At 70.1% G+C, this 57286-nt stretch carries 53 protein-coding genes, 1 tRNA gene and 1 pseudogene (1 of these 55 cut by a window edge); 13 read left to right on the top strand and 42 right to left on the bottom strand.

Translation table 11 applies throughout. From position 1 onward, the window contains the following. The 3 genes from LWC33_RS23845 to LWC33_RS23835 form a co-directional block, all read right to left on the bottom strand. Positions 1-114 carry the start of a cytochrome P450 gene (locus LWC33_RS23845; protein WP_233306683.1) on the bottom strand. It extends 1218 nt beyond the left edge of the window, so only the first 114 of its 1332 coding nucleotides appear in the window; the start codon lies at positions 112-114; its stop codon lies off the left edge, out of view. A 173-nt stretch (positions 115-287) separates the two neighbouring features. Continuing rightward, positions 288-1121 carry an enoyl-CoA hydratase/isomerase family protein gene (locus tag LWC33_RS23840; RefSeq protein WP_233306682.1) on the bottom strand — a complete coding sequence of 278 codons (834 nt, stop codon included), beginning with the start codon at positions 1119-1121 and terminating at the stop codon, positions 288-290. A gap of 66 nt (positions 1122-1187) precedes the next feature. Next, the gene (locus LWC33_RS23835) at positions 1188-2174 is read right to left on the bottom strand and encodes a quinone oxidoreductase family protein (protein WP_233306681.1); all 987 of its coding nucleotides are present in this window, start codon (positions 2172-2174) and stop codon (positions 1188-1190) included. A 311-nt stretch (positions 2175-2485) separates the two neighbouring features. Here LWC33_RS23835 and LWC33_RS23830 point away from each other — a divergent pair, with 311 nt between their 5' ends. Further along, positions 2486-3667 (top strand): LuxR C-terminal-related transcriptional regulator, encoded by a 1182-nt coding sequence (locus LWC33_RS23830; RefSeq protein ID WP_233306680.1) that lies wholly within the window; start codon positions 2486-2488, stop codon positions 3665-3667. A gap of 101 nt (positions 3668-3768) precedes the next feature. Here LWC33_RS23830 and LWC33_RS23825 read toward each other — a convergent pair whose 3' ends face one another. The 14 genes from LWC33_RS23825 to LWC33_RS23760 all read right to left on the bottom strand — a co-directional run bounded on the left by LWC33_RS23825 (position 3769) and on the right by LWC33_RS23760 (position 19535). Further along, positions 3769-3978, bottom strand: a complete 210-nt coding sequence (locus LWC33_RS23825) for a hypothetical protein (RefSeq protein ID WP_233306679.1) — start codon at positions 3976-3978, stop codon at positions 3769-3771. A 7-nt stretch (positions 3979-3985) separates the two neighbouring features. After that, entirely contained in the window at positions 3986-5368 is a 1383-nt protein-coding gene (locus tag LWC33_RS23820; RefSeq protein WP_233306678.1) for a peptidyl-prolyl cis-trans isomerase, read from the bottom strand. Beyond that, positions 5368-7803 carry an RND transporter family protein gene (locus tag LWC33_RS23815; protein WP_233306677.1) on the bottom strand — a complete coding sequence of 812 codons (2436 nt, stop codon included), beginning with the start codon at positions 7801-7803 and terminating at the stop codon, positions 5368-5370. The genes LWC33_RS23820 and LWC33_RS23815 overlap by 1 nt, the downstream gene beginning before the upstream one ends. Beyond that, positions 7800-9122, bottom strand: coding sequence for an MlaD family protein (locus LWC33_RS23810; protein WP_233306676.1), 1323 nt, complete (start codon positions 9120-9122; stop codon positions 7800-7802). Before LWC33_RS23810 ends, LWC33_RS23815 begins: the two co-directional genes overlap by 4 nt. Before the next feature lie 9 nt (positions 9123-9131). Then, entirely contained in the window at positions 9132-10499 is a 1368-nt protein-coding gene (locus LWC33_RS23805; RefSeq protein ID WP_233306675.1) for an MlaD family protein, read from the bottom strand. A 2-nt stretch (positions 10500-10501) separates the two neighbouring features. Next, positions 10502-11902 (bottom strand): MlaD family protein, encoded by a 1401-nt coding sequence (locus LWC33_RS23800; protein WP_233306674.1) that lies wholly within the window; start codon positions 11900-11902, stop codon positions 10502-10504. Positions 11903-11913: 11 nt separating this feature from the next. Beyond that, complete coding sequence (locus LWC33_RS23795; RefSeq protein WP_233306673.1) at positions 11914-13203, bottom strand: MlaD family protein; 1290 nt, start codon at positions 13201-13203, stop codon at positions 11914-11916. Then, positions 13200-14597: an MlaD family protein gene (locus tag LWC33_RS23790; protein ID WP_233306672.1), complete on the bottom strand. Its 1398-nt coding sequence runs from the start codon at positions 14595-14597 to the stop codon at positions 13200-13202. The genes LWC33_RS23795 and LWC33_RS23790 overlap by 4 nt, the downstream gene beginning before the upstream one ends. Continuing rightward, positions 14594-15829 carry an MlaD family protein gene (locus LWC33_RS23785; protein WP_233306671.1) on the bottom strand — a complete coding sequence of 412 codons (1236 nt, stop codon included), beginning with the start codon at positions 15827-15829 and terminating at the stop codon, positions 14594-14596. Before LWC33_RS23785 ends, LWC33_RS23790 begins: the two co-directional genes overlap by 4 nt. A 161-nt stretch (positions 15830-15990) precedes the next feature. Next, entirely contained in the window at positions 15991-16839 is an 849-nt protein-coding gene (locus LWC33_RS23780; RefSeq protein ID WP_233306670.1) for an ABC transporter ATP-binding protein, read from the bottom strand. A 25-nt stretch (positions 16840-16864) separates the two neighbouring features. Beyond that, on the bottom strand, positions 16865-17725 hold the full coding sequence (locus tag LWC33_RS23775; protein ID WP_233306669.1) for an ABC transporter permease: 861 nt from the start codon (positions 17723-17725) through the stop codon (positions 16865-16867). Positions 17726-17738: 13 nt separating this feature from the next. Next, entirely contained in the window at positions 17739-18608 is an 870-nt protein-coding gene (locus LWC33_RS23770) for an MlaE family ABC transporter permease (protein WP_233306668.1), read from the bottom strand. Between the two features lie 7 nt (positions 18609-18615). Continuing rightward, positions 18616-19038, bottom strand: coding sequence for a hypothetical protein (locus LWC33_RS23765; protein ID WP_233306667.1), 423 nt, complete (start codon positions 19036-19038; stop codon positions 18616-18618). Continuing rightward, entirely contained in the window at positions 19035-19535 is a 501-nt protein-coding gene (locus LWC33_RS23760) for a hypothetical protein (protein WP_233306666.1), read from the bottom strand. The genes LWC33_RS23765 and LWC33_RS23760 overlap by 4 nt, the downstream gene beginning before the upstream one ends. Positions 19536-19779: 244 nt before the next feature. On the opposite strand from LWC33_RS23760, the gene LWC33_RS23755 reads away from it, so the two are divergent. From LWC33_RS23755 to LWC33_RS23745, 3 genes are all read left to right on the top strand, one after another. Then, positions 19780-20703, top strand: a complete 924-nt coding sequence (locus LWC33_RS23755; protein WP_233306665.1) for an ATP-binding cassette domain-containing protein — start codon at positions 19780-19782, stop codon at positions 20701-20703. Between the two features lie 363 nt (positions 20704-21066). Beyond that, positions 21067-21780, top strand: coding sequence for a FadR/GntR family transcriptional regulator (locus tag LWC33_RS23750; RefSeq protein ID WP_233306664.1), 714 nt, complete (start codon positions 21067-21069; stop codon positions 21778-21780). Between the two features lie 191 nt (positions 21781-21971). Beyond that, positions 21972-23621 (top strand): AMP-binding protein, encoded by a 1650-nt coding sequence (locus LWC33_RS23745; protein WP_233306663.1) that lies wholly within the window; start codon positions 21972-21974, stop codon positions 23619-23621. Between the two features lie 240 nt (positions 23622-23861). Here LWC33_RS23745 and LWC33_RS23740 read toward each other — a convergent pair whose 3' ends face one another. The 6 genes from LWC33_RS23740 to LWC33_RS23715 all read right to left on the bottom strand — a co-directional run bounded on the left by LWC33_RS23740 (position 23862) and on the right by LWC33_RS23715 (position 29399). Further along, positions 23862-24038, bottom strand: coding sequence for a hypothetical protein (locus LWC33_RS23740; RefSeq protein WP_233306662.1), 177 nt, complete (start codon positions 24036-24038; stop codon positions 23862-23864). Positions 24039-24125: 87 nt separating this feature from the next. Further along, positions 24126-25709 carry a fatty acyl-CoA synthetase gene (locus LWC33_RS23735; protein ID WP_233306661.1) on the bottom strand — a complete coding sequence of 528 codons (1584 nt, stop codon included), beginning with the start codon at positions 25707-25709 and terminating at the stop codon, positions 24126-24128. Positions 25710-25734: 25 nt separating this feature from the next. Continuing rightward, positions 25735-26118 (bottom strand): FmdB family zinc ribbon protein, encoded by a 384-nt coding sequence (locus tag LWC33_RS23730; RefSeq protein ID WP_233306660.1) that lies wholly within the window; start codon positions 26116-26118, stop codon positions 25735-25737. Continuing rightward, positions 26118-26894: an N-acyl homoserine lactonase family protein gene (locus tag LWC33_RS23725; protein ID WP_233306659.1), complete on the bottom strand. Its 777-nt coding sequence runs from the start codon at positions 26892-26894 to the stop codon at positions 26118-26120. Before LWC33_RS23725 ends, LWC33_RS23730 begins: the two co-directional genes overlap by 1 nt. Continuing rightward, positions 26891-28516 (bottom strand): flavin-containing monooxygenase, encoded by a 1626-nt coding sequence (locus tag LWC33_RS23720; RefSeq protein ID WP_233306658.1) that lies wholly within the window; start codon positions 28514-28516, stop codon positions 26891-26893. The genes LWC33_RS23725 and LWC33_RS23720 overlap by 4 nt, the downstream gene beginning before the upstream one ends. 52 nt (positions 28517-28568) lie before the next feature. Beyond that, positions 28569-29399, bottom strand: coding sequence for a mycofactocin-coupled SDR family oxidoreductase (locus tag LWC33_RS23715; protein WP_233306657.1), 831 nt, complete (start codon positions 29397-29399; stop codon positions 28569-28571). A gap of 201 nt (positions 29400-29600) precedes the next feature. On the opposite strand from LWC33_RS23715, the gene LWC33_RS23710 reads away from it, so the two are divergent. Then, entirely contained in the window at positions 29601-31364 is a 1764-nt protein-coding gene (locus tag LWC33_RS23710) for a sigma-54-dependent Fis family transcriptional regulator (protein WP_233306656.1), read from the top strand. A 106-nt stretch (positions 31365-31470) separates the two neighbouring features. Here the strand turns inward: LWC33_RS23710 and LWC33_RS23705 are convergent, their stop codons facing one another. From LWC33_RS23705 to LWC33_RS23690, 4 genes and pseudogenes are all read right to left on the bottom strand, one after another. Next, a complete protein-coding gene (locus LWC33_RS23705) occupies positions 31471-31623 on the bottom strand; it encodes a hypothetical protein (RefSeq protein ID WP_233306655.1) in 153 nt (50 codons plus the stop codon). A gap of 29 nt (positions 31624-31652) precedes the next feature. Continuing rightward, a complete protein-coding gene (locus LWC33_RS23700) occupies positions 31653-32612 on the bottom strand; it encodes a hypothetical protein (RefSeq protein ID WP_233306654.1) in 960 nt (319 codons plus the stop codon). A 198-nt stretch (positions 32613-32810) separates the two neighbouring features. Beyond that, positions 32811-34424: a YfjI family protein gene (locus tag LWC33_RS23695; RefSeq protein ID WP_233306653.1), complete on the bottom strand. Its 1614-nt coding sequence runs from the start codon at positions 34422-34424 to the stop codon at positions 32811-32813. Beyond that, positions 34421-35337, bottom strand: a pseudogene (locus LWC33_RS23690) (bifunctional DNA primase/polymerase). Before LWC33_RS23690 ends, LWC33_RS23695 begins: the two are co-directional and overlap by 4 nt. A 61-nt stretch (positions 35338-35398) precedes the next feature. Between LWC33_RS23690 and LWC33_RS23685 the strand changes: the two are divergent. Beyond that, positions 35399-35986, top strand: coding sequence for a hypothetical protein (locus LWC33_RS23685; RefSeq protein ID WP_233306651.1), 588 nt, complete (start codon positions 35399-35401; stop codon positions 35984-35986). On the opposite strand, the gene mobF is transcribed toward LWC33_RS23685, so the two are convergent. From mobF to LWC33_RS23650, 7 genes are all read right to left on the bottom strand, one after another. Further along, entirely contained in the window at positions 35983-40230 is a 4248-nt protein-coding gene (gene mobF / locus LWC33_RS23680) for a MobF family relaxase (RefSeq protein WP_233306650.1), read from the bottom strand. The two genes, LWC33_RS23685 and mobF, sit on opposite strands and share 4 nt — an antisense overlap. Before the next feature lie 85 nt (positions 40231-40315). Next, the gene (locus LWC33_RS23675; RefSeq protein ID WP_233306649.1) at positions 40316-40966 is read right to left on the bottom strand and encodes a hypothetical protein; all 651 of its coding nucleotides are present in this window, start codon (positions 40964-40966) and stop codon (positions 40316-40318) included. Further along, entirely contained in the window at positions 40963-42792 is a 1830-nt protein-coding gene (locus LWC33_RS23670; RefSeq protein WP_233306648.1) for a type IV secretory system conjugative DNA transfer family protein, read from the bottom strand. Before LWC33_RS23670 ends, LWC33_RS23675 begins: the two co-directional genes overlap by 4 nt. Further along, on the bottom strand, positions 42789-43430 hold the full coding sequence (locus tag LWC33_RS23665) for a DUF2637 domain-containing protein (RefSeq protein WP_233306647.1): 642 nt from the start codon (positions 43428-43430) through the stop codon (positions 42789-42791). Before LWC33_RS23665 ends, LWC33_RS23670 begins: the two co-directional genes overlap by 4 nt. 18 nt (positions 43431-43448) lie before the next feature. Continuing rightward, the gene (locus LWC33_RS23660; protein ID WP_233306646.1) at positions 43449-43676 is read right to left on the bottom strand and encodes a hypothetical protein; all 228 of its coding nucleotides are present in this window, start codon (positions 43674-43676) and stop codon (positions 43449-43451) included. Between the two features lie 30 nt (positions 43677-43706). Then, positions 43707-44018 carry a WhiB family transcriptional regulator gene (locus LWC33_RS23655; protein ID WP_233306645.1) on the bottom strand — a complete coding sequence of 104 codons (312 nt, stop codon included), beginning with the start codon at positions 44016-44018 and terminating at the stop codon, positions 43707-43709. Next, a complete protein-coding gene (locus LWC33_RS23650) occupies positions 44005-44274 on the bottom strand; it encodes a helix-turn-helix domain-containing protein (RefSeq protein ID WP_233306644.1) in 270 nt (89 codons plus the stop codon). The genes LWC33_RS23655 and LWC33_RS23650 overlap by 14 nt, the downstream gene beginning before the upstream one ends. Before the next feature lie 145 nt (positions 44275-44419). Between LWC33_RS23650 and LWC33_RS23645 the strand changes: the two genes are divergently transcribed. Further along, positions 44420-44770, top strand: a complete 351-nt coding sequence (locus tag LWC33_RS23645; protein WP_233306643.1) for a winged helix-turn-helix domain-containing protein — start codon at positions 44420-44422, stop codon at positions 44768-44770. Between the two features lie 236 nt (positions 44771-45006). Further along, the gene (locus tag LWC33_RS23640) at positions 45007-46389 is read left to right on the top strand and encodes an NsdA family TPR-like regulatory protein (protein WP_233306642.1); all 1383 of its coding nucleotides are present in this window, start codon (positions 45007-45009) and stop codon (positions 46387-46389) included. Here the strand turns inward: LWC33_RS23640 and LWC33_RS23635 are convergent. Next, positions 46383-47273, bottom strand: a complete 891-nt coding sequence (locus tag LWC33_RS23635; RefSeq protein ID WP_233306641.1) for a phosphotransferase family protein — start codon at positions 47271-47273, stop codon at positions 46383-46385. The genes LWC33_RS23640 and LWC33_RS23635 overlap by 7 nt on opposite strands. A gap of 91 nt (positions 47274-47364) precedes the next feature. Next, positions 47365-47613: a hypothetical protein gene (locus LWC33_RS23630; RefSeq protein WP_233306640.1), complete on the bottom strand. Its 249-nt coding sequence runs from the start codon at positions 47611-47613 to the stop codon at positions 47365-47367. 83 nt (positions 47614-47696) lie between these two features. Between LWC33_RS23630 and LWC33_RS23625 the strand changes: the two genes are divergently transcribed. The 3 genes from LWC33_RS23625 to LWC33_RS23615 all read left to right on the top strand — a co-directional run bounded on the left by LWC33_RS23625 (position 47697) and on the right by LWC33_RS23615 (position 51524). Next, entirely contained in the window at positions 47697-47882 is a 186-nt protein-coding gene (locus LWC33_RS23625) for a MerR family DNA-binding transcriptional regulator (protein WP_233306639.1), read from the top strand. A gap of 358 nt (positions 47883-48240) precedes the next feature. Further along, positions 48241-49866, top strand: coding sequence for an ATP-dependent nuclease (locus LWC33_RS23620; protein ID WP_255692619.1), 1626 nt, complete (start codon positions 48241-48243; stop codon positions 49864-49866). Beyond that, positions 49866-51524, top strand: coding sequence for a UvrD-helicase domain-containing protein (locus LWC33_RS23615; RefSeq protein WP_233306637.1), 1659 nt, complete (start codon positions 49866-49868; stop codon positions 51522-51524). The genes LWC33_RS23620 and LWC33_RS23615 overlap by 1 nt, the downstream gene beginning before the upstream one ends. A gap of 226 nt (positions 51525-51750) precedes the next feature. On the opposite strand, the gene LWC33_RS23610 is transcribed toward LWC33_RS23615, so the two are convergent. Further along, positions 51751-52263, bottom strand: a complete 513-nt coding sequence (locus LWC33_RS23610; protein WP_233306636.1) for an Rv3235 family protein — start codon at positions 52261-52263, stop codon at positions 51751-51753. Between the two features lie 710 nt (positions 52264-52973). On the opposite strand from LWC33_RS23610, the gene LWC33_RS23605 reads away from it, so the two are divergent. Further along, positions 52974-53495 carry a DUF4352 domain-containing protein gene (locus LWC33_RS23605; protein ID WP_233306635.1) on the top strand — a complete coding sequence of 174 codons (522 nt, stop codon included), beginning with the start codon at positions 52974-52976 and terminating at the stop codon, positions 53493-53495. 56 nt (positions 53496-53551) lie between these two features. Here LWC33_RS23605 and LWC33_RS23600 read toward each other — a convergent pair whose 3' ends face one another. The 5 genes from LWC33_RS23600 to LWC33_RS23585 all read right to left on the bottom strand — a co-directional run bounded on the left by LWC33_RS23600 (position 53552) and on the right by LWC33_RS23585 (position 56692). Further along, positions 53552-53734 (bottom strand): hypothetical protein, encoded by a 183-nt coding sequence (locus LWC33_RS23600; RefSeq protein ID WP_233306634.1) that lies wholly within the window; start codon positions 53732-53734, stop codon positions 53552-53554. Positions 53735-53958: 224 nt separating this feature from the next. After that, positions 53959-54093, bottom strand: coding sequence for a hypothetical protein (locus tag LWC33_RS35390; protein WP_255692618.1), 135 nt, complete (start codon positions 54091-54093; stop codon positions 53959-53961). 119 nt (positions 54094-54212) lie between these two features. Continuing rightward, positions 54213-56036: a tyrosine-type recombinase/integrase gene (locus LWC33_RS23595; RefSeq protein ID WP_233306633.1), complete on the bottom strand. Its 1824-nt coding sequence runs from the start codon at positions 56034-56036 to the stop codon at positions 54213-54215. Positions 56037-56128: 92 nt separating this feature from the next. Further along, positions 56129-56200 (bottom strand) — tRNA-Val (locus LWC33_RS23590). A gap of 33 nt (positions 56201-56233) precedes the next feature. After that, positions 56234-56692, bottom strand: a complete 459-nt coding sequence (locus LWC33_RS23585) for a peroxiredoxin (protein ID WP_233306632.1) — start codon at positions 56690-56692, stop codon at positions 56234-56236. Between the two features lie 133 nt (positions 56693-56825). On the opposite strand from LWC33_RS23585, the gene LWC33_RS23580 reads away from it, so the two are divergent. Then, a complete protein-coding gene (locus tag LWC33_RS23580; RefSeq protein WP_233306631.1) occupies positions 56826-57236 on the top strand; it encodes a VOC family protein in 411 nt (136 codons plus the stop codon). Positions 57237-57286 lie beyond the last annotated feature (50 nt).

Raw genomic sequence — 57286 nt, 5'->3', positions numbered from 1 at the left:
GTAGGCCGCGAACAGCGCGACCTCGTCGCGGTGGCCCTCCGGCAGGACGATCTGCCGGGCGATGCCGTCGGGCACCGGCTTCGTGGTGGCGGTGTCCGCCTCGGTGGTGGTCACGGGTCCTCCGGTGGTTCGCGGCGGCGTCGTCGGACGCCGCGTACCGGGCCTCACGGCCCGAGGTACGTCGGATCGAGTAGCGCCATCGTCCGACCGGAGGCATGTGTCGCACATCGCTCCTGGGGGGAAGACTCGTCATCCCGACGGCTACCCGTCCGCTGCTCCCGCAGCGCTCAACGCATGCGCCACACCGGATCGCGCTTCTCCCGGAATGCGGCGACCCCCTCCTTGATGTCCTCCGTGGTGAAGGCGAGCGCGAGTTGCGAGCGCAGTCCGTCGAGCGCCTCGCGAAGCGGAAGGTCGCGCGTGGCCGCGAGGGCGTCCTTGCCCATGCGCATCAGCAAGGGCGACTTCGCGGCGACGCGGTGCGCCCATCCGCGTACCGTCTCCGCGAACTCCTCGTCCGGTACCACGGCGTTGACGATGTTGAGTCGGTGCGCTTCCGTCGCCGAGATGGGATCGCCGAGCATCATCAGCTCGTTGGCCTTCATCCGGTCGACGTTGCGGTAGATGAGCGCCGAGATCATGAACGGGAACACTCCGACGTTGATCTCCGGACAACCGAAGCGGACGCCCTCGCGCGCGATCACCAGGTCGCAGGCGAGCGCCAGCCCGAAGGCCCCCGCCAGCACGTCGCCACCCGCCGCGCAGATCACCGGCTTGCCCAGCTCGGCGATTGCCAGGTAGAGCTGCGGGAAGCGCTCGAGGCCCGCGTACTTCTCGATCGTGGGCACGTCGCCGGCGAAGGCCTTCAGATCGCCTCCGGCGGAGAACACCCGCTCATGCGAGGAGCCGAGCACGACGACCCGGACGGCGTCGTCGGCCCGCGCGGCCGCGAAGCCCACGAGAAGCTCGTCGAGCATTGCGTCACCCAGGGCATTGCGGCTGTCCGGATGGTCCAGGGTGAGCCAGGCGACCCCTTGGTCGTCGATCTCGTACCGCACCCGGGACGTGGTGGCCGGCATCGTCGTGCGCGCGGCCGCAGGGCGGATCCCGTTCGTGGTCATGGCTGTCTCCGGTGGATCGGGGCCCGGCGCCGGTCGCCGGAGCCGGTCGAATGAGGCGTCGATGCGTCAGGTGCCGCGGATTCGCAGAACGACCTTCCCGAAGCCGCGTCCGGACTCCAGGTGGCGGTGCGCGTCGGCGGTGTCCGACAGAGGGAACTCACGGTCAACCGGCGGGGGGACGATGCCCCGCCGCTCCACGAGGTCGACGAGTCCGGCGAAGTCGGCCAGGCTACCCATCGTCGTGCCGAGCAGGTCGTACTGTCCGAAGTAGAAGCGCCGGACGTCGAGGTCCGCCCGCTCTGCGCGGGCCGAGCCGAGCACGACCACGCGCCCGCCCGGCCGGACGGCCTCGAGCGCCTGCGCCCACGTCCCCACCGGATCGAGCACGACATCGAAGCCGGCCTTGTCGGGCGAGAGCGCTCGTGCGGCCGTGGGCCAGCCGGGATCGCGGTAGCTCACGCCCCCCGTCGCGCCGAGCGCGACCGCAGCGTCGATCTTCTCCGTGGCCGAGGACGTGACGTGCACGGTGGCGCCGATGCCGGCGGCGAGACTGACGGCCATGGTGGCCACTCCACCCCCGGCCCCGAGGACGAGCAGCGACTCCCCGGCCCGCAGCCGTGCGCGGGTGAACAGGGCGCGGTACGTGGTCAGACCGACCAGCGGGAGAGCGGCGGCGTGGGACCATGACAGCCCCGCCGGCTTGCGTACGACGCATTCGCTCGGTACCCGGACGTACTCGGCGTAGGTACCCGGTCGGTGGTCGCCGAGGATCTCCCATCGCGGGCCCGGCGCTCGCTCGTCCGACCCCCACCACAGCGAGGGAAGGATCATGACCTCCGCGCCGTCGTCGACCCGTGTCCCGGCGCCGTCACTACCCGGCACATGCGGCAGGGGCGACCCGTACCTCCCCTGCCGGACGAGCACGTCGTGCCAGTTCAGGGCTGCGGCCTCCAACCGCACTACTGTCGATCCCGGCTCCGGCTCCGGGTCCGGGAAGTCCTCGTAGACCAGGTTGGACGCGTCACCGAACCCTTTGAGCACCGCTGCTCGCACTCGCTGTTTCCTCTCGTCGTCGAGGAGGGCGCCGCCCCGCTCCTACGCCGGAGCCGGCGTGGCCGAGTCACCGAAAGGGTGGAGCCTGGCCCTTCACCGAAGAGGCACGGTAGAATTGTTGGACCGAAAACTCAATCCAGGACCGGCCGGATCCGCCTGCTCGCGTCACCCGGCACTCGGAGGCGTGAGATCCACGTAACCCTCTCGAAGGACAGTCGTTAGCGAACTGTTGGACCATAAGTGCGCATCGGGGGTGCGGGCCCTCCGGACCACCGAGCGCGTACCGCCCCCGTGCTCAACGAGGAGACACGATGCCGTCGACCAGTCAGTCGGCCGTCTTCGACCGCACCACCACCACCCGGAGCCTCCGCCGCCCCCACGCGGTGGGCAGCGAGATCAGGCGAGCGCGCTCCGTCCTCGAACTCGTCGCCCGGCTCACCGGGTGGGACGGCGCTCCCGGCCCTGCCGTGAGCCTCGGCCCCCACGCCGCCGAGGTCGCGCTCGACGCCGCCCAGTCGACGGTCGTCGACGCTCTCGCCCGCGCCGAGCTCGAGCCCGCGGACCGGGCCCGGCTCTCCGCGGTCGTCCTGCAGGTCGCGCAGGCGCGTACCGCGATCAGGGAAGCCGGGCTCGCCCGGCGGACCGAGGCGCTGGCTTCGGTCCAGGGCGTGCTCGACCGGCTCCGCTCGGCCACCAGCGTCGGCACGCTCATCGATCGGGCGCCGCACGAGATCGGCAGGGTCGGGTACGACCGCTGCCTCGTCTCGAAGCTGCGCAACGGTCGTTGGATCGCCCGCTCGGCCTTCGTCAAGGGTGATCCCGGGATGGCCGAGGCGATGCGGGTCGCCGGGAGCGAGGCCCCGAGACAGGTCGATCAGCAACTGATCGAGTCCGAGCTGGTCCGCCGGCGCTCCCCGATCCTCGTCACAGACGCCCAGAGCAATCCCCGGGTCCATCGCGAGCTGCTCGACCTCACGCAGTCGCGTGCGTATGTAGCCGCGCCCTTCGTGGTCGGTCGGAGCGTGATCGGGTTCGTGCACGTCGACTCGGGTGAGGACGGCGTCGTCGACGAGTTCGACCGCGACGTCCTCGGGATGCTGGCCGAGTGCATGGGCCACGCGTTCGAGCGCGCCGTCCTGCACGAGCGCCTGCAGGCCATCCGCGCGCGCGTGGAGCAGTACAGCTCGTCGGTCCTGGACATGGTGGACGAGGCCGTCGAGGCCGATCTCGAGCCCGTCTCCCGCCCCGTCCCCGTGCCCGACCTCTCGGAGGCGGACGGGAACAGCCGCAGCGCCCGCGCCGCTGTGCTCCGCTCGTTGACCGCCCGGGAGCGGGAGGTGCTCGAGCTGATGGCGGCCGGCGACACCAACGCGCGGATCGCCTCGACCCTGTTCGTGACCGAGGCGACGGTGAAGGCACATGTGAAGCACATCCTGCGGAAGCTGTCCGCGGCGAACCGGGCCGAGGCCGTCTGCCGCTACTTGCGCGGCTGAACCTGCCCACCGCCTGAACGACGACCGGGGGCCTCCGGCAGCAGCACCGGAGGCCCCCTTCGTCGCGCGCGCCGATCGCCCCCACGTCGGCGCCGCGCCGGTCACAGGAGGGCCGTCACCGTGGTCACGGCGAACAGGGCCCCCAACAGAACGCACCCCGTGCCACCGCGGTGCAGGACGCGAGAGCGTCGCTCCCGCTCCTCCGGCGGGAGCGAACGGGCCGGAAGCGTCCCCGCCGCCGCCCTCCCCCACAGCCCGAGGGCCACGAGGGCGACGGCGAGGAGCGCCTGGGCGAGCACACCGAGCAGCACGGCGGACCTAACGCGGCGCGCCGGGGGTGATCCCGGTCGGGGTCGACGGGAGGGCCGCGGGATCGGCCGGCTGGTAGTCGTCGGCGTAGCGGACGTCCGCGGCAGCCAGCTCGCCCCCCAGGAAGTCGCGCCAACGCTGCCCCTGCCGCTCCAGCAGGAGCTGCTGCCTGAGCGGCTCGTGCAGACGCGCCGGATCGGCCGGCGTGGACGCCTGGATCGCGGTCACCACACCGACATTCCAGCCGGACTGTGTGCGAACCGGCCCGAAGACCGCACCCTGACCGGCTCCGAAGGCCGCGTCGGCATAGGGCTTCTCGAGCTGAGCCGCGGCGAGCGTGCCGATCGCACCCCCGGCGTCCCGGCTGGAGGCGTCGGCGCTGCGGGTACGGGCGACATCGGCGAACGGCCGGCCACCCTGGATCTCGGCCAGCACCTGCTGGGCGGTCGCCTCGTCGGCAACCACGATGTTGGCGAGAGTGCGCGTCTCGGGGGTCGCGAGGGCCTCCTTGCGCTCCGTGAACGCGGCGTCGACCTCCGCATCCGTCGCTGCAGGCACGTCCTTCGTCACCGCCTCGAACAGCCGCGAGGCGGCCATCTGCCGCCGGATCTCCGCGAGCACAGCGGGCTCGGAGGTACCCACGGTGCCGAGTGCCGTCACGAACCTCTGCCGAGCGCCGTCACCCGCGCCGAAGTACTGGTCGACGTACCGACCCAGGAAGTCCTGGGCGGCCTTGTCAGCGATCACGATCCCCTGGGCCGCCGCCGCCCGGTCGATGACGCCACCGACGGCCGACGCCTTGGCGAAGTCACGCCGGAAGGTGTCGAGGGCGGCCGGGTCCTCGGGCTTCTGCATCCCGTAGAGCGCGGTCAACGTGTCCATCTGGTGGTCGAGGTCCTCGACGGTGACGTCCTGCCCGGCTGCGCGGTACGCGACACCGTCGGGCAGTCGCCAGGTCAACCACCAGGTGAGGCTGCCACCGGTCAGGCCCAGCGCCAGGACGAGCGCGAGCGCCGCGACGATCTTGCCGCGCCGGGACGCCGGGAGCCGGACCGCGCGCAAGCCTGTCCTTGCCCGTCGGAGCAGGCCGCGCACCCGATCGGCCTTCCCGTCGCCCGTGCCGTCCCCGACGGCGTCGGCCTCGTCCGCGGCCCTCACGGCCCGCTCGGGCTCCCCGGCCTCGTCGGGCACCGCCTGCTGCGCGGCGTCCATGGCCGTCGCGGGCTCCTCGGACACCACGGTCTGTCCGTCGGCGTCGGCGGAGCCGGTCTCCTCGCCCGGGTCGTCCACGACACCGTCGAGGAGGTCCCGCGTGGGGCCGGTCGGCTCGTTCTCGTCGGTCGTCTCGCCGGTCACGTTCCGGATTCCGTTCTGGTACGTCGTCGACGCCATCAGCACACTCCTGCCACGGACGATCGTTCTCGGTCGGATCGCGGCGCCGTGGGGGCGGTCGCCGCGGAGGACATCTCGGGAGACATGGGGCGCGCCCCGGTCACCCGGAGCACGAGGTGCGAGCAGAGCAGGGACAGCACCACCGCGATGGCCAGCTGCGCCCCGAACTGCCGGACGACCTGCAGGTCCGCGGCCAGGAGGGCGGCGTAGCCCAGCACCGAGGCGGCCGTGACGAGCGGCACGGCCAGGCGCAACTCGCTCCGGCCACGGCGGCGCGCCTCGGCCAGCACCACTGCGAACTCGCAGCCCACGGCGGCCGTGAGGGAACCGAGCGACACGGTGAGCGGGGTGAGCTCCGTACCGGTGGCCCACACCAGGAAGAGGCCCGTTCCGGTGGCGAGCACCGCCGAGACGACGGCCACGAGGGCGTCGACGCGGCGCTTCAGCCCCACGGCCAGGACGAGCCCGGCAGCGACGATGCCGGCGACGTTGGCGACCAGCCGGTCCGCCGACACCAATTCGCTGCCGCGTAGCGCCACGACCGGCAGCCCGGTCACCTCCGTCTCGTAACCCGGCGGCGGCGGGGGCAACGCGGCGAGCAGATCGTCGCGGGCCACCGCGAGGCGGTCGAGGTCCTCGAGCCGCACGCCGAAACTCAGCACCGCGGTCGCCCGGTCCGCCGTGAGGACGGCCCCGGTCAGGTAGGGCGGCAGCAGCCGCAGCGCGGAGAGGATCTGTGCATCCGTTGCGTCGGCGCCGAGGAAGGGCAGCAGAGCCGGAGGCGACACGACGGGCCGCAGTGCGTCGCCCTGCCGTGTCACGGCCGTCTCCAGAGCCTGCCGCTGCCAGGTGAGGGCCTCGGGGGACATCGTGTCGGGCCCGCGGAGGACGACGTCGAGCTCGCCCGAGGAACCCACGACGTCCTCGACGTGCCGGGCCTCGTCGACGGCCGGCAGGCCCGCTGCGAACTGGTCGACGTCCGCGCGCAGTGGAATGGCCGGCAGTGCGGCCCAGCCCGTCCCGGCGGCGAGGATCAGCGCGGCGAGACCGCCCATCGCCCAGCGCGAGCGCGCCGGAGTCGTTGACATCGGAGCGCCGACTACGGATTCGGACGGCACGTCCGGCCGGCCGGTGAGGAACGGGGCCGCGAGCCCGACGAGCGCGGCCAGCAGCACGCCGGCCGACAGCGTGACCCCGAGGTCGCGGACCAGGGGCAGCGGGGACAGCAGCAGCGTCCCGAAGCTCGTCGCGGTTGCACAGGCGACCGTCAGCACGGTCCGTCGTGATGCCCCGAGCAGGACGTAGGTCGGGTAGTAGCAGCCGATGCCGAGCACGACCGAGAGGAAGGCGACCACGCCGAGCGACACCGGGCGGCCGATCCATCCGTAAACGGCCAGCGTCATCGCGATCGCCGCCACGGTGGTGGCGACCGGCACGAGGCGCTCCCGGCGACGCGTCCAGCGGACGAGCAGGAAACACGCGAGGACCGCGGCGATCGCAAGGCCGCCGAGTACCGGGGCGGATGCTGTCGTGCGGTCGGACAGCGCAGCGACGACCGCCGGTACACCGGAGACGGTTGCACGCGTACCCGGTCCCAGGTCGGCCGAGGCGAGCTCCGCCCGGACCCCGTCGACCAGGCCGGCGGCCGCGCTCGCGTCGAGTCCCTCCCGAGGCCGGACGAGCACGGCGATCGAGCGCTCGGACGGCACCACGAACCGCCATTGCGAGCGCGGCCCCCCGGACGCGCCGAACACCACGGTGTCGACGAACGAGGGGTTCTTCAGCGTCGGGAGTCCGGCAGGTAGGCCCTGGGCGAGCAAGGTCGCGTAGCGCCCGTCGAACGCGGCCGCGGCCCGGTCGGCCTCCGCGGTGGCGACCGCGGAGGACGCACCTGCGTCGCGGGCCTCCCGCTCGGCGCGGACACGCTCCGCGTCGCGTCGGCCGCTCAGTTCCGCCAGCAGATCCTGCGTCCGGCCCGCGATCTGGTTGAGCAGCGTCCCGGGCCCGTAGACGGTGGCCACATCGGGAAGCCGCGCGAAGGTGCCCTCGAGGCGGACCAGCGACTCGAGCCGATCCCCGCGAAGCAGGGCCCGCGGCTCGTCGGTCTCCACCAGCACGACGACGGGGTCGCCGCCGAAGTCCCGGGAGAGTTCCTCGAACTGGCGTGCCGCAGGGTCCCCCGAGGGCAGGAACGATCCCAGGCCCGTGTCGGTGCGCAGCCGGGCGAGTCCGCCGACGGTCACCACCAGCAGGGCGACGACCAGGACCACCGCCCCGGCCCGGCGGGGATTCCGTCGGGCCGAACGGAGGGCCGCCGCGGGTGCCCCGATCGCCCGGCGTGCGCCGCGCCGAGCTCCGCGGATCGCCGGGCCGAGCCGCCGGAGCGGCCCGGAGATCCGGGCCGCCCGGCGGGTCACCTTTGCGCCCGCCGTCATCGGGGCGGTTCGTCCCGCTCGACCCGCGGGTAGGGATCGGTGTTGATGGTCCCGGGGTCGAGCGCGGCGCCCGGCTTCGGGATCGGGTTCTGCCGCGCACGCAGCGGCAGGGTATTGGTGTTCACCGGAATCCCCTTGAAGGTCTGCTCGCTGAAGAGCGGCATGATCTTGTAGATGTGCCCGCGGGCGTCGCCGCCGGCCAGCGAGGCCATGAAGCCCTGGAAGATCGACACTACGTCCGGCGCGTAGGGCTGCAGGTAGGCCAGCGCAGGGTTCGCGTCGCGCAGCAGTTCCGAGGTCGGCGGGATCAGCCCGTCGACGTCGTCGGTCAGGGTCGGCACGCGATCGAGGGTCGCCGGGGCCCGGTCGAGGACCCCGTCGAGCGACGGGAGCGTGGCCCGCAGGTCTGCGCTGGTGCCGGGGAGTTCGACCAGGGCGGCGGACAGGTCAGGTGCCGCCGCCTGCAGGTTGCTGGCAACCGGCGCGAGCGATTCGGACAGGGTCCGCAGGTCACCGCTCGCGGTCCGGGCGCTCGCCAGCACGGGGGGCAGCGCGCGCATGACACCGCGGATGTCCTCCGCTCCGTCCGCGGTCGCCTGCGTGACCGTGTCAGCGTCCTGTACCAGCTGCGCGATCCTGCCCTGCTGGGTGTTGAGCGCGGCGAGGACCGCGGCCGTGGAGCCGGTGAGCTGCTTGAGGTCTTCCGACTGGGCGGCCAGCGCGTCGAGGGCGTCCTGACCGTTTCGGCCCAGCGCACCGAGCCCGACGACGGCGTCCGAGACGGCCTGCTTGCTGTCGGCCGTGCTCAGTCCGGCCGCTCGGACCGCGCTCCCCAGCGACTCACGGGTGGGCGCATCGAGCGTGGTCAGCACGTCGTTGACCTGTGTGGGCGGGCGGGCCGAGCCGGCCGGCAGCGTGCCGCCGGCCGGGACCTCCGGCCCGGTGCCGTCGGTGATCTCGAGGAACGTCTCCTCGATCAGGCTCTTGGCCCGGACCTGCACGACCGCGCCCTCGTGCAGCGGCGCGTTGTCCGGTTCGAGATCCATCGTCACGCGGGCGTGGTCGCCCTGGTCCTGGATGTCGGCGATCTTGCCGACCCGAACCCCGGCGATCATCACGTCACCGAAGTAGACAAGGTTGGCGACCCGCGGCACGTCGACCAGGACCCGATAGGCCGCCGGGCTGTAGCCCGGGAGCTTGCCGCCGGAGTTGACCCAGAGGAAGCCGAAGATGGCTGCGCACAGGGCGGTGAAGACCACGACGACCAGTAGCCTGACCGTCGTCGGCCGCAGGAGCCGGGAGGAGGACTGTCCGGACATGATGCTCACCTATCTCGAGCCGACGAGGGGGGACGGGACCTGGTCGAGCGCCTGACCGACCACCGGGGCAGGGACGGGCTCGTCCGAGGGACCGAGCGGTCCGGTGATCGGGCCGCCGGCGGTGCCCACGAGATTTGCGGGCGGAGGCAGCAGGGTCTCCGGGTTGAAGGTCAGGATGCCGCGGAGGATGCCGCCGTTGCCGTCGCGGAGGCTCACGATGTCGCGGGTGTTCACGAAGAACGCGCCCACGTCGGGCAGGTAGTCCAGCAGCGTACCGGTGAACGGTTCGAGCTGGCTGGTCGTGCGCTCGAGCGACGGCAGGGCACGGTTCAGGTCCGCGACATACGGCCGCAGGTCCCCGACCACGGGCGTGGCCTTCTGTACCACGGGCGCGGCCACGTCGATCGTGGCGTCGAGCTGGTGAACGGTGCCCTCGAGCCGGGACAGTGCCTCCGGCAGATCGTTCGACGCCGCCTGGACGTTCCGCAGGGTCGGGTCGAGCTGGTCGGCGAGCCCCTGTACCTCCGTGGTCGCGGCGCGCAACTGCGCCGTCAGGTCCGGCAGCTGGCCGAGCGCGGAGTCCAGCGGCTGGTCGTTCTCCGCCAGTGCGCTGAGCGTGGTCTGCAGCGAGCCGGCGAGGTCGGTGAGCCGGGAGTCGTTCGCGCCGACCGCCGTGGAAATCTGCCCCAGGGCGGTCACGAGCCTGCGCAGGGTCTCGCGTCGCTGGTCGAGCTGCGTGACGACCGGTTGGAGCTTCTCGGTCACTCCCGCCGTGGCATCCAGGCCACCGGGCAGCGCCTGCGGTGCGCTGGCCAACGCCACGTCGGACTCGGCCAGGAGCTGGGTGAGGCCGCGTCGGGCCTCGCCGTCGAGGTGGGCGAGCACCTCGTCGACCTGGACCGGTCGGTCGGTGTTCGTCACCGGGAGATCGCCGCCGGACGGCACGAGCCTGCCGGGCGGCCCGCCCGGGGCGATCTCGACGTACATCTCGTTCAACGGGCTCTTCGGCCTCAGCACCAGTCGGGCGTTGTCGTAGACCTGGGTGCCCGGCTCCATGTCGAGCTCGAGCCGCGCCTTGCCGTCCGGACCGATCTCGGCCTCGGCGATCTGTCCGACGATCACGCCGGCCACCCGGACCTCCTGTCCGTTGCCGGGCGAGATGCCGGGGGACGCCTCGAAGGCCGCGTGGACGACGTACCGGTCGGTCCAGGGCAGGGTGAACCGCTGGTTGCCGAGGATGATCCCGCCCGTCACGAGCGCCAGGGCCAACAGGACCAGGACGATCACGACGTTACGGCCGAGGCCGGGCTCGTTGCGGATGCGCTGCAGGCTGGTCCGGAGCTTGGACCGCCGGGGCGGTGTCGTGGTGGTGGTCATGCTCAGTTACCTCCCACCAGCCCGAGCGGGCCGGTCCCGGGCGGTTGCTCGGTGACGTCGTTGAACGGCGGCAGCGTCGTCACGGGCTCCTGGGAGTAGGTGCCGCCCGAGAGCCGCTTGACCATCTGGTCCGTGCTGATCGGCAGACCGCTCGTGGAGCCGGAGCCCAGTCCGGGCTGGAAGCCGATCGTGCCGCCGTTCTGGTCCTCGTAGCCGGCGGCCCGGCCGAGGTTGACGAAGGTGTAGACGACGTCCCAGTACAACGGGCGGTCGGACTGCGACGAGTCGTACGGACCGCTCCCCTGGTACGGGGTGTTCAGCCAGTCGGTGATCGGTCCGTCGAGGCGGTCGAGCACAGGGCCCCGCAGATCGTTCAACGCGTCCGTCGCGGTCGATGCGGCCGGCACGAGGTCCCCGACGAGCGGGCGGGCGTCGGTCAGCAGGGTTCGGGTGTCGTGCACGAAGGGAACTGCCTTCTGCAGCACGGGGTCCAGTGTGTCGAGGGTGCTGTCGAGCCGGGTCGCCACCGGGCGGATGTCGGAGGCGGTGTCCCGCAACGTGGTGAGCGTGCCGTCGAGCCGTTCGAGACCGGCGCGGGTGCTGGCCAGAGTGGCCGGCAGCGCCTCGACTGCGGCGCCGACATCCGCGCTGCGGTTGCCGAGCACCGTTCCGGTGGTCGACAGGTCGTCCACGATGGACTCGAGCCGCCCGTCGTTCTCGGTGAGCACGCGGGCGGTGTTCTCCAGCCCGTCGACGACGGCGGTGAGGTCGCCCGGGTGCGCGCCCTGCGCGGCGTCGAGCACACCGGCCGCGGGCCCGAGCGCCGCCGGCGCCGAGGCGGTCAGCCGGCGCAGCGCGGTGGACCCGCGCTCGCCGAGCGCTCCGTCGAGGTTGCCCACCGTACTGCGCAGCCCCTGCAGTGCGTCCGGCTGCAGAGCCTGGACGACCTGGTCGAGCTCCACCGGTCCCGCCGAGCGCTCCAGGGGGATCTCGTCGCCGGTGAAGCGGCCCGGGTCACCGCCGGGCTGCAGGTCGACGAAGTAGATCCCGCCGAGCAGCGTGGTCGCGCGGACCGTGGCTGTGGGCGCAGACCCCAGCGTGTCGACTGCTTCGTCGTCGACCCGCATGGTCACGACCGCGCTGCCGTCGTCGGCCCGCTCGACACCGCTGACCTTGCCCACCGGGACGTAGGCGACCTTCACCTCGCTGATGAACTCGCGGAGCTTGTAGTCCCCGGCGAAGTGCACGGTGATCGTTTCGCCGCCGCGCAGGTAGGTCCCGATGCGGTCCTTGTTGAACAGGCCGAGGAACAGGGCCAGGACGATGACCAGGAACAGGATCCCGAGGGTCACCGGGGAGAGGCCCTTGCCACGGCGGCCGCGCCGGCCGCTCGGCCTCAGCATGGCGGGGAGGCTCATCGCCGCTCTCCGATCGGGGAGTTCGCGTAGTGGTCGAAGGTGCCGCCCGGCGGCGGGTAGGCCTCGCGGTGAACGGTCGGGTCCTCGATCGGCACGTTGTTGAGCACGCTCTCCGGCTTGATGATCGGGTAGATCATCAGGCCGTGGCCGAGCGTGTCGCTGTACTTCAGCGCGTCGGCGAAGTAGGTGAAGAAGAGCGACAGGTCGTTCGAGTAGCGGCCGATGTACTGCGTGCTCGGAGCGGCCTGGTCCATGGTCGTGCCCAGCTGGCGGGCCAGGGGCTGCAGGTTCGCGGAGGTCGGTGTGAGGTCCTCCACCGCAGGCCCTGCCGACCCGGAGACACCGGGCACCTTGTCCAGGGGCCGGACCGCCTCGCGCAGCACGCCGCGGAGGTCAGGGGTGGCCTGGCCGAGCGCCTCCGCACCGGGGCGGACGACCGTGACCGCGTCGCGTGTGGAGGCCAGCGGCCCGTTGAGCGAGTCCAGGGCCGAGCGGGCCTCCCGCAACGTGTCGGGCGCCCACTTCAGCGTCTCCGCCGCGGGCCTGCCTTCGTCGGTGTTCACGGCGGCCAGCGTCGGGTCGAGCTGGCTGACCAGCGCGCCCAGACTCTGCTGCCGCTCGGCGAAGGAGCGGGAGAGCCGGTCGGCCGCGGTCAACAGGTCCGACAGACCCGCGCCGCTGTCGGCCGACAACGCATCGGAGACGGTGCCCAGGTCCGGCAGCACCGCTGGTAGGGCCTGGAGGCCGTCGGACAGGTCGGTGCCGCGTCCGGCGAGGCCGCCGCCGACGTTGCGGATGGTCGACGCCGCCGCGTCCCTCGTGGCCGGGTCGAGGGTGTCGAGCAGGGTGTCCAGCTCCTGGGAGGGCGTCGTGTCGGTGATGGTCGAATCGGCCGGGAGCCGGCCGGCGGCCTCGGTGCCCGGGGTCAGCGACAGGTACTTCTGTCCGAGGGCCGAGCGGGCGCCGATGGCCGCGGTCGCGTCGCGGTAGACGGGCCGGGCGTCCTCGAGCTGCATCGTGGCGACCGGGGTTCCGTCGACCAGGGCGATGTCGGAGACGTAGCCGACCCGCACGTCGGCGATGCGCACGTCGTCGCCGCGCCGCAATGCGCCGGCGTCGGAGAACGCCGCCTTCACCTCGGTGCGCTCGACTCCGGGGAGGTAGCTGGGGAGGCCGTTCTGCGCGGTGATGGCGAAGGCGACGATCGCCGCCAGGAAACCGACGACGCCCACCCCGACGAGCGTCGAGCGCCGCCGGCGCCAGGCCTGTTTGCGTGGTGCGCTCACGAGTCCCCTCCGATGAGGAAGCCGAGGGCGCCGCCCTCCTGGTCCTTGGTCAGCCCGGTCACTCCACCGTCTCCGCTCTGGGCCGGAGGCGTCAGCAGCCCGTCGGGGTTGCCGGTCTGCGGCGGCTCGACGGGCTCGCCGGCAGGGTCGGTCGTCAGCGGCGGCGGGGTACCGCCGACGCCGGCGTTGCCGCCCTCACCCGGCACGTTGCTGGTCACTGTCATCGGCGTGACGTCGGTGAACGCCCGGAAGTAGTGGGTGAGCCCGTCCTTCGCGTTGGTCGTGAGGGCCCAGCGCTTGAGGAACTCCATGACGTTGCCGCGGTTCGCGGTCAGGTCGCGGACGACCGGCTCCAAGCCCGTCACCGTGTCGACGGTGTCCGGGCCCTGCTCGCGCAGGCTCGTTGCGACCGGCCGGACCTCGTCCAGCAGTCCCTTCGCCTCGTCGAGCACGGGCTGGAGCGAGGCGAGAGCCGGGTCGGCGGACTCCGCGAAGGCGATGAGCTCGCGGCTCACCTGCTGGAGGTTGTCGGTGGTCGGCCGCAGGGCTGCAAGGGTCGGAGCGGCCTCGCGCGCGGTACCGGCCAGCTCGCCGAGCGTGGTCCGCGCGCTGCCGATCGTGCCGGGCAGTTCCTGCAGTGTCGCCCGCAGGTCCTGCTGGTTCGCGGCCGCGGTGCCGAGCAGCCCGTGCGCCGAGCCCACGAGTCGGTCGAGCGCCTTCCCGTCCTGTGTGGCGAGCGAGGAGGCCACCGGCTCGAGCGAGTCGACCAGGCTGTTCAGAGTGTCGTTCTGGTCGGCGAGGATTCCGGCCAGCTGGTCGGTCCGCGTCATCGCGGGCTCGAGCGCCTTGATCGCCTCGTCGACGTTGCGGCCGTTGCCGTCGAGACCGTCGCCGAGGACGCCGACGAGGGCGCCGAGCGCCTCGCCCGTCGGGTCGTCGACCACGTCGAGTACCTGGTCGAGGTCCGTCGCCTGACCGGTCCGGTCGACCGGGATCTCCTGGGCGGGGTCCATGACGGGCGCGGCGGCACTCCCCCGGTCCAGGTCCACGAAACGCTCGCCGAGCAGGGTGACGGGGCGGATCGTCGCGCGCGAGTCGATGTGCAGCGGCAGCACCGACCGGTCGAGGTCCATCACGACCTGGGCTGCGCCGTCCACCACACGCATGCCGGCGATCTCGCCGACCTTCACCCCGGCCAGACGCACATCGTTGCCTGCGAGCAGGGGGCTGGCGTCGGCGAAGCGGGCGAGGACGCGGACCTGGTCACCCTCCCCGCCGTCGGGGCTCGAGGCGCCGATGGTCGCGACCGCCACCACCGCCGCCGCGACGGCCGCGAGCCGGCTCGCACCGAGCCTGCGACTCCTGCGGGGGGAACGGGTCGTCGGCCCGCTCACCGGAGACCGTCCCCGAAGGCGTCGGTCCACTCCTGTCCGGCGATGGCGCCGGGGTTCGGGTAGGGGTCGTAGGTGATGCCGGGCGGGATGACACTGGGCATGTCGGTCACGCTCGTCGTCCCCTCCTGGAAGTAGATGCGGGCGTAGTTGCCGTTGCCGTCGTAGTTCGCCATCGCCGATCCCCAGTGCGACGCCCAGGCGATGACCTCGGGCATCATCGGCCGCAGGACGGCCAGCGGATCCTGCAGATCGCCGACGATCGAGGTCAGCGGGGGCAGGTCGGCGTGCGCGACGTCGAGCAGACCCGGCGTGCGGTCGAGGAGGTCCTGCGCCGCACCGAGCGTCGGGCGGAGATCGGCCGTGAGCGGCCGCAGGTCCTGGAGCAGCGGCCGGAGGCTGCGGGAGACCGGGCCGAGCTTCTCGGTGGCCGGCCGCAGGTCGTCGAGTAGCGGGGTCGCCTCGTCGACCACACTGGGCACCAGGTCCAGGGTGGTCTTGGCGCGGTCGAGGGTCGGCGGAAGCTGGGAGAGGGTGTCACGCAGCTGGTCCCGGCGACCCGCGGTCTCGGCAGAGAACCGTGCGACCTGTTCGATCACCGTGCGGACCTGCGCGTCGCGGTCCCGCAGCGTGCCCATCATGTCATTGAGCCGGACGACGAGGTTCCGGATCGCCGGCCCGTCGGTGCCGACGGCCTGCAGTACCCGGCCGAGCGCCGAGACCGCCGGTCCGGAGGTGCGCAGGGTGGCGTTGAGGTTCTGCTCGTTGCCCGTCAGGGCGCCGTCGAGGTTGCCGACGAGCGAGCGGAGCCGGTCACGTGTCGGCGCGTCCAGGGCGTTGAGCACGTCGTCGACCTCGGTGGCCTTCGGCATCGTGCCCGGCAGCATCGCCCCGTCCGGCAGCTCCGCGTTACCTGCGGGACCGTCGGTGATCTGGATCGACCGCTCGCTCAGCACCGCCTTCCACCCGATGGTCACGGTGGCGCCGTCGTGCAGCGGCGCGACGTCCCGGTCGAGGTCCATCGTCACGAGGGCCTTGCCGTCCCGGGCCTCGATACCGGCGACCGTGCCGGCCTCGAACCCGTTCACGAGGAGGGCGCCGCCATCGACGATGTTGACCGCGGACGGGAGCACGGCCTGTACGCGGTAGGACCCCGTCCCACCGATGGCGACGACGGCACCCAGGACGAGGAGCCCGGATACGGCGGCGACGGCTATCCGGCGGAGTGGCTTCACATTTGGTCCAACGATTCGGGAGCGCCGCGGGAAACGTCGGATCTGACAGATTAACCCGATCGGGGCAGCGCTCCGGACAAATTCATAGCGGGCACGCCGAAGAGCCGACGCGCTACGGGGCGCGCCGGCTCTTCGATCGATTCTTCGTCTTCGCTCGAAGGTCAGTCCATCCCGAGCGGTCCGGCCGAGTCGCCGGCCAGGAACTGGCGCACGAAAGGATCGGGCGAGTTGAACGCCTCCTCCGCTTCTCCGTAGTGCACGACCTTGCCCTTCCAGATCAGGCCGACATAGTCACTGACCTTGCGGGCGGTCCGGATGTCGTGCGTGACCAGCAGATACGTCCCGCCGTGCTCGGCGTGCATCTGCAGGATCAGGTCGTTGAGCAGACTCGTCCGGACCGGGTCGAGGCCCGAGTCCGGCTCGTCGAAGAACACGATGTCGGGATTCAGAACCATCGCCCGGGCGAAACCCGCACGCTTCCGCATCCCGCCCGACACCTCGTTCGGGAACTTGTGCAGGGAGCGCTCCAGGCCAACCTCGGTGCACCGCGCCATCACAATTTCGCGGATTTCCTCCTCCGATTTGTCGGTGTGCTTCCGGAGGGGAAAGGCGGTGTTGTCGAAGATGTTCATGGACCCGAAGAGCGCGCCGTCCTGGAACAGCACGCCCATCCGCTTGCGGATGTCGTAGCGCTCGTCCTCGGAAAGCTTCCAGATGTCCTGACCGAAGACCATCACCTCGCCGGCGTCGGGCTCGAGCAGCCCGACGAGGTGCTTGATCAGAACGCTCTTGCCCGTGCCCGACGGGCCGAGCACGGTGGTGATGGCGTCGTCGGCGAACTGCAGATCCAGGCCTTGCAGAACCTTGAAGGACCCGAACGTCTTGTGCACGCCGCGGACCTCCATGGTGTGCGGCTTGGCGTTCCCGGCCGGCTCGCCGACCGGCGCGATCCGTGGGATCACGGTGGTGGGCGCCTCGTCGCGGCCGTCGTAGGCGGGTTGGGCGGTCATGCTGGTGTCCTCCTGTGCCTCGGTGTCAGTTCGCGATCGGCGCGTTCGGGTTCAGACCCCAGAACAGCTGCGTGCCCAGGACCCCGAGGATGTGGATGAGCACCATGTTGATCATCATCGACTTCGCCGTGTTGCGACCCACCCCCACCGGCCCGCCGCTGGCGTTGAAGCCGAAGTAGCACCCGACGAACACGATCGTCGTCCCGAAGGACATGACCTTGACCAGCGAGTACAGGAAATCGAGCGGGTTCTGATACAGCCAGAAGATGTAGAGATAACCGCCGGGCGAGACCCCGCCGAGCTGCACGACCGTGACCAGGTACATGGTCACGTACATGATCCCGAGCCCGACCGTGTAGAGGAAAGGGATCGCCAGCCAGGCGGCGATCACCCGGGTGCCGACCAGGAAGCTGCGGGACTTGATCCCCATGACCTCCATGGCGTCGATCTCGTCCGAGATCCGCATGGAGCCGAGCTCGGCGACGAGCCCGCAGCCCACTTTCGCAGCGAAGATGTAGCCCCACATGTAGGGCGCCATCTCGCGGATCGAGCAGTACGCGTTGAAGATGCCGGAGTACAGCGGGGCGCCGATCTGCTTCAGGGTGTAGCTCGCCTCGAGGCCGCAGACGGTGCCCATCACGCCCTGCATGACCCAGATGATCAGGCCGCTGGACAGGACGAGGATTCCGGCCTGGTGCAGCACCTCGCTGCTGTAGTGCCGCACGTCGCGGAAGCCGCGAACCGTGTTGGCGGAGAAGCGGAAGATCTCGCCGGCGGTTGCGAGGCCGTCGCGCAACTGGGTGCTCAGCGGCGGCTTGGGCGGGGCGGTCGGCACCCCGGGCGCGGTCGTCGCGCCCGGATCTGGGTTGGGCTCGGTGATGGTCATGGTCTCCCCCCGGTCACCGGTAGACCTGGATCTCGGGGTAGAGCCCGAGCAGGATGGTCGTGAAGACGAAGTTGAAGCTCCAGATCGCGGCGAACGAGATCACCACGGCCTGGTTGACGGCCTTGCCGACGCCGATCGGCCCGCCCTGGGCCCGGAAGCCCTTGTAGCAGCAGACGACCCCGATGATCAGTCCGAACAGCGTCGTCTTCAGGACGCTGCCCCACAGGTCGATCGTGGTGGCGTTGGAGAAGAAGTTCTGCTGGAAGGCCGCCGAGCCCGCGTCGAGCTGCATCGCGGCGATGTAGCCGCCGAGCACGCCGAAAGTCAGCGCGACGAGGTCCATCAGCCCGGTCATGATCGTCACGGCGATGACCCGCGGCAGGATCAGCGCGCGTACCGGGTCGATGCCCAGTACCTCCATCGCGTCGATCTCCTCGCGGATCCGTCGAGCGCCCAGGTCGGCGGTCATGGAGGTACCGACGACGCCGGCGACGACCATCGCGTTGATCCACGGGGCGAACTCGCGGACGCTCGCCATCACGAAGAAGGAGCCGAGGCGCTCCGGGATACCGAACAGGATGAACAAATTGCCGGCCTGTAGGCCGGGGGCACCGAAGCCAAAGGCGACGCAGGCCACGGCCATCGGGAACCAGCACAGTTTGAGGACCTCGAAGAGTTGGTCCCGGACATCGCCCCAGTAGCCGCGCGGATGGCGGACCGCGCTGTAGACGATCGTCGCGAGCAGTTCGGCCATCTCGCCCGCCTGCTGCAGCGGGCCCCGGATGCCGCGCCCCGCCGAGCGCAGCCGACCACCCACGCTCCGGCGCGGGATGCCGACGGCTCCCGGCGTGGGTGCGGCCGTGGTGTCGGTGGAGGTAGTCATCGGGCTCCTAGGTTGTGTTCGGCCGGGTCCGGGCGTGGGCACGCACTGCGGAGCGGCCGCGCAGGTGGCCCACCAGCCCGCCGACGACGACGGCGGTGACCGTCGTCCCCGCGGCCTGGGCCACGTCGAGGCCCTGGTTCGCGTACACGACCAGGGGCAGGACGAACAGGTAGGCGAGTACAGCGCAGACCGCGCCCTGGCGGGACGGCGCGGTCGCCGTGCCGATGCGCCGGCCGGCGACACCGAACGCCGCCACGGCGACCACGATCAACCAGACGGCGCCGAGCACGGGTGTGAGCACACCCACCAGCGGCTGTACGAGGCCGCCGACCACCAGCACGCTCAGGCCCGAGGAGGCGCCACGGGCCGCCTCGGCCCAGTCGAGGCCGGCGACGAGCGGCGCGGAGGCCGCCTGGCGGTTCCGGCTCATCCGAGGTACCGGTGAACGCGCGGTGCGAGCAACAGCACGCTCGCGACGACCAGTACCGCCATCGCGACGAGCACCTCCCAGGCGCCGGCGAGCGCGAGCGCGACGACAGCACCGACACCGAGGCCCATCAGGACGTAGCGGGTCCAGCCCTGCCCGATCCCCAGGAGGGCGCCAAGCACGAGGATCGCGAGACCGAGACCGACCCAGAGGATCCCGGGCCCGTGCTGCGCGGTACCGGCCACCGTGTCCGAGCCGAGCGTGCCGACGATCTTGTCGACCTGCTCCGGATCGGCGGAGCTGCTCGTGATGCCCGTACCCGCGCCGATCAGCACCGCGCCGAGAACCAACCACAGCACAGCAGCCACTCCGACCTGCCACGGGTAGGTGGCGGACGTCCGCGTCTGCCGCGGGCGATGGTGGGCCCCGCGGCCGCGCTCGGAGCGCATTCCGTGGTCCCGCCGCAACGGGTCGATCGTCACGGGGCGCTGTACCTCCATCAGGCGACACGTCCTCGGGTCGTGGGTCGGGCCGCGACCGCCGGTGGAACGGCCGCGGCCCGGGCTCGACGGTGGATCACTCGTCGTGCAGCGAGCATGACCCGCTGTGTTCGGCGCCACCTCATCCCTCGGGGGAAGGTGCCCCCTCCCTTCGGAGAAGTGGCCGGGCGTAGACCGTCCGGACCAGCTATGCCTGACCCGGAAGGCCGTCCTGCGGCAGTCATGATTCCCGGCGGGAGGCGCCATGCCCGGATCCGTAGGCCCCGCCGTCGAACTGGCCGGGGTGACGACCGTCCGCGACGACGCGGTGGTCCTGCTCGATCTCTGCCTCCGGGTGCGGCCCGGTGAGGTCACCGTGCTGATCGGCCCCTCGGGAGCAGGAAAGACCACGCTCGTCCGGCACGTCGTCGGGCTGTTGCGGCCCGACACGGGAACCGTCAGGTTCGGCGGGACGGACGTATGGGCTGCAGCCCCGGACGAGCTCCGGCGGATCCGCCACGGACTGGGTGTGATGCTCGGGGGCGCGACGCTCTACGACACCTCGCTCTTCGCTTCGATGACCGCTGCGGACAACGTCCGGGCAGGGCTGGCCGAGCGGGGGGTCGACGCGGAGACCCGCGACCGCCGCTGTGCGCGCCTGCTCCAGGACCTCGACCTGCTGCCGTGGACCACGGCCCTGCCTGCCGACATGCCCGCTCATGCGCGGCGCCGGCTCGCGCTCGCACGAGCGCTCGCCGCCGAGGCGCCACTGCTGGTTCTCGACGACGTCGAGGCCGCGGAGGAGGACGGTCGCGACGCGGTGGCCGCAGCGGTCCACGCCTACCGGGAACGCACGGGCGCGACGATCCTCGTCACCACGCACGATCTCACCCTCGCCCGCGAGCTCGGCGGGACCCTCGCGGTGCTCTGGCACGGCCGGATCGTCGGCGAGGGACCCGCCCACGCCCTCCTGCACGGGATCGACGACGCGCACACCCTCGAGGCACGATTCGGGACCGGCGATGTACAGGGCCCGCCCACCCTCGAGCAGGCCCGACGCGCGATCGGCGCCGCCCGGTCGGGACCCCGGCGGATCGAGTTCGACCAGCGGACCGTGTTCGTCGTCCTGGCGGCGTTGATCGCTGTCGCTGCCCTCGGCGCCCTCTACCTCGCCGGTCCGCCCGGCTGACGCCCGCGGGAGTCAGGTGCGGCACCGGCAGTGCCAGGCGACCCCGAAGGGGGTAGGGGAACACTCCCCCGGGATGACGCTCACGCACCACACACGCACGTAACGTGACCGTCGGTCGTCGCCACCCCCGACAGGCACGACCTCGAGGCAGCGTCGCTGGGTTGGCGCCGCCGGGGCCGGGCTGACGCTCCGACCGGCTCCACGGCTCGGGCGCGGGTGCACCTCCCAGTCCCACCCGCGCCCGGGCACGTCGACGACCGCCTGCCCGGTACACCGCGCGGGTTCCGGTACGCTCCGAGGATCAGCACGGACGGAGACCGGATGGTGTCGGGCGGAGGACGATCGGCGATCCGGTTGTCGCCGATGGAGGTGCCCAAGGCCTCCGATGTGCTCGCCAACGAGCTGCGCGAGCGGATCCTGTCCGGCGAGTACCCCGAGGGCACGCCCCTGCCCCCCGAGCGCGAGCTCGTCACCCAGACCCACATGAGCCGTACGACCGTGCGCGAGGCACTCCGGATCCTCGAGGTCCAGGGGCTGATCCGGATCAAGGCCGGGCGCGCGGGCGGGGCTTTCGTCCAGCAGCCCGGCGAGGAGTCGGTCGCCGACTCGTTGGAGCTGCTGATTCGCGGACGCCGCATCCGGCTGACTTCGATCCACGAGACCCGCGAGGCGGTGGAGCCCTTCTGCGCCCGCCTGGCGGCCCTGCACCGTAGCGAGTCCGACCTTCGCCGGCTCGACGAGGCCAACGAAGCCATCGGCGAGGGCGGGCTCGAGGAGTTCCTGCAGGCCAACGTCGACTGGCACGTTGCCGTCGCCACCGCCAGTCACAACGAGATCCTGACCGGCGTCATGATTGCTCTCTCCCGCGCGATCTACACCGCGACGAACACCGAGGGCTTCGTGACCGACGAGGTCCGTTCCATCGCACAGCGGGCCCATCGGTCCGTCACACGGGCGATCCGCGAGCGCGACGCCGAGGCCGCCCAGCGGCGCATGGCCCGGCACATCCACCACCACGCCAAGGCGGCGCTCGAGGTGGAGAACCGGACCGACATCACGGTCACCGACGGAAGCTGACGCAGACCCGGCCTCCTCGAGGGCCGGAGATCGCCGGTGGCACGATCGTCGGCGATTTTGGACTGACCATTGATAAGAGCGACCGAATCTCGCTAGGGTTGCCGTGAATCGGCGTCCGCGCCGGGTTCGCCGCCGGCGCGCCCGGCCGCGTTCGACGCCGCATCGGACGGTCGCGACGAAGCGGAGATCCCATGGTTACTGCCGAGCCCCAGATTCTGACGGTCGGCGACAGGTACGACGCCGAGGCGATTCGGCTCTATCGGGAGAAGGGATGGTGGCAGGACGGCTCGGCGGCCGCGCTGCTTGAGCGCTGGGCGGAGGCCACCCCGGCCAAGCGCTTCGTCTCCGACGGCGTGTGCGAACTCGACTACGCAACGGTCAGGGACCGCGCCCGAGGCCTCGGCGCGGCGCTGCTGCGTCGAGGCGTACGCCGAGGCGACCGGGTCGCCGTCCAGCTGCCCAACTGGTCGGAGTTCGTCGTCTCGTATCTGGCCCTGGCCCGGATCGGCGCGGTCCTGATTCCGATCATGACCGTCTACCGGCACACCGAGATCGGGCATGTGCTCCGCAACTCGGGCGCCGTCGCAGCGATCACGACCGGCACGTTCCGCGGGTTCGACCACGCAGCGATGTTCCGCGACCTGCGTGCGGACAACCCGTCCCTCTCGACCATCGTGGTCGTGCGCAGCGAGCCCGAGGAGGGCGAGTTGTCCTTCGAGGCAGCCTGCGCCACAGAGACCGACGACGCGGAGTTGGGCGAATATCCGGACGCCGACGCCCCACACGTGGTCGTCTACACCTCCGGCACCGAGTCGACCGCCAAGGGCTGTGTGCACACCTGGAACACGCTCGACTTCTCCGCCCGCGGTCTCGCCCGCGACGTGTTCCAGCTACGCCCGGACGACGTCATGTTCATGCCGTCCCCGGTCGCACACGCAACAGGGCTGATGGTCGGTGTCCTCGTTCCGCTGGCGGTGGGTGCCGAGACGCATCTTCTCGACATCTGGGAGCCCACCGAGGGTTTACGCCGCATCGAGCACTACCGCTGTACCGCCACGGCCACCGCCACGCCTTTCGTCCGGATGGCGCTCGACGCCCAGCGGAGCGCCCAGCGGGATCTGTCGTCGATGCGCTTCTGGCTCTGCGCCGGCGCTCCCATCCCCGAAGCTCTGGCGATCGAGTTCGACGAGGCCTTCGACGGGGGCGTCCTGATGCCGCTCTACGGCTGCTCCGAGCTCATGGCGGTGACGTGTTGCCATCCTGGTGACCCGCTTGAGCGCCGTGCGGGATCGGACGGGTCCCCCGCGCTCGAGGGCGTCGAGATCCTGCTGCTCGGACCGGATGGCGAGGAGGTTCCGTCCGGGGAGGAGGGTGAGATCTGCTACCGGGGGCCCGGAGCGATCCTGGGCTACTGGCGCGATCCCGAGCGCACCGCCGCCACCATCGACGCGGACGGCCGGCACCACACGGGTGACCTCGGCCGGATGGACGCCAACGGTTACATGCGGGTCTCGGGCAGGTTGAAGGACATCGTCATCCGGGGTGGGACCAACCTCAGCGCCGCCGAGATCGAGGGGTACGTGCTCGCGCACCCGCAGGTGGCCCAGGTCGCCGTCGTGGCCTACCCGGACGAGCGGCTGGGTGAGAAGGCCTGCGCGGTCGTCGTCCCGGCCCCGGGGTCGACGCTCACCCTCACGGACATCACGACGTTCCTGAAGGAGCGCAACATCTCGATGCAGAAGCTGCCGGAGAAGCTCGTGCTGGTCGACGAACTGCCGATGACCGCGACCGGCAAGGTCCAGAAGTTCCTGCTTCGGGACCTGGCCCGCGAAGTGGGCTGAGTGCTCCGGCGCTCGGTCGTCGGGCGAGGCGTCTCGCCCGACGACCGAGCACTCAACCAGAGGGACGACGGGAACACCGAGCTTCGGCGACACCCTCGTCGCTGTGCGAACGCCCTACGAGCCACTCGACTCGAGCAGCTCAGACCGCCCGGCCCGCCACGACGGCGAGGCCTCGCCGGAACTCTGCCCACACATCGAGATAGCCGTCGCGGTCCGGATCATCGACTGCGTTCCACTCGCTCAGGCAGATCCGCCTCCAGGCGTCCGCCAGCCGCCCATGTAGCGACCGAACCGTGCGTCGACAGCAACCGTCACGTCGATCGCCGCAAGCAACCGTGGATGAAGCTGGCCCAGGTCCTCGATGACGGCCGCGTCGTGAAGAGGATCGTCATACTCGTTGACGACGGCGGCGTCCACGCAAATACTGTTTCGATTCTGCAATGATCCTCCGAGATACTGCGTTGCTCGCGCGAACCCGGCGTGAAGCTCGGCGCCTGGGACGGGTCAGCCCGCAGGCCCGTAGAGCCCTCCGTAGGTGCCGCGGAGCTCGCGTTTGAGGATCTTCCCGCTTGGGTTCTTGGGGAGCTCGGCCACGACGGCGATGTGCTTGGGGGTCTTGAACCCGGCGAGCCGCTGCCGGGTGTGCTCGACGATCTCCTCGGGAGTCGCGGCCGCGCCGTCGCGCAGCACCACCGCGGCGGCGACGGCTTCGATCCACTCCGGGTGCGCCACGCCGAACACGGCGACCTCGCTTACCGCGGGGTGTTCGTAGATGGCGTCCTCGACCTCGCGGCTCGCCACGTTCTCGCCGCCGGTGATGATCAGGTCCTTCTTGCGATCGACGATCGTCAGGTAGCCGTCAGCGTCCATGACGCCGAGGTCACCGCTGTGGAACCAGCCGTTCCGGAACGCCTCGGCCGTCACGTCCGGCTTGCCCCAGTACCCGCGCATGACGTGCGGGCTGCGGTGCACGATCTCGCCCACCTTGCCGACGGCGACGGGGCGGTCGTCCTCGTCGTGCAACCGCGTCTCGACGTTGAGGCAGGCCCGACCGGCCGATCCGGCCTTGGCGATCTGCTCCTCCGGTGCCAGCACGGTGGCGTTCGGCGCGAGCTCGGTCTGGCCGTAGTAGTTGAACAGCCGGATGCCGGGAAGCCGCTCGCCGAGCTCGGCCAGCACCGACACGGGCATGGTCGCCGCGCCGTAGTAGCCCTTGGCGAGCGACGACAGGTCGTACCGGTCGAACTCGGGCGAGCGCAGCAGCCGGATCCAGACCGTCGGCGGACAGAACATCTTGGTGATCCGCTCCGCCTCGACCGTGCGCAGGATCGTCCCCGGGTCCGGGGAGTCGACGATCACGCTGGTCGCGCCGAGGTAGACGTCCGGGGTGAGGAAGTCGTGCAGCGCCGCGCAGTGGTAGAGCGGCAGGGCGTGCAGCTCGACGTCGTCGCGGTGGTACTCACCGTCGACGATGTCGCTGACGTACTGGGCGATCAGGTTCCGGTTGGTCATGATCGCGCCTTTGGGGGCCGAGGTCGTGCCGCTGGTGTAGAGCAGCTGGACCGGGTCGTCGTCGCCGACCTCGACGTCCGGCTCCGAGGCGTCGTCGTGGGCGAGCAACTCCGCGCACCGGACCCAGCCGGGGCGGTCGCCGACCACGACCCGCAGGTCGAGGGGGACGCCTGCGGCCTCGATCCGGTCGGCCAACGCCTCCTCGGCGATCACTGCGGTCGACGTGCTGTCCTCGAGGACGTAGCGCACCTCGCTCGCGGTGAGGTTGAAGTTCACCGGGACCGAGATGGCTCCGATCCGGGCCAGGGCGAAGTAGGCGACGACGAAGGCGTAGGAGTTGCGGGAGAGGATGGCGACCCGGTCGTCGCGCCGGACCCCGCGTCCGACCAGCGCATTGCCGACCCGGTTCGCGTCGGAGTCCAGCTGCGCGAACGTGCGCCGGGTGTCGGCCTGGACGACCGCGGTCTTGTCCCCGACCTTGACTGCGGTGCGGGCGAGCAGCGTGCCGAGGTTCTGGCGCCGCGCCCGGGCGAGGTCCGCGGTGTACGGCGGCAGGTGCTTGTCGAGGTCGTCCACGCGACGCCCTTTCCGTTCTTCGGTCTTACGCGGAGGCGGCGGGGCCGTCCGCGAACAACGTCTGCAGGGAACCCTTCGGGTCGAGCGTCCCTTCGGCGATCGCCCGGGTCTGGCGCTCCGACTCCCGGTCGATCGCCCGGTTGTCCCCTCGCGCCCGCGCGGCCAGCATGCGTGCCGCCGTGGGGACGAGGGTGCATGTGCCCGGGACGTCGGGGGTGCAGGCGTGGCCGGTGTCCTGCTGGGCGGGAGCCGGGCCGGGGCCGGCGCCGCGCAGCAGCGCACCGCCGAACCTGCGTCGGGCCGGCCCGGCGCAGGCGGGGCACTCCGCCTGCGCCGGCACCGGCGGGCTCACCCAGTGATCGCCATCCCGGCCGCAGTCCCGACATCGGTACTGCACCAGGACGGCCATCAGCCACTCACCTTGGTGATCTCTCGCAACCGGTTCCAGTCGTCGAAGTCGTGCTGGATGATGACCTCCGCCTCGTGGGCGTGCGCGATGTCCTTCAGCCGCCGGATCGAGTGGACCGAGTCCAGGGTGCTGTGGTCCGACGGCATGGGCAGCTCGGCCGTGAGCGCCTCCGACACGTGCACCGTGTCACCGGTCAGTAGCACGTGCCGGTCCTCCAGCCGGACCAGGGTGGACGTGTTGCCCGGCGTGTGGCCCGGCATCAGCAGAATCCGGATCGTGCCGTCCCCGAACAGGTCGAGGTCCGCGGTGAGCGGGCGCCAGTGGAACCCGCGGGCCGCTTCGAGGTCCGCAGAGCGGAAGAACACCGACGCCGCGGGCAACGGCCAGAAGGCGTACGACAGGTCCGGAGCCCCGATCAGGAACTGGGCGTTCGGGAACAGCGAGATGCCGCCGGTGTGGTCGAAGTGTGAGTGAGAGATGATCACGTGCGTCACATCGGACGCCGCGAACCCGAGCGCCTCGATCTGGCGGTCCACCCGCAGGTCCTCGGTGAAGTCGAGGCCGAGCATTGTCGCCAGCGGACCGTAGGTGCCCTCCGGGTCCTCCACCGCGGCGGGCGCCAGCCCGGTGTCGACCAGGACCAGACCGCGCGGGTGGCGGATCAGGTAGGTCGGGACCGGGATGGTGAGTGTCCCGCTGCCCCCGACGACCATCAGCCCTCGGTCGAGGGTGAACCTGCCGCCGTCGAGCGCCCAGAGCTGGACCGGAGTGCTCATGCCGTCACCGCCTCGGCGGTCTGCTTCAGGCCGAAGGCGGGGAACCCGGCCTCGGCCTCCTCGACGAGCTTCTGCCGGAAGGAGCCCAGGCCTGCCATGTAGAACATCAGTGCCTGGCGCTTGCCGGGGATGTTGGCCCCGAAGATCCAGGACTCGGCCCGGTCGAACAGCGTGTAGGACGCGATCTCCCTGCAGGTCGCGGTCCAGGCATCTTCGGTCTCCTGTGTGATCTCGACGACCGGGGCGCCCGCCGCCTCCGCCGCCTTGATCACGTCGAACACCATGTCGACCTGGACCTCGATGGCGGGCGGGATGTTCGAGAACGGCCCGTTCGGCCCGAGGATCATGAACATGTTCGGGAAGCCCGTGGTGGCGATCCCCAGGTAGCTCGTGGGCGCCTCCGCCCAGTGGTCCTGGATCCGCAGCCCGCCACGCCCGCGCAGGTCCATGCGGGTGTACTGGCCGTCGACGGTGTCGAACCCGGTGGCGAAGATCAGCAGGTCCAGCTCGTGCTCGACCCCGTCTTCGGTGAGCACCCCGCGCGGGGTGATCTCCTTGATCGGATTCTCCTTGATGCTGACCAGGGTGACGTTGTCCCGGTTGAAGGTCTCGTAGTAGTCCTTGTTGCACAGCGGACGCCGAGCGTAGAGCTCGGTCGGCTTGAGCTTGCGCGCCGTCTCCGGGTCCTCGACGATCTCGTCGATCTTCGAGCGGATGAAGTCCGCCGCCGCGTTGTTGGCCTCCTCGCTGGTCACGATGTCGGCGAAGGTGCCGAACATGAAGCGGAAGCCGTTGCCCTTGTCCCAGTTCTCCTGGAACACGCGGCGGCGCTCGTCGGCGGACACGCTCATCGTCGGGACGGTGCTCTCCTCGAACCCGAAGCCGACCGCCGAGCTCTTGACCTGCTCGAAGATGGCGTCGTAGTCGGCCCGCTTGGAGTCGACGTACTCCGGTGTCACCGGGCCGTTTCCGGAGGGGACGCTGAATTGCGCGGTGCGCTGGAACACCGTCAGGTGCTCGGCGGTATCCGGGGCGGCGCAAATGATCTGGCAGCCGGTCGAGCCGGTGCCGATCAAACCGACCTTCTTGCCGTCGACGGTCAGGCCTTCGGGCCATGCGCCGGTGTGGACCAGCGTACCCTCGAAGCTGTCGCGGCCGGGGATGTCGGGGAAGTTCTTGGCCGAGAGCAGGCCGAGGGCCGTGACGACGTAGCGGCCGGTGATCTGCTCGCCGCTGTCGGTCGTACAGGTCCAGATGCCACTGTCCTCGTCGTATACCGTCGAGTCGATCCGGGCGTTCAGCACAATGTCGCGGGCCAGGTCGTGCTTCTCGACCACGGCCTCGAGGTAGCGAAGGATATCCGGCTGGTTCAGGTAGTGCCTGTCCCAGTCCCACTCCTGCAACATCTCCTTGTCCCAGGAGTAGCGGTAGATGTAGCTCTCGGTGTCGGACATCGCGCCCGGGTAGCGGTTGTGGTACCAGGTGCCGCCGACACCGCCGGCGCTGTCGTACACCTTGACAGCGAGGCCGAGCTCGTTGCGGAGGCGGTGGAGCATGTAGATGCCGGCGAACCCGGCGCCGATGACGATCGCGTCGAGATCGGCCTTCTGGGTGGCGGTCACGGTGGACTCTCCTTCGTTGCAGAGTGGGGTCGGGGTGCGGTGAGACCGCGGTTCAGCGCTGGGTCCAGCCGGCGTCGACCGGCAGCTGGACGCCGGTGACGTAGCGGGCGTCGTCCGAGGCCAGGTAGAGCACCGCGTTGCTGACGTCGATGGCCTCGACCCACGGGATCGGCAGCTTGTTCAGCGTCGCGAACCCCGCCTTGGCGTCCTCGAGAGTCGGGTTCTCCAGGTCGGGCCGGAACGCCTGGTACAGCGTGGGGTTGTCGATCATCGGCGTGTGGACCGAGGTCGGGTGCACCGAGTTGACCCGGATGCTGTACTCCGCCAGCTCGTTTGCCATGGTCCGGGCCAGGCCGGTGACACCGTGCTTGGCCGCGCCGTAGTGCGCCATGCCGGCGAGCGGGCCCAGGCCCGCGATGGAGCTCGTCATGATGATGGAGCCGCCCCGGCCCTGGTCGATCAGCGTCGGGATCGCGGCCTTCGCCGCGTGCCAGACACCCTTGAGGTTGACGTCCAGGATGGTGTCCCACTGCTCGTCGGTGATCTCCCAACAGCGAGCCATGGTGAGGATCCCGGCGTTGGCGACCACGACGTCGATGCCACCGAACTCGGCCACGCCGTCCTGCACCGCCTGCGTGACCCCGGCGAAGTCCCGGGTGTCGACCTGACGGCTGAGGATACGGCGGTCGAGCGCCTCGACCTGGGCGACGGTCTCCTTCAGATCCTCCAAGGTGGCGCCGGCGTACTCGACGGTCTCGACGTCACCGCAGACGTCGATCGCAATGATGTCCGCGCCCTCCTCGGCCAGCCGGCGGGCGTGTGACCTGCCCTGCCCCCGGGCAGCCCCGGTAACGAGTGCGACCTTGCCCTCGACACGTCCCATCTGGCGCTCTCCTCGTCGTTGATGTTGCGCCCGGCTGTGGATGGCGACCATCGTGAGGTCGAACACAAGCTCAGCCCCGTAGCGATACGGGTCGATCGGCGAGGGGAGGTTGTGTCAGATTGACACGGTGCGGCACCGTGGCCTGACGCTACTTTCTGGGCCGTTTGCCCCTGGTCGCTGTTCCGGACGAAGGAGTCCGTGATGCCTCTCCACAACGTGGACACCGCGCTCGCGCGTAACCGCGACCGGTTCCTCATCAGCGGCAGGGAGCCCAACGGGGTCCGCGCGGACATCCTGCAGTCCTGGCGCCGGTCGGCGACGCTGTCCATCCAGCCCGATTCCTTCAGCCCGCTCTACCAGCCCGACGAGCTCAACCCAGACGGTCGACTGCTCCGCGCCGCCGAGCCGGTGCTGCGCCACCTCACGAGCAAATCCGGTGACCTGGGGCTCGGCTTCCTCGTGACCGACGACGAGGCCCGCATTCTGGCGCGCTGGACCGACTCCCCCGCGATGCTGCGCCTACTGGACAAGGTCTCCGCCGACCGGGGCCACGTCTTCTCCGAGGACATCATCGGCACCAACGGCCTCGGCACCGCCGTCGAGCTCGGCCGGGTCGTGCGGGTGGACGGACGCGAACACTACGCCGACATCCTCGGCGAGTTCACCTGCGTCGGCGTGCCCATCCGGGACCCGCTCGCCCGGCGGATGATCGGCGTCCTCGACATCACCTGCGCGGCCGACCACGACAACAAGCTCATCACCCTGCTCGCCACGCAGACTGCGGAGAAGATCGAGCAGAGCATGTACGAACAGCAGAGCCCACGCGAGCAGGCCCTCCTGCGCCACTTCCTCGCCGCCCGCCGGACGACCGGCGGCGTCGTCGTGGTGAGCGAGCGGCTGATGCTCGCCGACCCGCGCGCAGGACGCCTGCTCGAAGGTTTTGATCAGCCACTGTTGTGGGAACGCGCCAGCCGAGCGCTCGCCGCCTCTCGGCCAGTCGAGGAGGAGCTCGAGACCGCCGAGGGACGCACCCTCGCCACCACGATGACCGCCATCAACGAAGGCGGCGAGGTCCTCGGCGTGATCCTCCAGATCCGACCGCGCGGACGTGAGCGACCGCAGCGCAGGCGGCCCGCCGAGGCTGCCGACGAGCACCGCCCCGGTCTGGTCGGCGAGAGCGCAGGTCTCCGCGCGGCCTTCCGGGCCTGCCGGGATGCCTCCGAGCACAGCGTCGTCCTGATCAGCGGCGAGCAGGGGGTCGGGAAGTCGGCGCTGGCCCGGTCGGTCCACCTGGCCGGGCCCGCGCGGGAGCTTCACATCTGCGACTGCGACGTCGAGACCGACGGGCTGCTCGCCTGGTACGACGCGCTGCGGACGACTCTCGCCGGCGACCCCGGCACACTGCTGATCCCCCACGTCGACCTCTTGCCCGAGTCCGAGCGCAAGCCGGTCGGCGGGCTGCTCCGGATCGCATCGGGTCGTGGCTGGCGGATCTTGATGACCGCCGCGCTCGGCGGGCCCCGGTCCGCGCGCACAATCGCCGACCAGATGAACGCCGTCGAGGTCGTCCTGACCCCGCTGCGCGACCGTATTGAGGACGTCCCCCCGCTGGCCGAACTGTTCGCGGCGCCCCGCAAGCTCACCCCGGAGGTCACGCAGCTGCTGATTCGGCTGCTCTGGCCCGGCAACGTCCGTGAGCTGGAGACGACCATCGCGCGGATCATGAGCGCGGGGTTGTCGCAGGCACCCATCAGGCTCACCGACATCCCGCCCGAACTCGCGGCGAACGCCTCCCGGCGTGCCCTCACCCGGTTCGAGCGCGCGGAGATCAGCGCGCTGCTCAACGCGCTCGCCGACTGCGACGGCAACAAGACTGAGGCCGCGAAGCTCGCGGGCGTCTCGCGCTCGACCTTCTACCGCAAGCTGCGCGCGGGCGGCATCGACCTGGAGAACACCGCCTTCTGAACCCGACGTCGGCGGCGGGGGCCGTGACCTGCCATCCGGTCGCCAGTTCCGGGGGCTGTTTGTCGGGCGACGGTCCGCCAGCCTGCGGACCCTCGCCGGTTCCCGATCAGGCTGTGGCCGACTGCAACGCCGATTTCGGCGAGGCGGCCCGCCGTCGACTGCTGCGGATCAGCAGCACCCCGCAGAGCCCGCCCAGCAGCAGGACTACATTGACGATCAACCCGAGCGGGACCGGGTCCACCGCGCTGGCGAGGAGCATGGCGAGGAACGGCGAGAACCCGGAAGTCGTTATGTCCCACCGTGCCGAGCAAATCCGCGCCCCACCGTCAAGGCCTTGTCGACGCCGTCGGTGAGCACCGACACTTTGACGCCGTAGATCCTGCCATTCTCGATTCGCACCGCGACCGCCTTGTCCTCGGCAAGGATAATCGAGAACATCGGGCCGAGGTCTCCTCTCGCGCAGTCGTGGATCGGTTGTCCATGTCGCCGAACACGATCGGCATCCACGAACCAGCCATGGCGGGCGGCAGCCGCCGGTGGCGAGCGTGGCGCCCTCGGACTTGCCCTTCTCGACGTAGCCCCGAGCACGCGAGTTCGCCGGCGCTCGGCACCCAGCGCGCCCATCTGTGACGGGATCTGATCGCAAGTGTAGTACCGGAACACGGCGGGCTGACCGCCCTGCTGCCCATGGCGATCGGCAGGCCGCGCTCCCGGGCGATGGCCCTGGATCGCCGCACCGGCCGTCTCTCTGCGGTCCTGCGCGTCTCCCCTGTCGGCCTCGTCCTCGCCGACAACGATCAGATGGACCGCTGGGTGGCCGGCTGAGCCACGGTCCTCGCCGACCTCGGGTATCAGCGCCTCGTCACGCATCTCCCGGTTACCCTCGACACCGCGCCGACCGGCGGAACAACGACCCGCGACCTCCTCACGGCCGCGCTCGATCCGGATGCTCCTGCTCTGGCCCGGCGCGTCCTGGAGGAGCTGGTCGCAGCCAATCCGGAGGCCACGGCCGAGATCAACGCCCGCGTCACTGTCACCCTGGACCCGCAGCATGCGTCGGCCCGCCCTGGCGACCTCGTCGAGGCGGATGGGGCGCCTCGAGGGCAACGTCGGCATCGTCACCGGATCAGCTCGCGGTGGGCCGCAGCCGCCGCGCGTCTGTTCGCCGCCGAGGGCGCCGCGGTCCTCCTGACCGAAGTGCTGGAGGATCTCGGCGAGAGGGCGCATCAGGCGCCATGCCGCCAGCATTGTGTTGCACGCTCGGGTGGCGAGACCCGATCGACGTTGTCCGATGTCGGCAGGCCCCTGATTCCGGTCCGCAACCGATGCGCGATGAGAGTTGGTGCCCCGCCCGCCTCGTGCCGCAGGCCGAGCCCGAAGGTGGCCCTCGTCTGTCGACGGGCTCTGGGACCATCCGCAGAATCCGCAGAATCCGCAGAACTACCGCTACGGCTGCTTACGATCACGTTGTGCGGATTCTGCGGATTTCGCGGACGCGGGGTGCACCTCCCAGCGTGGCGATGACGGCCGGCCGACCCCGCTCGAGGCCGACGTCTCGGCGAGGCGGAGGAAGCCGTGGTCGGCCAGGGCACGTAGGGCGGGGTCGAGATCGGCGACCTTACGGAAGCGCAGTCGGGACAGGGCTGAGAAGGCCTCGCGCCGGGTGAAGCTCGTCCGGCCGGTCCGCAGCATCCATTCCAGGACGTGACGGGCATCGTCGACCACTGGGTCGACGCCCATCTGATCGAAGACGGCAAGGGCGTGCGCGAGGAAGTATTGGCCGAGGCGGGATGCGGCGTCCACGTGGCGTGCGGGAACAGGCTGTGTCCAGGCGGTGGGCAGGGTGTCGGCGAGGTGGAGCAGGCCAGCGGTGCGAGCGGTGGCACCGGTGAGTTTGGAGGCCCAGTCGGTGATGTGGGCCAGCTCGGCGTGCGGGGCCAGCTTCGGCTCGAGGGTGCGTTCGAGGTCGAGGACACGGTGATTGGCTTCGTCGTCGAGGCGTAGCCGCAGCGGTTCGGGCTGATCGGCGAGATTGACGACGAGCCGGGACAGGCGGCTGGTGTATGTGCGGTCGACGGGGGCCGGGACGGCGGGGGCGCCGACGCGGCGGCGGCCGACGGTGTTCTCCGGTAACGAGTAGAGGATCCGGGCGAGAAGGCCGCGGCCGCGGAAGCCGGGCATGCGGGCGATGTCGGAGAGGACCTCGGGCTGCAGCGCCAGGCCGAGGGTGAGTGCGGGCTTGGCGACGTGTTCGGCGGGGCGGCCCTTGCGATCGACACGCAGCAGGTCGCCGGCATGGCCCTTGAGGAAGACCTCGAGGGAGGGGACGCCTCCGGAGTAGCGGCCGGCCAGGGTGGAGAAGATCCCGCCCTCCGCGGACAGCACCGCCAGTCGGCCGCCTTGTTCGGCGAGCAGGGAGGCGGCGGCTTCGGTGGTGACATCGTCGGAGATCAACCGCGGCAGGGGTGGCACCGCGATCTCCCCAGCCGTGATCGCGGCGTCTTGAGCGGAGGCGAGGGCTTCTTCGCGGGTGAGGCGGTCGCGGGCTTGGGTCGCGTCCTTGGCGCGGCGCTCGGCCTCCGTCTGGGCGACCTTCTTGGCCAGCTCGGCCTCGATGATCTGCGGCTTCGCCTGCTCGGCCAGTGTCTGCTCGGCCTCCAACAGCGGGGCGGTCATGGCGGCGAAGACTGCGCTCTTGCGCGAGCCCGGTGGCATCGCGACCACGGTGTAGAGGTTCAGCGGCTCCCGCCAGCCGGGTCGGACCTCGAGCTCGGCGCGACCGCCCGCCGCGGTCGAGAGGGCAGCGAGAGCGAGGCAGCCGGGCAGGTCGAGCGGGGTCTGGGTGAACTCGGCGACCGCGAGCACCATGTCCGCCACCCATGATGGAAGGGCGTCAACCGGGAACGGCGGGACCAGCCGTCGCGGGGTGAGCGGCGTGGGATCGGCGTCCCAGCCTTGCGGCTCAGGCTGGTCCTCGCCGTGCAGGACGGCGAGGCGTCGGTCGGCGTCGAGGCCGGCGAGGATGTCGTGGGCGGTGGTCCGGCGGGACCGCGAGCTCACCTCGAACCTCCCGTCAATGGCAGTTGTCGTGGGGTGCGCGCTCCTGCGGTCAGGCCCGAGCGGATCGTGGCGTGTGCTTCAGCCGGTGGGAGGCCGATCACGGCGGAGGCCTCGGCGAGGGCTGCAGTGGCGAGCCCTTCGGTGAGCAGGCCGGCGCCGACGAGTTGGCCGAGGGCGAAGGCTGCGCGATTGAGGGTGTCGTTGCGCTGGTGACTACCCGGGTGCGCGGCGAGGACGTTGTCCAGCTCGCCGCGCAGGGCTGTGGCGGCGTAGCGGGAGCGGCGGCCGACCACGTCGAGCAGCGGGGTGAAGTCCTGCTGCGTGGGGGCAGGTGCGCTTCGCGGTGTGGTGTCGTCGCGGAGACGATTGGTGATCCAGGCTGGCAGCGACACCACCGAGTCGGCGTGGTTGCTGCGGTAGCGGCGATCACGGACGATCGACCCTGCGCCGACGACATAGCCGCCGGCAGCGCGGATGTCGATCAGCCAGCCCAGTCGTCCGGCCGAGTTCCGAATCTGGCTCTCGTCGGGCGCGGTGAAATAGAGGTGCTCGCCGCCGAGGCGGTCTGCACGGCGTACGTCTCGAACGGGGCCGCCTGGCCGTTCTGCTCGGCGAGGGCCGCCAGGACGTCGGCGCCGTCCTGGATCCCAGGCCGGTCCCACTCCGGAGGTCGTTCGGCGCCGTGTTCCGGCGTGTCCAGATCGACGACCACCAGCCTCGACGGTCCACAGGCGATTCCAATGTTGAAGCGCGTCGACCCGGCCCAAGCACGACGGATTCGCTCAGGATTCCTGGTCGCGCGGGCCTCCCAGTCCCGGATCGCCGGGCGCTTGTCCCCGGGGCGGAGGGGGAACACTCGCCAGCCTCGAGCAGCGTGGGCGAGCGCGGATTGCAGCAGATCAGAGCCCACCATGGCGCCCTCCCGTGATCGAAAGTCCGCTGCGCTGTCGGAGATCGGGCGCATACTCAGCGGCATGACGTGGACGCCGGACGAGCCGCCCTGGGCGGTCCCGCCGCGCGCCCAGATCGCCGACCTCCACTGGTTGGCCTACGGCGACGCCACCGAATCGGGCTCGCCGTCCGCGGCAGGCGTCGTCGCGGCAGTCGCCTGGGCACGCGGCGGCCAGCAGGCTCCGGTCAGTGGTCGTACCGAGCAGCCGGTCACCCGCGCGGTGGCGGAGATGGAGCTCTGGGCCGCCCGCACGGTCATATCGCCGGACTCCCCTCTCCCGATCGACGCGTTGCCCGACGAGCTCGGCGTCGCCTACTGCCCTCCACAGCAACTCGATCCGCAGAGAGCTGCCGGAACGTCGGCGGCGTTGAGCTGGCTGCTGGGCAAGACGGCTACTCCCCCGCTGCCCCTGCCCGCCCGACGGCCGGACGGCCAGCTGGTCGAGGCGCAGGAGCTGGTCGACGCGGCGATGGCGGCCGAGCCGTACAAGACCTGGGGTCCCGAGGAACGTCATGCGGCACGGAACGACGCGAGGGCGACGGTCGAGCGGTCGCGACGGTTGATCGCGCGGATCGCGTCGGTTCAGGAGCGGGTGCGGCGCACCGGTTAGCGCTCGGCGACGGCGTCCCATTCGAAGGTCTCCTCTCGTGTGTCCTGCCAGGTGTTGGGCTGTCGGATTGCCTCGTCCTCTGCCTCGCACTCGGCATCGGCCGCCTCGCGTGCGGCGATCTCGGCGAGGGCAAGCTGTGCGCGAGCCACAGCGGCGGTCGTCTCGTCGGCGGTCGGAATCCGCTCGGTCGGGAGATCGACTATCTCGCTGCGGTCGGCCTCGCCCACCTCGCGTAGGTCCTGTACGTCGGTCTCCGGACCACGCGCGACGTCATCGAGGACAAGGGATTCGTCGGCGACGTCGAGTTCGGTGATCTCCCGGTGCTGGTCCTCGTCGCGCTGCTCGGCGAGGTGCAGGGCGAGCCACTCCTCGGCAGTGACCTGATCCGTGGGGTGGGCGAGGTCGACGCCACGAGCGCCGAGCTCGACGCGGGCTCGCTCGGCCCGGTCCCGGGTTGCAGCGGTATGGGCGTACCAGGTCGCGCGGGCCTGGTCGGCGATCTCCAGCTGAGCGGCTTGCTCGGCGAGAGACTCGGCCTCGGCACGGGCCTGCGCAGCCGCGGCCCGGAGCTGCTCCTGCTCGGCCTCATCGGTGGCGGCGTCCGCGTGCGCGTCCCAGATCTCCGCGTCCGCCTTGGCCTTCGCGGCCGTCTGGTGAGTCTGGTCGAGTTCGTCGCCGACCCAGCGGGGTGCCCACGCGGTCTCGCGTTCGTAGGCGCGGACGCGCATGCGCAGCTGCCCGTCCGTGAGGTCGGCTTCCTCGGCTCCGGCGTCGGGGAGGTCCAGCGCGTTGTGCGCGGCGCGGAACAGCGCCGCGGCTTCGGCCATGCCGGCGGCGGGTGCAGGGCCGAGCGGGTCGTGCTGGTCGGTGTGCCCGGCGAACTCGCGGTAGGCCGCGGCCCATCCGGCTAGGCGTTCCCACTCGGCCCGTTCGACGACGTTGCCGGGTACCGGTCCGAGGGCCGTCCTCGCCCAGGCCGGTGGTTCCTGGGCAATGTCGGCACCCAGCTCGTGGCGTCGGAGATCGACGGCGTCGGCCCGGTCTCGCAGCCACGTGGCCCAGCTCCCGGTGGCATCGCGGGGCACGAGGTCCGCCGCGGACTCGATCTCGGGCGTCAGGCGGCCATGAAAGGTGGTGGTGATTCGGTGATGCAGGACCTGGGCAGGTGAGCGGGCGTCGTCGAGGCTGCGCCCGTCGATCGCGCTGGCGAGCACCGCGGCGGGGTCGTGGCCGGCGAGCTCGGCGGTGCGAAGCAGACGGTCCAGGGAACCGAGGGCTTCGTCGGCCGCAAGCCGCTCGCGAATCTTCGGTGCGAGCATCCCCTCCGCGGCGAGCTGGTCGAGGGTGGCGGCAGTCCGTCCCGCGGTCACGTGCGAGACGCCCTCGACCAGCTGCCCGGCGTGGGTCAGCGCCGACCGGGCGGTGATCTCGGCCTGCTCACGTTCGGCGAGTGCGGTCTGGTCGGCCTTCGCGGCGCGAAGGACGTCCGCCAGCACGGCGCGGGCTGTCCGCGGTTCGGTGTCGAGCGCCTCGCCCGGCATCGCGTCGGGTGCGGTCGTGCGGGTCACGGTCCAGGCGGTGTTGTGCTCCCGGCCTCGGGTCAGGGCGACGTAGAGCGAGGACGCGTTCGTGCCGGGTGCGAGCACGGCGTGGCAGGTGTCGACGGTCCGGCCCTGCGCGGCATGCACCGTGCTGGCGTAGGCCAGGGCCAGGTCCGAACGGACGTAATCGGCCGGTAGCTGGAGCGCGTCGCCACCGGCTACCGGTGCGACGGTGAGCCCACCGTCCTCGCGTAGGGCCGTGACGCGATAGGTGCTCCGGTTGATCGGCGCTTGCCTGTTGCCGGCGAAGCCGATCACGTTCCAGCCGTTGCGGCGGGCCTGCACGAGATCTCCGACCCCGGCGACGGTGCCCTGCATGCCTAGCTCGACGCCGGCCGCCTCGACATGGCCAAGGTCGACGAGCTGCGCGCGGAGGGCGGCGCTGACCCGCGCGGCGGCGTCGTTGCTCCCGACGATGAGGATCGAGTCCCGGCCGCCGAGGGTGTCGGCCATCCATGCCCGCGCGGCCGCTGTCTCGGCTTGGTCGGCCGTGCCGGCGTCGATGAGCCGGCCGTGCCGTTGGTACGCCTCCAACGCATCGGGATTTTGCTCGCGCAGTCGAAGCGACGCACCTCGTTCCCAGTCGGCCGAGAATCGGCGGACCTCGCCGAGCTGGTGGGTCAGGCCGCGCTCGGCGACGTCGGACAGCGCCCCGCCCGGGCCGACCGCACCGAGCTGCGCCGGGTCGCCGACGAGCAGGAGCTTGGCGCCCGCCGCATCGCAGCGCGCCACGATGTCGGTCAGGTCCCCGCTCGACGCCATCCCGGCCTCGTCGACCACGACCATGTCCCCGTCCCGCAGCACCATGTCGCCGGGGACGTCCCGGAGCCAGCGGGCGATGTTCGTCGCGCGCAGGCCCTCCTCGCTCAGGAGGTCGGCAGCAACCTGCGAGGGCGCCAAGCCGATCACCCGCCGTCCGGCCTCGGTCCAGGCCTCGGTCAGCGCACCGACGGTGAAGGTCTTACCGGTTCCCGCGGCGGCCGCAAGCACCTCGACCCGGGCGCCGGAGGTCAGCACACCGCGCACGGCAGCTGCCTGGTCGGCGCCGAGCTCGTGCCCAGACTCGGCGAACCGAGTCACCACCGTGTCCGCCTCATCCGCGGAGAAGATCGGAGCCCCGCGTAGGACAGCACTGCGCCGTAGCATCCGCTCGGCGGCGAGCTGACCGGGCGCGCTGTACCGGTCAGCGCCTGGCCGCTGGAACATCGACTGACCGTCGGCGCGCCGCAGCTCGGCGGGCAGCTCGTCGAGTACGGGCGGCGGCGTGATCGGGACGGCCTGCTCGAGTGCGGTGTCGGTGAGCCGCTCGAGCAGCGGCCGCACCTGATCCGGGCGCAGGCCGAGGTGGCCCGGCAGCTCGTCGGACACCGCCCGCATCAAATCCGACCGCGACCAGGACGCGCGCGTGGTGCTCACATTGGCCACGGCCCGCTCGACGACGTCCTGCACCGACCACTCCCCAGGCGCGCTCGGATGTTGGCCGCGAGCCAGAACGTCGTGCGCCACCTGGTTCAGCCCGCCGGCCACGGCCTGGCGAGCCTCGGCCTCCCACCGGTCGAGCCGCTCGCCGAGCGACTCCCCGCCGTTCGACTTCGCAGCCCGGGTGGCGAGGGTGGCCTGCTGAGCCAGCCGGGTGCGCTCGAGCGGCGACGGGTCACGCCCGAAGCGGGCGGTGAAGGCGTCGATCAGCTCCCGGGTGTGGGCGGTAATGGCGTGCCGGCGGGAGGAGAACAGCTCCAGCAGCTCCGAATCGATGCCGACGACCTCCCGCGCCCGCCCGTCCGGGCGGGTGGCCAGCTCCACCCCGAGCGTCCGCGCGAGGTGAGCCTCCATGACCCGCTCGGCGATCGCGCCCGCCGCACCCCGGTGTGTGTGGATGGTGCGGGAGTCCAGCGCCCGCCACTTCCCGTCGGCAGCCTGGACCCGGTTGAGGATCGCGTTGTGCACGTGCAGTTGCGGGTCGCGATCGCGGGAGTCGTGCTGCAGGAACTGGGCAACGACGAACTCGTGGGCGTCGATCCACCGCCCGCCCCCACCACCGTGGTGACCAGCGCGGGCGTACCCAGCGGCGTCCTGGAGGTAGTCCAGCCCGGCCCGGGCACCCGCAAGCACCGCGTCCTCCACCGCCCGCTGATGCGCCGCCCACGCCGCACCCGCCCGCTCGTCCCCCGCCGCCCGGGCGTCGTTGGCGGCCCGCTCGAACGCCACCCCGAGCACCGTCACGCTCTTCGGCGCGGAGAAGGTCGCGTCGATGAACGCCACGGCCTGCCGCGACGACACCTCGGCTTGCGTGCGCAGCTCGGCCCGCCGCTCCGGTCCCGCCTGCGGCTCGGCAGCCACCAGCTCGGCGTAGATCTGCTCGGGCGAGCGGAACTTCTTGTGAGGCGCGGCCAGTGGCGCCGCCTGCCCCCAGGTCGACCGCGACGCTGTCGCCGGATCACAAGGATCGAGCAGGTGCGTGTACACGGCCTCCATCAGCTCGGCGTCGACCTGTCCGGCCAGCCCGAGCCGTTCCGCACCGGCGCCGTACCAGAGGCCGGCAGGCTCGCCCGTGGCGACGGCACCGGTGTAGTAGCCCTCCCGTCCGCCGGCGACCGGTCCGGTCAGGTAGCCGACGTCGTGGCCGATCGCCAGGCTCAGCACGAGCGCCCTCGCAGTCCCATCGGATCGTGATGCCTAGGTGTGTACAGGGTTTTGATCTTGGGCAGTTGATCTTGTGGTCGCGGGGTCATCGGTGGGCCTTCCGGTGCTGTGCGCGGTCGTGCTGCTCGGCGGCGACGAGCTGGGAGTCGCTCGGCTCGAGCAGCAGACGGCGGGTCGTCCAGGCGTCGGCGACATCGGCGGCAGCTTCGGCGAGCGGGGCGAGCGGCGGCGCTCCGGCCTGCTCGCCTCCCGGTGCGTGGAGGACGAGCTCGCAGCCGCCGACGGCGGCGCGCACTCGCTTGACGACACCGGGACGGAAGCGGTCGTGCCAGTCCCCGATCCGCTGCCAGGAGCCGGCGTTGTCGTCGTAGGCCGCGGCGTGGGCGCCGCGCAGCCACCACAGCTCCTCGACGACGGCGGGGTGCCAGAGCCAGCAGGACGGCAGATCCGCGTCGGGGTAGCGCAGATAGACGGCTTCGACCCACTCGACCAGATCGGCCATCCCGGTCAGGGCCGCCTCCCGGTCGTCGGCGAGCAGCCACCCGCCGCCCACTGATTCGCGCCCGCCGTCTCCCGCTCCGGTCGAGGCGTCGCCCGGTGCTGGGCGCGAACGGGAGAGGCTGGTGACGTCGGCGGCCAGCTGGCGGACCAACGTCTCCAACTCGCCCAGCCGCCGATGGGTTCGCTCCAACGACCGGGCGAGGGCGGTGACCATGGTGTCTCGCTCGTCGGTCATGGCCGCCTCCCCGGCAGCGGCACGACGTTGTCCCGAGCCTCGATCTCGGCCACCGTGGCGTCACGACGACCGACGCCTGCGTCGTGCACACGTCGCGCCAACGGGCCGAACCGATCGGGCCAGCGAACGGCCAGGACGTCGAGCACGGCGATCGCCGCGTTCGCGGTCCACATGCGGACGCGGGCGGCACGTTCTTGTCGGCGTTCGGATCGGGCATGCGCGCGGACGTCGCGCCGCCGCCAGGCCATCCGGACCCGGCCGATGACGGGCGGGATGCCACGGCGGAACACCACGACCTGGCCGGCCGGCAGGTTCGCGATCTGCGCCGGCGCGAGGACCGGGACCCGGCGGACCGTCCGGGACGCGAGCCGGCCGTGGTCGTCGGTCGTCGTGACCGGCTCGTCGCGTTCGCCGGCCAGCGTCGACCAGTACGACAGGTCGTCGCGGTCCCGCGTCCCGCCGAACACCATCACGGCGGCCGTGTTGTTCAGGATGATCGCCGCGCCCGTCTCACCCCAGCGAGCGATCACCTGCGCACGGGACTGGAAGGCGCCGATGATCGAGACGCCGCGCCCGCCCATGTCCGCCGTCCACGACTGCAGAGGCACGGGCGAGATCAGGGCCGCCTCGTCGAGCGCGAGCGTGAGGGGCGGATCGAGCCGCCCACCGGGCCGGACGGCGGCGAGCCGCCGGGCCTCGCGCGCGATGAACCCGGTGAGCGCGCAGACCAGCGGCGCTGCCTGGGTCTCCTCCGCGCCGAGCAGGTAGACCGTGGCTCGGGTGTCGAGCAGATCGGCCACGTCGAACGAATGCGCCCCGCTCGCCGCGCTCGACGCCGCAGGCGAGGTCAGCCACCCGAGCGCCGGCATGATCGTCGAAGTGATCGACGTCCGGGTGCGGTCGTTGGTGGTGACGAACTGCGTGGCGTCCTGCACGTACTCCGGCGCCGGCGACTTGCGCAGCAGCGAAGTGACCTCGCGCTGCGCCCCGTCCGGGTCGGCGACCCAACCGAGCACCTCGCGCATGCTCAGCTCGCCGAGGGCCGCCGCGTGCAGCAGCGCCGCCAACACGCGGCGACCCTGGGTGTCCCAGAACTCGCGATCGCTCCCGCCGGGCGATCCGGCCGCGAGCAGGTCCGTCGCACGTTCGGCCGCCGTCACCGGGTCCGCGCAGCCCGTGAGCGGATCGAACGTGATCGTCGACGAGTGACCGCCCAACCCGACCGCGTTGAACACGTAGACCGGCCCTCGACATCGGCGGAGCGGTGAGGTCAGCTCGAGGAGATCGGTCCGGGTCGACGTGACGACGGCAGCGCCGGGCGCGTCGAGAACCCGTCCGGCCAGCCAGCCGGTCTTGCCCGTCCGAGGCCCGCCGAAGATCAGCGTGACGTCCTCGATCGACGACCACACCCGCTGCAACCCGACCCGGCACAACGCCACCCCGACGTCGTCGGTCCGGAGGCGGCCGCGCTCCCCACGAGGCAGAGCCGCCAGCACCGGCCGCACGGACGCGGCCTTGCGCCGGACCGCGCGGCCCGATGCGACCCGGGCGATGTCGAGAGACGACGCCACCCCGGACTTCCGCCGGGACCGCGCGCCCCACCGCGTCACCTTCGCCGCCGTCCGGCTCCACCGCTGCCAGACCAGTGCGAGTACGACGACGCCGGCAGCCACAAGTGCCCACCACGGAAGCTGCCGCCCCAGGCCCCAGCCCATCAGGAGCGCGGCGAGCGCCAACGTCACCGCGGCGGGCCGAGAGCGCCGCGCCCATGCGACGACCGCACCCACGGCGAGGAGCACGAACAGCAGTACTGATGAGACGGTCACGACGCGTCCTCCTCGAACCGGTCGTCGTTATCGGTGTGGCGGGAGGCGTCGAGCAACTGGCGCGCCTCGTGCTCAGTGACGCCGAGCTCCTTGGCCAACCGGCGGCGTCCAAGACCGCCGGCGATGAGGGCCTGAGCCCGATCCGTCACGGTCGGCTCCGAGACCGGTTCTGCGGTCGCCCACCACCGGGACAACCCATTCCCGTCGAGGTCCGGCAACTCCTCGGGCGACTCATCGACGGCGGGCAGAACCCGACGTCGGCCGACGAGCACCGCCAGGTGCACGACCGCACCGAGCACGGCCGGCGCGATCGCCGACACCACCACGACAACCCACCAGGGCGGCGCCAGCCCGTACGCCTCCAGGCCGTGGCCAAGCGCGTTCGCCGCGACCGACAGCGTCAGCAGCCCGAGTGCGAGGGCCCGAGCGAAGCGCCGGGCGGGCTCGGCGGCCCAGCCGCCGAGCCACACCAACGACCCCGCAGCCGCGCCGGCGTCGACCACGACCGGGAGCAGCCACGCCAACCAAGCGGCGAAGCCACACACCAGCGCCAGGTCGCGCAGCGCGGCGAAGGACAGCACGGCAGCGGCGACCGCCACGATCAGGAGCAGGGCGAACAGCCCACCTCGTGCGGTCACCGCGCACCGCCCTCACGATCAGCGAGATGCACCGGAGCCCTCCTGGTTGAGGACCGGCGTCGCCGCGTCGTCGACCGTGGAGAAGAAGCCCGCGACGGCGTCGGGCACGCCGCGCCCGACGGGCGTCGCGACGAACAGGGCGAGCGCCACGACGGTGAAGGCCACGGCTCCCGACGGCACGCGTGCCTTCGCGCAGATGAAGGCTCCGACCAGTGCGAAGAAGATCAGTACCCCGACGCCGTCCACCCCAACGGTCCTTTCCTCGTGCGTCTGTGGTCATGCCGCTCGCCTCCGGCGCCGCCAACGCGGGATTCGGAACCCGCCATCGCGCAGAACACGGACGAGCCGAAGCCGCTCCCGGTAGGTCAGGCCGCCCCAGATCCCGTGCGCCTCCCCGGTCGCGATCGCCGTTGCGAGGCATTCGGGCTGGACGGGGCACGACCGGCAGGCCGCCTTCACCTGCCCCGCCGGCTGGCGGTCCTCCGGGAAGAAGAGATCGGCGTCGATCTCCCGACAGGTGGCGAACACCCGCCAGTCCGGGTCGACCTCGTGGACGAAGAGGGCGGAGAAGAGCTCAGCCGCGCCCATCGGCCACCTCCTCGGCGGCGGCGAGCGTCCACTCCGCGACGTCGACCGTGCGGTGTCCCGCAACCGCGGCCTCGGTCATCGCCTCGAGCGCCCTGGCCGGCACGACGATCCGACCGCGGATGCGCAGGGCCGGGAACTCCCCGTCCTGGATCGCGCGGTAGACCGTCATCTCCGACGCGCCGAGCATCCGCGCCGTCGCGGCCACGCTGTAGAAGGCCGGCGCGACCGAGTTCTCGCTGTGCTGCTGCTTCCTCACTTGTCCTCCTCAGGACGACCGAATCCAACCATATGCACATAGTGCACTTGACGTAGTAGGAGTGGTGACACGCCTGTGGATGGGCGTGTCGTGGAAGGTGAGGGCGCCGCCCGGCAAGATGCCGGGGACGACGCGAGGAGGGTCGGTGGCGAGGCGCCCCAAGTACCAGCAGATTGCGGACGACCTGCGCGGCAAGATCCTGAACGGGACGTACGCCGTCGGGGACCTGCTGCCCTCCACATCGACCCTGATGGCGACCTACGAGGTCTCCGTGACCGTCGCCCGCGCCGCGATCAAGCAGCTGCAGACGGACGGCCTGGCCGAGGGCCAGCCCGGCAAGGGCGTGTACGTCTCAGGCGAGCCACAGCCGACGACGCCATCAGCGGAGTTCGTCGAGATCAGTCAGCGGATCGACGAGCTCCGGGAGGCTCTCGACGCGGCGATGGCCCGGCTCGACGCTCGGGTGGCCGCGCTCGAGAAGACGATCCGTCGCTGACGGTCCGCCTCAGGTCGTCGAGCCTCGCGACGAACAACTCCGCCCACTGCCGGACCTTGATTCCGAGCCGAGCGAGCTCCTCGTACAGCGCGGCCTTCTCGGCCGGCCGCAACGGTTCCCCGCCGATCGTCTCTTGCCGTCCCTCGTCCACGTGATCCACTCTGGCCTTCACGAACGGCCCACGGCAGGGCGCACATGGGGGCACACTCGGACGCCCGGGGCGCAGAGGGAGGTCGATGGCCGCGAACGAGCAGCTCAGCGCTCTGCTGCGCGAGGCCGGCTTCCTCGACCGCGACGGTGCCGTGGGGCGCAAGCGTTTCGCCCGAGCGGTCATGGCGATTGCGGCACGGCGGGGCCTGACGCGCGAGTACACGCACACGTACGTCAGCCGCTGGATCAACGGCACCGTCCCTCGTGACGAGGAGACGAGGGCGTGCATCCTCCAGGCTCTCGGCGAACGCCTCGGACGCGAGGTCCATCCCGACGAGGTCGGCTTCGCCGGCGCGAGCGTCTCCCCTGACGTCGGCCTGTCCTATCCGGACGACGTCGCCGACTCGGCGTCGACGCTCGCAACCTTGCTCCAGGCGGACCTCGACCAGACCGGCTTGGTCGTCGCCTCACCTGTGAACCCTGCGGCGTGGAGTGACGCGTCGTTGTCCTGGCTCGTCGGAACACGAAGCGCTCGCGACGAAGGACCGGGCACGGTCGGTGCGAGCGACGTCGAGCGCATCCGACAGACGCGGCTGACCTTCGCGATGCTCGACAACCGCTTCGGCGGCGGCCACACACGGCGAGCCCTGATCTCCTACCTCCGCGACGACCTACCGAAGACGCTCCGAGCGTCGACCTCCCCCGCCGTGCAGCAGGAGTTGTTCGCGGCCAGCGCCGAGATCACCCAACTCGCCGCCTGGAGCTCTTACGACGTCGGGCACCACGGGCTGGCCCAGCGGTACTTCATTCAAGCGCTCGCTCTCGCCGACGCCGCCGACGATCGGAGCCTCGCGGCGAGCATTCTCGACGCGATGAGCCACCAGGCGACCTACCTCGGGAAGTTCCGCGAGGCGGCCACCCTCGCCCGGGCAGCCGCCCTCGGCACCAACTCGCTCGGCGTGCCTGTCCTGAGCGCGCATTTCCGCGTGATGGAGGCCCGGGCGCTCGCCAGGCTCGGCGACGCCACCGGTTGCGACGCCGCGCTGAGTGACGCCACGACGCAGTTCGAGCGGCACTCCACTGGCGACGGTCCGGAGTGGATCCAATACTTCGACGAGACCGAGTTCGCGGCAGAGCTCGGGCACTGCCACCGCGACCTCGGCCGACCGTCGGAGGCGATCCGGTGGGCAGCCCAGGCCGTCGAGGGCGCGACGGGCGAGTACCTGCGGAGCGACTTCTTCGCAACGATGGTCCTCGCCCAAGCACAACTCGACGCCGGCGAGGTCGAGACCGGCTGCGAGACCGCACTTCGCGCGCTGGACATCGGTGAGGAGCTGCAGTCGACCCGCTGCGCGAGCTATGTCGGGGAGCTGCGCCAGCGACTCCCCCACTTCCGCGGCAGTCGGGTGCTCGCCGACTTCGTCGAGCAGGCCCGCACCCGCAGGCTCTGGCGGCAGGCGGATCAGTAGGCCGACCAGTCCCGACGGCTCGTCCCGGCCCGGATCGCCGCGATCCGTTTCGCCGCCTCCGCTGCTGACTTCTCGGACTCCGCGGCCTGCCGACTGAGCCACGCCGTCATGGCGACCTCGCGCATGTCGGCGAGCTGCTCATAGCCCTCCCACTGCAGCAGGTCGTACCCGTAGACGTCGACGAAGGTCTCGTACTCGTCGCGCGTGTGCCAGCCCAGCCGATCGTAGAAGAGCGCAGTCTGGATCAGGTCCCACTCGCGCGGCCCGACGGCGAAGCTGTCCAGGTCGATCAACACCGGCCGGCCGTCGCGGCCCAGGATGACGTTGCCGACGTTCGCGTCCCCATGGATCACGCCGCGCGGCAGGGCGAACGGCAGCCCGTCGAAGGTCTCCCGCGCCCAGCGGTAGCGCTCCTGCAGTAAGGCCGCGTCGCCCTCCTCGAGTCCGGGGAAGGACGGCAGCGGGGCATCGGGCGCACCAAAGGGCTGCAGTCTCGGGAGATCGACGGAGGCCGGCGCGTCGAGCTCGTGCAGCCGCCGGATGAGCGCGGCCACGTCGGCAATGCCGGCGTAAGTTTCCCCGTCGGAGACCGACTTCCAGAACGTCACGAGACGGTCGCCCACGACGACGGGCTGCTCGACGTCGACGACCTGCGTGGCGGGGTAGTCGAGCCCCTCCAGCCATCGCGCGACGGCGACCTGACGCTCCACCGCTTCAGCCTTGGCCCGGGGGCGAGAGACGCGCGCGATCACGCGGTTCGGCAGCCGGAAGACCGCGTTGGAGCCGTACCGGATCAGCTCGCCAGGCTCGTCGTCGAGCCGGACCTTCTGCGCCGCCGCGTGCAGCACCGCCGCCGGGTCGTCCTGCTCGGCCTGGTCCGTCATGCCCGCGTCGCTGATCGCGCACCTCAATCTCTCGTCCTGGAACCCGTCCGCGGCGCTGCCGATTCGAGCCTACGGCTGCGCGACGCGCGCGTCAGTCCGTCGGATACAGCCGGCGGGTGAACGAACGGGGCTGCTCATCGCCTCCGACGAACCACGCGACCGACTGTCTCGTCCCGAGCCGGCCGACGCGGAAGCTGGTCACGGACGTCGAGAGCACCCGGTCGTCGAGCGACCGCGACCGGGCATACTCGCGCGCCTCGGCCTCGGACCCGAAGATGACCTCGACCGCTCCGACGTCGTCCGGCCTCGTCGCGTGGACCGAGTAGACCGTGTCCGCCAACCCGCCTCCTTCAACTACGTCAATCTACGACATAGTACGACGAGCAGTGCCACGAACTGGATCAGCTGCATAGCCTGCGTGTCGTGGCACGGCTGGTGACGAGCGGGCAGCTCGCCAAGGAGCTGGGCCTCAGCCTGCGGACGATCCAACGCTACATCGCCAGCGGGGCCATCACGCCCGAGCTACGAACGCCGGGTGGGCACACGCGGTGGGATCCCGAGAAGGTGCGAGATGAGCTCCGGTCGCTGACCAACGACGGTCAAGACTGAGGTCCATCAGACGCAGCATCGGTTCGCCACCGAGCCTCTGCCGGCAGGAGCTTCGACAGGCCAAGGACTTCGAGCAGACCAAGCAGCCTGTCCGCTCAGCACCTACAGGCGGCGCTACAGCAATAGCGCCTCGCGGACAGCAGCGCTTAGCCACGTCCCTGGACGCACTTGCTGCGAGCTAGTCAACCTCTGCGCGGACGCACCGCTCCGGCATCATCAAGAGTAGGTAAGGACGACCTATCGAACTAGTGCTGGCGTAATACACGAAGTCTCGGCAGCGATCACATCACCGGGCTGTAGTCACCGCGCTCCGCACAGTCATCACGGCCGCCTGAGAAATGGGAGATTTCGACCTTCGATGAAGATCGTTCGCATCATGATCGAGAACCACAGCCGAATTGCTGACATTAACCTGCAGATACGAGAACACGCCATCTTCGTTGGCGCTAACGATGTTGGCAAGACATCACTTCTGCGCGTACTGAATCTCGTACTCGGATGCTCAACATCCCAACTGTATCAGGCTCTTACAATTCGAGACTTGCGTCAGATCGATCGCCCATTTGTCACGGAAATCGAATTCGCCGACCTGAAACACTCCGAGTGGACCGTTTTCCCTCATGAGACGACCATCAGTCCCGATGACCACTCTGCGACACTAACAGTTCGCATGGAGATCGAAGCAGATCCCGCCGACCACGAATCGGTCACAATTCGACGGTGGTTCCCCGACGCCGGAAGCGATCGGTCGCTTTCGCGAGAACAACAAGCCGCTTTTGGATGGAGATACCTACCCGCGTCTAGGACTGCCTCATCCAGCCAAATCGATGGACCGAATAGTGCGCTGCAGGCATTACTCAATGGCCTTGAACTCGGCGAGGAACAAGAGAAGCTCCGATCACTACTCGTCGACTTCAACGCCAGCCTGCGTACAAGTGAGGCCCTCGAAGCGCTCAGAGATGATATTGCGAAGCACCTCTCCCGCGCGATGCCGCGAGCGGTAGTGAAGGAAGAGCTGCTCGTGAGAACTGCGAGTGACCCAACGGCATCGGTGTTGCGTGATGTCTCACTGTTCTTCGACCGCGATGGGGAGCAGACGCCAATCACACAACAGTCAGACGGTTTGCGGCAGCTGCTACTCATGACCCTGTTCGATCTAGCAGAAAACTCGGCCCACACCGTCGCAATCGACGAGCCCGAGCTTCACTTGCATCCTTCGAGCCAGAGAACTCTTGCAACCCTACTGCAGAATACCCGAAATCAGAAGCTGATTGTCACACATTCACCGTATGTAGTGCAGCAATTCGACCCATCACTCGTCATCACGATCACGGCAGACGGGAACTGTCACCAGATCGCGCCTGATCGTCGAAACGCAATCGAGCGAGTTCTAGCTCACTGGTGGTCAGCACGGCTCATCGAGGTTCTGACTGCACGACACGTGGTCGTAGTCGAGGGAATCGCAGATCGGATAGTTGTCGAGCGAGCGGCGCAGGTTCTGGGCATCAACCTCGACAGGCTAGGCGTAGTTGTCTTTGAAATCGACGGGGCAGACAAGTTCCCGAACGTCTTCAAGCTAATTGGTCCAGATGGATTCTGCATCCCCACCTATGGCCTTGTAGACGAGAAGGAGCAGGGCCGTTGGCTAGGTGCCTTCGGCGGGAAGCCGAAGAATATACTGAACAAGAAGCTATGGGTTTGCAAGCCCGACCTGGAAGGCGAGTACGTGGGCGGCCTGGGCGGTACTAGAGTTGCCGAGATCCTGATCAAAGCAGGCGTCTGTCGTGAAAATGCGCTTCTCCAGTCCTGCGACGCATCTACCGTATCTAATCTCTCTGCCGAGAGCGTCGCTGGCTTCTGCCGGGGAAACAAGGTTGCAGCAGCAGTTGCCGTCGGGGAAGCCCTCACAGCGCCGGAAGTCGAGTCCATTACGTCACTTGGCTCTCTGCTCGCATGCTTCAAGCAGATGGAGACAGTCATCTGATGGAGCCGTTGGACGAGCACGACACGATCGCCCGAAGCGACGCTCTCAACCTGTTGGTCATTGCCCCTCCCGGTTGCGGAAAGACAGAGCTACTTGCCAGGCGAACCGCGGTCGTAGTCGAACGCCTTGGAAGGAATCAGAAGGTACTAGCCCTGACATTCTCGAACAAGGCAAAGCAAAATCTCCGGCAGCGAATCTCGGATCTGCTAGGAGGGGCAGCTGCGCGTAGGTTCGTAACTGTTCAGAATTTCCACGGATTGGCCGCAAGCATCGTCCGCGCGCATGGACGAACATTAGGACTAGATCCGAGTTTCGCAATGCCAGGAAAACGTACACTTGCAGCCGCGATAAAGCCCTTCACTGCAGGCCTCAGGTATGACGTAGCGATGGCGAGACAGAACGCAATCGAGATCGCACTTCGCAGGGCGAAGCAGGCACCAAGAACTGATGCCGAGGTAGTCAAGCATCTCGAACTTCTGGGTAACGAATTTGCGCTGATCATCGAGCATAATCGACAACAAGAGGGAACTCTCCACTACGACGACATCTTGCGCCATAGCCACCGTCTACTGAGCATTCCAGCTGTAGCGAATCTCTACCAGCATCATTTTGGCGGTAGCATTGTCGACGAGTTTCAAGATCTATCCGGGCAACAACTCGATCTCGCTATGCTAGCTTCCTCGGGATACCGGACGTTCGCCGGTGACCCCCTTCAAGGTATCTACAGTTGGGCTGGAGCCGATCCAGCGGGCGTCGAAGCTCGACTTCGACAGGTATGTGGAGAACCAAGAAAGCTCCATAGCTCGTTCAGGTCTTCGCCAGCCGTGTTGAAGACCGTCAATACCGTAGCTACTTCCCTGGGCGGCGACTCCCTCCATGCGCATCACCCCGATAGGTGGCAAGACGGTGGTGCTTCGTCTGCTTTGACATTTTCGTCCGGCACAGACGAGGCAAACTGGATCGTCGCGACGACCGGCCAGATTTTGTCGGCGTCGCCACTGGCAACGATAGGAGTCATCGCTAGATCAGCGTGGCGCCGAAAGCAAGTAGATTCTGCATTTGCGAGGAGCGACACCCCTCATACTCAATGGGACCTCGCGCTCGACGATGCCGGCGTAGTTAAAGCTATCCGCGATGCCGCCAAATTGCTGCCGAAGGACTCTTCAATCGAGGCGCTCCGGGCAAAAATTCTCGACAACCTCCCTTTAGACGATTTTGAGGCCTACAACGATCTTCTAGATGCACTGGAACACCTCGAAGCTCTTGCCGAAGGATCGAATTCTGCCTGGGAGGCAGTGCGCCGACTCAAGGTACGCGATCCAAATAGGGCTGTCACTCCAGGAGTACACCTGCTCAATGCCCATACAGGAAAGGGTCAACAGTTCGACTGGGTCTTCATTCCCGGGTTCGAGGGTTTTCACATTCCATCCGGGCAGGCGAAAACTCCGAAGGAGCACGAAGAGGAGAGCCGGGCTCTCTTGGTGATGCTGTCGCGTGCGCGCCACGGAATTATCTTGACGCGCGCTGCGACGTTGGTCTCTAAGAATGGGAAGGTCTACTCGCCTGACGTTAGTAGATTCTGGGGGATCGTTGCCCATTCGTGCACTCTTACGAAGGCCCAGCTAGAAGAGCACATCCATCGAAGCAAAAGCTTCTAGCCAGCCGTTAGACGAACCGCAAGGAATTCGAAAGAGGTGGACGCTTTCAACTCCAACTATAGGGGCCGTCGGCAGACGAATCGTCACCCCAGGTCGGGATGGCCCGTTCCGCGGGCGCGGCGCGACGGCTTCGCCCGGCGCGCGGTGGCAAACAGCACCGCGCGGCAGCTCGACTGCGACCACCCGGAAGGGCCGGGCGAGAAGATCTCGCCCGGCCCCGCCGGGCTTACAGGATCCGGATCGTCGAGCACAGCCACCGATCTAGACCGACGAGGGTGAATGACACGGCCAGGGCCCGGCGCCGTCCCCGGAGCCGGACCGACCCGGCCACCTCCACCGCGCCCTCGTGCGGCTGCGACGGGTGGAAGCTCAGCAGCCGGGCTCCGCCGCGCAGCCCGCTGGCCTCGACCGGCATTGCCCGCAGGTAGCGCAGCACCCGAGGGGCCACTAGGTCGGTGAGCTGTTTAGCCGGGCGGCGCTGGTCGAGCACCTCCATCAGCATCGCCACCGTCCAGTGCGCTTGCCCGATTGCGGCGCGGTCGAGCGGGACCTCGGGAACCGGTTCGCCCGGCGGCAGCTCGGGCGGGGCGTCGGCGAGGGCACGGTGGCCGCAGGTGGGGCACGGCTCGAGGAAGTCCTCGCCGTCGAACACCACCGTGCGCACCGGACGGAGCCCTAGCACCCGACGAAAAGTGTGGTCGTCCTGAGGCATCTCCTTGTGGTCGAGGGTCTGGGACATGGCGGCCTCCAAGAAGGGTCGGCAACCAGCCCGAGCAGCAGATGTTGTTGTTCGTGTTGTGGTGGGCTGGCTGCGGGGCGCGGTGCGAAGCGCCCGCCCTTGTCCTCCGCGCCCGACTCCGCCCGGCGAGGCTCGCGGGCAGGGGCGACCGCCAGGTCGTCGGCGAAGCGATGCGCAGCACCCTTGCCCGTGAGACCGGGCGGAGTAAGCGGCCCACCAGCAGCAGAACAGCCCGGCCGCATGGCCGGTCTTTGACCGAGAGGGACCCGTGCTGGCAAGCAGCGGTGCGTGTTCTTGGCCTCGCGGGGCTCTCGACCGCGGACGTGGCCGCGGTGCCTGTCAGATGAGGTGCGCGAGGCAGGGTGAAGCGAGCTGCCACATCGGCTTGACTGTTATCAACTCGCGATCGACCTGCACGTAACGCGCCGCTTACGTAGGGCGACTCGTTCAGTGACGTCGGGGGACGAAGTGCACGAACGGAGACGCTCCCCCATGTCTCAGCCCTACCCGCCGCAGGGTGGACAGCAGCCCTACGGCCCGCAGTACCCGCACGGCCATTACCAGAATGGGCAGGCGCCCTATCCCGGCCAGCAGCCCTACTACGGACCACAACAGCCGTACATCCCGCAGCAGCGGGCACCGCAGCCGCCCCGAGTCCGGGCAAGAGCATCGGGAAGGCACTGCTGCGGCTGGGCGCCGTCGTCCTCGGGTTGCTGATCCTGGCGGGCATTTTCGGCAGCAGGGGCAACGGCTCGAACTCCTCGTCGTCCGACCAGCCGGCGGCCGGCGGAACAAGCACCGCGACGACCCAAGAAGCCGCTGCCGCCGACACCGGCCCCGCCTTCCCGGGCAAGAAGGAGGGCGACGTCTCGGTTCAGGCTGGTGGGACCGTCACCATCGACGGACTTGCAGTGACATCGACGCCGCTGCGCCGCGGCGCCTCCACCTTCGAGAAGACGCTGTGCACGACGTTGACCTACGCCAACGGCGGCAGCCGCAACACATCCTTCGGGATGTTCGACTACAAACTCCAGGACCCGAAGGGCGCCATCGTCAACCCGACCTTCTTCGGCGGCGGAACCGCACTCGACTCCGGCGATCTCGCGCCAGGCGGCAAGGTGTCCGGCGACGTCTGCTTCGAGGACAAGGCCAACGCCAAAGGCCTCTACATCGTCCTCTACGAGCCGAACATGTTCCTTCGCGATCGAGGCGCTTTCCTCAATCAGCGGTAGCGCGTGAAGTCGGTGGGCACTCACGCCGTCCGAGCCAACAGGTGCCCACCGACTTCTCAAGATCCGCCGAAAACGATCCTCGTTCCCGGCGGGGCCGGGGTGTCCAGGTCGTCGACTACCACGCCGTCGAGCTTGATCACCTTCCGCTCGAGGTGCGCGGCGATCCGCTCCTCCGACAGCATCGCCCCGAGGCGGGTTCGGACCGTCGGGATCTCCTCAGCCTGCTCCGCGTCGCTCACGTCAGGATCAACTTCTTCTGCGCGTCGGCGGATGCCGTCGGCTGGCTCACCTCTTCAGGGCTCATCGGTCAGCTCCGGTAGGTCTGGCCGTTGTAGCGGCGAAGCTTCAACGCCTCCGCCGGCACGAGCTGGTCCACGAGAGTCAGGCCCAGCGAGGGGTTCCGCGACGCCCACATGATGGGGAACGAGACAAGCCCGTACCAGCGCGCGTCGAGCCCGCGGAATCACGAGTGGAGCTCGCCGTTGGCGACGCCGGCGACGTCGAGCACCCCGGGCTTGCTGATGTCGATGTTGCGTCGGCCCTGCGGCCCGTAGATGCACCGCAGGTCGACGTAGACGGGCTTCGCCATCCTGCGCATGGGCACCGCCTCCTACTCGAACGCATGTTCGAGATCGTACGACCCGTGCCCAAGCCTGTCGCCTCCAGCTGCGCCAGATCACTCGTCGGTCGTGGCATGGGAGTCGATAGCCCGAGGTCTCAGGAAGCAGTGCTCGGCGCGACGAACGTGCGGAGACGCTCCTTCAGCTCCGGGTCGGCGACGTCCATGGTGAATTCGCCGAGGTCGCTCGGGTCGCGACCGTCGCGGCGGACGGCGTCGACCAGGAGCTGGCGCAGCTGCGAGGCGTTGTTCGGGTCGGCCTCGGCGGAGAAGTCGGCTATTACGTAACCACGGCGCCTGACCGTGAAGTCAAGAAGCCGCGAAGCGCTCGCCGACGAAGCAGGAGGGGCGGGCACCTCCTCCGCCTCCTGTGATGGCTCCTCGTCGACAGGGGTGCCTGGTCGGTCGTCGATCTCATCGGTCTCGAGGACGATCGGGCGTCCTCCGCTCTTCACCAGGACCAGACCCCACTCCTCGAGGAGCTGCAGAGCCTTGTACACGGTGCCGACGCCAACGCCTTGCTGCTTCGCCAGCGCGTTCACGGCGAGCAGCTGATCGCCGGGCACGAGCTCACCGGTCAGGATCTGCAGGCGGATCGACGAGGCGACCTTCTCGAACGGAAGGCGCGGTGCCGTCTTCGCCCGCTCGCTCGCCGACACAGCCGTCCGGGGCCGCTCCGGCAGCCGCGCCGCGATGCCGGCGGCGGCGCGCTGGTCGGCCTCGGCCAGCCACGCGCTGTAAACCCGGAGCGTCGTGATGCCGCCGCCGCTGTGCCCCAGCCGTCCTGCCACGGTCCGGACGTCCATTCCGGCCGCGATCAGTTCGGTCGCCGAGTAGTGCCGCAGTGCGTGGAAATGCGTCTCGATCCCGAGGCGCTTCGCCATCCGCGTGTAGCGCTGCCCCACCGACGACGGCACCAACGGCTCGCTGCTGTCCGGCGCCTGCGAGAACACGAACCCCTGCCCGGTGAGCAGCTTGCCCACCTGCGCCGCGGCCTGCTCGGCCCGCAGCCGGTGCTCGGCCAGTACCTCGCGCGTCTCGTCGTCGATCGTGACGCGGCGCTGCTGGTGGGTCTTCGTGTCCTTCTCCACCAAGTTGCTGCGGCCATCGGTCGCCAGGGCTCGGCGAATCTCGACCAGGCCCTGCTCGAGGTCCACGTTGCGCCACCGCAAAGCGCACACCTCGCCCCGGCGCGCTCCCGTCGTCATGGTGAACCAGACCAGCGCGCCCCAGTCCGGATCCAACGACGCCTCCTCGATCAGCTTCGCCGCCTCCGCCGGCGTCGGCGGCCGCGGATCCGGCGGCTTCGGCGGCGGCGCTTCCGCCTGGGTCACCGGACTGGTCGCGATCCAGCGCCAGCGCACGGCCTTCTTGAAGGCGGCGTTCAGGATGTGGTGGACGTGCCGGATCGTCGTGTTCGACAGCGGCTTGCACACGTGGGGCCTGCAGCGCTCGTCGCACTCGTGCGCGTGCGGGGTGCGGTGGTCGGTCTGCCGACTCTTCGGTCGGCAGTGGATCCGGCAGCGGCGGAGCTCGGCGTACAGGGAGTCGAGGACGTCGGGGTCGACGGCGCCGGCCTTCCCGTCGCCGATGAACGGGCGGACGTGGTTCTCCAGGTAGCGCGTGTACATCAGGTGCGTACTCGCGCTGACGTCGATCATCTCGAGGTAGCGGTCAAGCAGCTGGTTCACCGTCGCCGACGTGCGTGGGCTCCGGCGCTCGTCGACCTCGTTGAGCATCCGAGTGCGCGCTGCCTCGGCCTCGGCGTGCGCGCGAGGCCCGGGCGGAACGATCTCCACGAGATCGTGTCGCCGCCCGCTGACGGAGTCGACACCTCCGTAGACACGGACGCGATAGGCGCCGCTGGGGAGCCGATCGACGCTGCCGCGGGTCCGCTTGCGGCCGGCCTGAGCACGGGGCATGACCCGAAGCTAGGAACATTCGTGTCATGAACCGTGTCACGACACACCGGTGCTGAGCGTGTCGCGCAGGCGTTCGGCCTGGTCAGAGTCGGTGGGCGCGGCAGGGATCGAACCTGCGACCGCTCGGGTGTAAACCGAGTGCTCTCCCGCTGAGCTACGCGCCCCGGACCCGGGCCGGCGAACGGCCCGGGTGGCGACTACAGCGCCGCGAGGGCCTTCTTCCAGCCCTCCTGGTCGCGGGCCTCGCCGGGCTGGTTGACCTCCGCGAAGCGGACCAGGCCGTCGGTGTCGACGAGGAAGGTACCGCGGACGGCCATGCCGGCGCCCTCGTTGAACACGCCGTAGGCCTTGGCGACCTCGCCGTGCGGCCAGAAGTCCGACAGCAGCGGGAACGTGTAGTTCTCCGCGGTGGCCCACGCCTTGAGTGAGAAGGTGGGGTCGGTGGAGATCGCGAGGATCTGCACGTCGTCGTTCTGGAAGGACGAGAGGTCGTCGCGCACCGTGCAGAGCTCGCCGGTGCAGATCCCCGAGAACGCGAACGGGTAGAAGACCACCAGGACGGCCTTGTCGCCCCGGAAGGACGACAGCGAGACCTCCTGCTTGTCCTGGTCCTTGAGCGTGAAGTCCGGGGCCTTGCTGCCCACCTCGGGTGCCATGCGTCGTTCTCCTCGAAGGCATGCGGGTACCCGCGGCGCGGGCATACGTCGCTGTGAGCCTACTAGGGGGCCTACGGTGGCGAGCGCGGGCGGGACGCCCGGTCCCGGCCGTCGAGCCACCGGGGGGTACGCCATGGCCACCGTCAGCGTCCGGTACATCGTCCACGACGTCGACGCCGCGATCGACTTCTACACCCGCCACCTCGGCTTCACCGAGGTCATGCACCCCGCCCCGACCTTCGCCATGCTGACCCGCGGGGACCTGCGGCTGGCCCTCAGCGCGCCCGGCGGGCCCGGGGGCGGCGGCAGCACGACCACCGACGGCCGGGTCCCCGAGCCGGGCGGCTGGAACCGCTTCACGCTCGAGGTCGCCGACCTGCCCACCCTCGCCGAACGGCTGCGCGCGGCCGGGGTGACCTTCCGCGGTGGGCTGGTGGAGGGGGTTGGCGGCGACCAGGTGCTCGTCGAGGACCCGTCGGGCAACCCGGTCGAGCTGTTCGCGCCGAAGCGGGCCGAGGCCCGCCTCGACCCGACGACGTCCTAGGTGGCTGGTGTCGAACGGTCGGTTCGGCAGTGTGGGCTGCTCGGTTGGCT

The sequence above is a fragment of the Pseudonocardia terrae genome, assembly GCF_021343995.1.
In the GTDB taxonomy this organism is placed as follows: Bacteria; Actinomycetota; Actinomycetes; order Mycobacteriales; family Pseudonocardiaceae; genus Pseudonocardia; species Pseudonocardia terrae.
Note: the sequence above shows the minus strand (reverse complement) of the source record. Positions and strands in the feature narration are given on the sequence as shown.

Bases quoted from the DNA above. Each gene is read 5' to 3' on its own strand.
- LWC33_RS23840 (WP_233306682.1), bottom strand. From the start codon at position 1,121: ATGACCACGAACGGGATCCGCCCTGCGGCCGCGCGCACGACGATGCCG.
- LWC33_RS23830 (WP_233306680.1), top strand. From the start codon at position 2,486: ATGCCGTCGACCAGTCAGTCGGCCGTCTTCGACCGCACCACCACCACC.
- LWC33_RS23820 (WP_233306678.1), bottom strand. From the start codon at position 5,368: ATGGCGTCGACGACGTACCAGAACGGAATCCGGAACGTGACCGGCGAG.
- LWC33_RS23815 (WP_233306677.1), bottom strand. From the start codon at position 7,803: ATGACGGCGGGCGCAAAGGTGACCCGCCGGGCGGCCCGGATCTCCGGG.
- LWC33_RS23810 (WP_233306676.1), bottom strand. From the start codon at position 9,122: ATGTCCGGACAGTCCTCCTCCCGGCTCCTGCGGCCGACGACGGTCAGG.
- LWC33_RS23805 (WP_233306675.1), bottom strand. From the start codon at position 10,499: ATGACCACCACCACGACACCGCCCCGGCGGTCCAAGCTCCGGACCAGC.
- LWC33_RS23800 (WP_233306674.1), bottom strand. From the start codon at position 11,902: ATGCTGAGGCCGAGCGGCCGGCGCGGCCGCCGTGGCAAGGGCCTCTCC.
- LWC33_RS23780 (WP_233306670.1), bottom strand. From the start codon at position 16,839: ATGACCGCCCAACCCGCCTACGACGGCCGCGACGAGGCGCCCACCACC.
- LWC33_RS23775 (WP_233306669.1), bottom strand. From the start codon at position 17,725: ATGACCATCACCGAGCCCAACCCAGATCCGGGCGCGACGACCGCGCCC.
- LWC33_RS23770 (WP_233306668.1), bottom strand. From the start codon at position 18,608: ATGACTACCTCCACCGACACCACGGCCGCACCCACGCCGGGAGCCGTC.
- LWC33_RS23765 (WP_233306667.1), bottom strand. From the start codon at position 19,038: ATGAGCCGGAACCGCCAGGCGGCCTCCGCGCCGCTCGTCGCCGGCCTC.
- LWC33_RS23760 (WP_233306666.1), bottom strand. From the start codon at position 19,535: ATGGAGGTACAGCGCCCCGTGACGATCGACCCGTTGCGGCGGGACCAC.
- LWC33_RS23755 (WP_233306665.1), top strand. From the start codon at position 19,780: ATGCCCGGATCCGTAGGCCCCGCCGTCGAACTGGCCGGGGTGACGACC.
- LWC33_RS23750 (WP_233306664.1), top strand. From the start codon at position 21,067: ATGGAGGTGCCCAAGGCCTCCGATGTGCTCGCCAACGAGCTGCGCGAG.
- LWC33_RS23745 (WP_233306663.1), top strand. From the start codon at position 21,972: ATGGTTACTGCCGAGCCCCAGATTCTGACGGTCGGCGACAGGTACGAC.
- LWC33_RS23730 (WP_233306660.1), bottom strand. From the start codon at position 26,118: ATGGCCGTCCTGGTGCAGTACCGATGTCGGGACTGCGGCCGGGATGGC.
- LWC33_RS23725 (WP_233306659.1), bottom strand. From the start codon at position 26,894: ATGAGCACTCCGGTCCAGCTCTGGGCGCTCGACGGCGGCAGGTTCACC.
- LWC33_RS23715 (WP_233306657.1), bottom strand. From the start codon at position 29,399: ATGGGACGTGTCGAGGGCAAGGTCGCACTCGTTACCGGGGCTGCCCGG.
- LWC33_RS23710 (WP_233306656.1), top strand. From the start codon at position 29,601: ATGCCTCTCCACAACGTGGACACCGCGCTCGCGCGTAACCGCGACCGG.
- LWC33_RS23705 (WP_233306655.1), bottom strand. From the start codon at position 31,623: ATGCTCCTCGCCAGCGCGGTGGACCCGGTCCCGCTCGGGTTGATCGTC.
- LWC33_RS23700 (WP_233306654.1), bottom strand. From the start codon at position 32,612: ATGCTGGCGGCATGGCGCCTGATGCGCCCTCTCGCCGAGATCCTCCAG.
- LWC33_RS23685 (WP_233306651.1), top strand. From the start codon at position 35,399: ATGACGTGGACGCCGGACGAGCCGCCCTGGGCGGTCCCGCCGCGCGCC.
- LWC33_RS23675 (WP_233306649.1), bottom strand. From the start codon at position 40,966: ATGACCGACGAGCGAGACACCATGGTCACCGCCCTCGCCCGGTCGTTG.
- LWC33_RS23655 (WP_233306645.1), bottom strand. From the start codon at position 44,018: ATGGGCGCGGCTGAGCTCTTCTCCGCCCTCTTCGTCCACGAGGTCGAC.
- LWC33_RS23640 (WP_233306642.1), top strand. From the start codon at position 45,007: ATGGCCGCGAACGAGCAGCTCAGCGCTCTGCTGCGCGAGGCCGGCTTC.
- LWC33_RS23635 (WP_233306641.1), bottom strand. From the start codon at position 47,273: ATGACGGACCAGGCCGAGCAGGACGACCCGGCGGCGGTGCTGCACGCG.
- LWC33_RS23620 (WP_255692619.1), top strand. From the start codon at position 48,241: ATGAAGATCGTTCGCATCATGATCGAGAACCACAGCCGAATTGCTGAC.
- LWC33_RS23615 (WP_233306637.1), top strand. From the start codon at position 49,866: ATGGAGCCGTTGGACGAGCACGACACGATCGCCCGAAGCGACGCTCTC.
- LWC33_RS23610 (WP_233306636.1), bottom strand. From the start codon at position 52,263: ATGTCCCAGACCCTCGACCACAAGGAGATGCCTCAGGACGACCACACT.
- LWC33_RS35390 (WP_255692618.1), bottom strand. From the start codon at position 54,093: ATGCGCAGGATGGCGAAGCCCGTCTACGTCGACCTGCGGTGCATCTAC.
- LWC33_RS23595 (WP_233306633.1), bottom strand. From the start codon at position 56,036: ATGCCCCGTGCTCAGGCCGGCCGCAAGCGGACCCGCGGCAGCGTCGAT.
- LWC33_RS23585 (WP_233306632.1), bottom strand. From the start codon at position 56,692: ATGGCACCCGAGGTGGGCAGCAAGGCCCCGGACTTCACGCTCAAGGAC.
- LWC33_RS23580 (WP_233306631.1), top strand. From the start codon at position 56,826: ATGGCCACCGTCAGCGTCCGGTACATCGTCCACGACGTCGACGCCGCG.